55 protein-coding genes are annotated in these 54128 nt (G+C 67.8%); 28 read left to right on the top strand and 27 right to left on the bottom strand.

The features are described from left to right. The first annotated feature begins 80 nt into the window (after nucleotides 1–80). Complete coding sequence (locus QPR87_RS13430) at nucleotides 81–1025, top strand: DMT family transporter (protein ID WP_104491417.1); 945 nt, start codon at nucleotides 81–83, stop codon at nucleotides 1023–1025. Nucleotides 1026–1064: 39 nt separating this feature from the next. Here the strand turns inward: QPR87_RS13430 and QPR87_RS13425 are convergent, their stop codons facing one another. Both QPR87_RS13425 and QPR87_RS13420 read right to left on the bottom strand, forming a co-directional pair. Then, entirely contained in the window at nucleotides 1065–1397 is a 333-nt protein-coding gene (locus QPR87_RS13425) for a DUF2794 domain-containing protein (RefSeq protein WP_104491821.1), read from the bottom strand. 60 nt (nucleotides 1398–1457) lie between these two features. Further along, a complete protein-coding gene (locus QPR87_RS13420; RefSeq protein WP_285049851.1) occupies nucleotides 1458–2057 on the bottom strand; it encodes a cytochrome b in 600 nt (199 codons plus the stop codon). 170 nt (nucleotides 2058–2227) lie between these two features. Here QPR87_RS13420 and QPR87_RS13415 point away from each other — a divergent pair, with 170 nt between their 5' ends. Continuing rightward, nucleotides 2228–6085: a non-ribosomal peptide synthetase gene (locus QPR87_RS13415; protein ID WP_285049850.1), complete on the top strand. Its 3858-nt coding sequence runs from the start codon at nucleotides 2228–2230 to the stop codon at nucleotides 6083–6085. Between the two features lie 8 nt (nucleotides 6086–6093). Here the strand turns inward: QPR87_RS13415 and QPR87_RS13410 are convergent, their stop codons facing one another. Together QPR87_RS13410 and QPR87_RS13405 are read right to left on the bottom strand one after the other, a co-directional pair. After that, on the bottom strand, nucleotides 6094–6252 hold the full coding sequence (locus QPR87_RS13410; protein WP_285049849.1) for a hypothetical protein: 159 nt from the start codon (nucleotides 6250–6252) through the stop codon (nucleotides 6094–6096). 52 nt (nucleotides 6253–6304) lie between these two features. Continuing rightward, nucleotides 6305–7138 carry an alpha/beta hydrolase gene (locus QPR87_RS13405; protein WP_285049848.1) on the bottom strand — a complete coding sequence of 278 codons (834 nt, stop codon included), beginning with the start codon at nucleotides 7136–7138 and terminating at the stop codon, nucleotides 6305–6307. A gap of 151 nt (nucleotides 7139–7289) precedes the next feature. Between QPR87_RS13405 and QPR87_RS13400 the strand changes: the two genes are divergently transcribed. Genes QPR87_RS13400 through QPR87_RS13385 form a run of 4 tightly spaced genes read left to right on the top strand, consistent with a single transcriptional unit; the run spans nucleotide 7290 to nucleotide 11660 of the window. Then, nucleotides 7290–8696, top strand: coding sequence for a YncE family protein (locus tag QPR87_RS13400; protein WP_104491414.1), 1407 nt, complete (start codon nucleotides 7290–7292; stop codon nucleotides 8694–8696). Nucleotides 8697–8755: 59 nt separating this feature from the next. Further along, the gene (locus QPR87_RS13395; RefSeq protein WP_285049847.1) at nucleotides 8756–9853 is read left to right on the top strand and encodes an ABC transporter substrate-binding protein; all 1098 of its coding nucleotides are present in this window, start codon (nucleotides 8756–8758) and stop codon (nucleotides 9851–9853) included. Further along, entirely contained in the window at nucleotides 9832–10884 is a 1053-nt protein-coding gene (locus QPR87_RS13390) for a FecCD family ABC transporter permease (RefSeq protein WP_285049846.1), read from the top strand. Before QPR87_RS13395 ends, QPR87_RS13390 begins: the two co-directional genes overlap by 22 nt. Further along, nucleotides 10884–11660 (top strand): ABC transporter ATP-binding protein, encoded by a 777-nt coding sequence (locus QPR87_RS13385; RefSeq protein WP_285049845.1) that lies wholly within the window; start codon nucleotides 10884–10886, stop codon nucleotides 11658–11660. Before QPR87_RS13390 ends, QPR87_RS13385 begins: the two co-directional genes overlap by 1 nt. Nucleotides 11661–11690: 30 nt before the next feature. On the opposite strand, the gene QPR87_RS13380 is transcribed toward QPR87_RS13385, so the two are convergent. The 3 genes from QPR87_RS13380 to rpe are packed head-to-tail and all read right to left on the bottom strand — an operon-like array spanning nucleotide 11691 to nucleotide 14039. Next, complete coding sequence (locus tag QPR87_RS13380) at nucleotides 11691–12110, bottom strand: DUF1178 family protein (protein ID WP_285049844.1); 420 nt, start codon at nucleotides 12108–12110, stop codon at nucleotides 11691–11693. A 40-nt stretch (nucleotides 12111–12150) separates the two neighbouring features. Then, a complete protein-coding gene (locus tag QPR87_RS13375; protein WP_285049843.1) occupies nucleotides 12151–13350 on the bottom strand; it encodes a 3-deoxy-D-manno-octulosonic acid transferase in 1200 nt (399 codons plus the stop codon). Next, entirely contained in the window at nucleotides 13347–14039 is a 693-nt protein-coding gene (rpe, locus tag QPR87_RS13370; RefSeq protein WP_104491411.1) for a ribulose-phosphate 3-epimerase, read from the bottom strand. Before rpe ends, QPR87_RS13375 begins: the two co-directional genes overlap by 4 nt. A 222-nt stretch (nucleotides 14040–14261) precedes the next feature. Between rpe and hslO the strand changes: the two genes are divergently transcribed. From hslO to QPR87_RS13340, 6 genes are all read left to right on the top strand, one after another. After that, nucleotides 14262–15287, top strand: a complete 1026-nt coding sequence (gene hslO / locus QPR87_RS13365; RefSeq protein ID WP_285049842.1) for an Hsp33 family molecular chaperone HslO — start codon at nucleotides 14262–14264, stop codon at nucleotides 15285–15287. Between the two features lie 2 nt (nucleotides 15288–15289). Continuing rightward, on the top strand, nucleotides 15290–15871 hold the full coding sequence (locus QPR87_RS13360) for an NUDIX hydrolase (protein ID WP_041529979.1): 582 nt from the start codon (nucleotides 15290–15292) through the stop codon (nucleotides 15869–15871). Next, entirely contained in the window at nucleotides 15868–17034 is a 1167-nt protein-coding gene (locus QPR87_RS13355) for a CCA tRNA nucleotidyltransferase (protein ID WP_285049841.1), read from the top strand. The genes QPR87_RS13360 and QPR87_RS13355 overlap by 4 nt, the downstream gene beginning before the upstream one ends. Further along, nucleotides 17034–18896 carry an ABC transporter ATP-binding protein gene (locus QPR87_RS13350; protein WP_285049840.1) on the top strand — a complete coding sequence of 621 codons (1863 nt, stop codon included), beginning with the start codon at nucleotides 17034–17036 and terminating at the stop codon, nucleotides 18894–18896. Before QPR87_RS13355 ends, QPR87_RS13350 begins: the two co-directional genes overlap by 1 nt. After that, entirely contained in the window at nucleotides 18893–20113 is a 1221-nt protein-coding gene (locus QPR87_RS13345; RefSeq protein ID WP_285049839.1) for a class I SAM-dependent RNA methyltransferase, read from the top strand. The genes QPR87_RS13350 and QPR87_RS13345 overlap by 4 nt, the downstream gene beginning before the upstream one ends. Nucleotides 20114–20178: 65 nt before the next feature. After that, nucleotides 20179–20694 carry a L,D-transpeptidase family protein gene (locus QPR87_RS13340; protein ID WP_011748858.1) on the top strand — a complete coding sequence of 172 codons (516 nt, stop codon included), beginning with the start codon at nucleotides 20179–20181 and terminating at the stop codon, nucleotides 20692–20694. A gap of 100 nt (nucleotides 20695–20794) precedes the next feature. On the opposite strand, the gene QPR87_RS13335 is transcribed toward QPR87_RS13340, so the two are convergent. Both QPR87_RS13335 and dalA read right to left on the bottom strand, forming a co-directional pair. Further along, the gene (locus tag QPR87_RS13335; protein WP_285049838.1) at nucleotides 20795–21550 is read right to left on the bottom strand and encodes a glutathione S-transferase family protein; all 756 of its coding nucleotides are present in this window, start codon (nucleotides 21548–21550) and stop codon (nucleotides 20795–20797) included. A 41-nt stretch (nucleotides 21551–21591) separates the two neighbouring features. Beyond that, nucleotides 21592–22155 carry a divisome-associated lipoprotein DalA gene (gene dalA, locus QPR87_RS13330; RefSeq protein WP_041529980.1) on the bottom strand — a complete coding sequence of 188 codons (564 nt, stop codon included), beginning with the start codon at nucleotides 22153–22155 and terminating at the stop codon, nucleotides 21592–21594. Nucleotides 22156–22386: 231 nt separating this feature from the next. Between dalA and QPR87_RS13325 the strand changes: the two genes are divergently transcribed. Continuing rightward, nucleotides 22387–23040, top strand: a complete 654-nt coding sequence (locus QPR87_RS13325; RefSeq protein ID WP_230999517.1) for a L,D-transpeptidase — start codon at nucleotides 22387–22389, stop codon at nucleotides 23038–23040. 106 nt (nucleotides 23041–23146) lie between these two features. Here QPR87_RS13325 and QPR87_RS13320 read toward each other — a convergent pair whose 3' ends face one another. The 3 genes from QPR87_RS13320 to QPR87_RS13310 all read right to left on the bottom strand — a co-directional run bounded on the left by QPR87_RS13320 (nucleotide 23147) and on the right by QPR87_RS13310 (nucleotide 25596). Continuing rightward, a complete protein-coding gene (locus QPR87_RS13320; RefSeq protein ID WP_230999518.1) occupies nucleotides 23147–23620 on the bottom strand; it encodes a DUF1203 domain-containing protein in 474 nt (157 codons plus the stop codon). A 108-nt stretch (nucleotides 23621–23728) separates the two neighbouring features. After that, nucleotides 23729–24760 carry a ferrochelatase gene (gene hemH / locus QPR87_RS13315; RefSeq protein WP_011748863.1) on the bottom strand — a complete coding sequence of 344 codons (1032 nt, stop codon included), beginning with the start codon at nucleotides 24758–24760 and terminating at the stop codon, nucleotides 23729–23731. After that, nucleotides 24757–25596: a methyltransferase domain-containing protein gene (locus QPR87_RS13310; RefSeq protein WP_285049837.1), complete on the bottom strand. Its 840-nt coding sequence runs from the start codon at nucleotides 25594–25596 to the stop codon at nucleotides 24757–24759. Before QPR87_RS13310 ends, hemH begins: the two co-directional genes overlap by 4 nt. A 31-nt stretch (nucleotides 25597–25627) precedes the next feature. Here QPR87_RS13310 and QPR87_RS13305 point away from each other — a divergent pair, with 31 nt between their 5' ends. Genes QPR87_RS13305 through QPR87_RS13290 form a run of 4 tightly spaced genes read left to right on the top strand, consistent with a single transcriptional unit; the run spans nucleotide 25628 to nucleotide 28018 of the window. Further along, the gene (locus tag QPR87_RS13305) at nucleotides 25628–26365 is read left to right on the top strand and encodes a double zinc ribbon domain-containing protein (protein ID WP_285049836.1); all 738 of its coding nucleotides are present in this window, start codon (nucleotides 25628–25630) and stop codon (nucleotides 26363–26365) included. 35 nt (nucleotides 26366–26400) lie between these two features. After that, nucleotides 26401–26664, top strand: coding sequence for a glutaredoxin 3 (gene grxC, locus QPR87_RS13300; RefSeq protein ID WP_230999679.1), 264 nt, complete (start codon nucleotides 26401–26403; stop codon nucleotides 26662–26664). Next, complete coding sequence (locus QPR87_RS13295) at nucleotides 26661–27512, top strand: carbon-nitrogen hydrolase family protein (protein WP_285049835.1); 852 nt, start codon at nucleotides 26661–26663, stop codon at nucleotides 27510–27512. The genes grxC and QPR87_RS13295 overlap by 4 nt, the downstream gene beginning before the upstream one ends. After that, nucleotides 27509–28018: a MarR family winged helix-turn-helix transcriptional regulator gene (locus QPR87_RS13290; RefSeq protein WP_011748868.1), complete on the top strand. Its 510-nt coding sequence runs from the start codon at nucleotides 27509–27511 to the stop codon at nucleotides 28016–28018. The genes QPR87_RS13295 and QPR87_RS13290 overlap by 4 nt, the downstream gene beginning before the upstream one ends. Before the next feature lie 84 nt (nucleotides 28019–28102). Here the strand turns inward: QPR87_RS13290 and ubiG are convergent, their stop codons facing one another. After that, a complete protein-coding gene (gene ubiG, locus QPR87_RS13285; RefSeq protein ID WP_285049834.1) occupies nucleotides 28103–28870 on the bottom strand; it encodes a bifunctional 2-polyprenyl-6-hydroxyphenol methylase/3-demethylubiquinol 3-O-methyltransferase UbiG in 768 nt (255 codons plus the stop codon). Nucleotides 28871–28921: 51 nt separating this feature from the next. Between ubiG and pip the strand changes: the two genes are divergently transcribed. From pip to infB, 6 genes are all read left to right on the top strand, one after another. Next, nucleotides 28922–29905, top strand: coding sequence for a prolyl aminopeptidase (gene pip / locus QPR87_RS13280; protein ID WP_285049833.1), 984 nt, complete (start codon nucleotides 28922–28924; stop codon nucleotides 29903–29905). A 54-nt stretch (nucleotides 29906–29959) separates the two neighbouring features. Further along, nucleotides 29960–30634 carry a hypothetical protein gene (locus tag QPR87_RS13275; protein ID WP_285049832.1) on the top strand — a complete coding sequence of 225 codons (675 nt, stop codon included), beginning with the start codon at nucleotides 29960–29962 and terminating at the stop codon, nucleotides 30632–30634. Between the two features lie 137 nt (nucleotides 30635–30771). Continuing rightward, nucleotides 30772–31392, top strand: a complete 621-nt coding sequence (rimP, locus tag QPR87_RS13270; RefSeq protein WP_011748871.1) for a ribosome maturation factor RimP — start codon at nucleotides 30772–30774, stop codon at nucleotides 31390–31392. 3 nt (nucleotides 31393–31395) lie between these two features. Next, the gene (gene nusA, locus QPR87_RS13265) at nucleotides 31396–33075 is read left to right on the top strand and encodes a transcription termination factor NusA (RefSeq protein WP_285049831.1); all 1680 of its coding nucleotides are present in this window, start codon (nucleotides 31396–31398) and stop codon (nucleotides 33073–33075) included. Between the two features lie 15 nt (nucleotides 33076–33090). After that, nucleotides 33091–33711: an RNA-binding protein gene (locus QPR87_RS13260; protein WP_285049830.1), complete on the top strand. Its 621-nt coding sequence runs from the start codon at nucleotides 33091–33093 to the stop codon at nucleotides 33709–33711. Nucleotides 33712–33718: 7 nt separating this feature from the next. Continuing rightward, on the top strand, nucleotides 33719–36268 hold the full coding sequence (gene infB / locus QPR87_RS13255; protein ID WP_285049829.1) for a translation initiation factor IF-2: 2550 nt from the start codon (nucleotides 33719–33721) through the stop codon (nucleotides 36266–36268). 140 nt (nucleotides 36269–36408) lie between these two features. On the opposite strand, the gene QPR87_RS13250 is transcribed toward infB, so the two are convergent. The 4 genes from QPR87_RS13250 to QPR87_RS13235 all read right to left on the bottom strand — a co-directional run bounded on the left by QPR87_RS13250 (nucleotide 36409) and on the right by QPR87_RS13235 (nucleotide 39292). After that, complete coding sequence (locus tag QPR87_RS13250; protein ID WP_011748875.1) at nucleotides 36409–36537, bottom strand: hypothetical protein; 129 nt, start codon at nucleotides 36535–36537, stop codon at nucleotides 36409–36411. Nucleotides 36538–36656: 119 nt separating this feature from the next. Then, nucleotides 36657–37055: an 8-oxo-dGTP diphosphatase MutT gene (mutT, locus tag QPR87_RS13245; RefSeq protein ID WP_011748876.1), complete on the bottom strand. Its 399-nt coding sequence runs from the start codon at nucleotides 37053–37055 to the stop codon at nucleotides 36657–36659. Continuing rightward, the gene (gene argJ / locus QPR87_RS13240) at nucleotides 37052–38449 is read right to left on the bottom strand and encodes a bifunctional glutamate N-acetyltransferase/amino-acid acetyltransferase ArgJ (protein ID WP_285049828.1); all 1398 of its coding nucleotides are present in this window, start codon (nucleotides 38447–38449) and stop codon (nucleotides 37052–37054) included. Before argJ ends, mutT begins: the two co-directional genes overlap by 4 nt. A 3-nt stretch (nucleotides 38450–38452) precedes the next feature. Further along, the gene (locus tag QPR87_RS13235; protein WP_011748878.1) at nucleotides 38453–39292 is read right to left on the bottom strand and encodes a peptidylprolyl isomerase; all 840 of its coding nucleotides are present in this window, start codon (nucleotides 39290–39292) and stop codon (nucleotides 38453–38455) included. Between the two features lie 208 nt (nucleotides 39293–39500). Here QPR87_RS13235 and secA point away from each other — a divergent pair, with 208 nt between their 5' ends. Further along, on the top strand, nucleotides 39501–42206 hold the full coding sequence (gene secA, locus QPR87_RS13230; RefSeq protein ID WP_285049827.1) for a preprotein translocase subunit SecA: 2706 nt from the start codon (nucleotides 39501–39503) through the stop codon (nucleotides 42204–42206). Nucleotides 42207–42351: 145 nt separating this feature from the next. Here secA and QPR87_RS13225 read toward each other — a convergent pair whose 3' ends face one another. Together QPR87_RS13225 and QPR87_RS13220 are read right to left on the bottom strand one after the other, a co-directional pair. Continuing rightward, nucleotides 42352–43071 (bottom strand): response regulator, encoded by a 720-nt coding sequence (locus tag QPR87_RS13225; protein ID WP_285049826.1) that lies wholly within the window; start codon nucleotides 43069–43071, stop codon nucleotides 42352–42354. Beyond that, on the bottom strand, nucleotides 43068–43586 hold the full coding sequence (locus QPR87_RS13220; RefSeq protein WP_011748881.1) for a MarR family winged helix-turn-helix transcriptional regulator: 519 nt from the start codon (nucleotides 43584–43586) through the stop codon (nucleotides 43068–43070). The genes QPR87_RS13225 and QPR87_RS13220 overlap by 4 nt, the downstream gene beginning before the upstream one ends. 152 nt (nucleotides 43587–43738) lie before the next feature. Between QPR87_RS13220 and QPR87_RS13215 the strand changes: the two genes are divergently transcribed. Then, nucleotides 43739–44608, top strand: a complete 870-nt coding sequence (locus tag QPR87_RS13215) for a branched-chain amino acid aminotransferase (protein ID WP_011748882.1) — start codon at nucleotides 43739–43741, stop codon at nucleotides 44606–44608. An 84-nt stretch (nucleotides 44609–44692) separates the two neighbouring features. Here the strand turns inward: QPR87_RS13215 and QPR87_RS13210 are convergent, their stop codons facing one another. The 8 genes from QPR87_RS13210 to QPR87_RS13175 form a co-directional block, all read right to left on the bottom strand. Continuing rightward, the gene (locus QPR87_RS13210) at nucleotides 44693–44884 is read right to left on the bottom strand and encodes a hypothetical protein (RefSeq protein WP_041529981.1); all 192 of its coding nucleotides are present in this window, start codon (nucleotides 44882–44884) and stop codon (nucleotides 44693–44695) included. Nucleotides 44885–44959: 75 nt separating this feature from the next. Then, the gene (locus QPR87_RS13205; protein WP_011748883.1) at nucleotides 44960–45424 is read right to left on the bottom strand and encodes a PTS sugar transporter subunit IIA; all 465 of its coding nucleotides are present in this window, start codon (nucleotides 45422–45424) and stop codon (nucleotides 44960–44962) included. Between the two features lie 82 nt (nucleotides 45425–45506). Beyond that, the gene (gene hpf, locus QPR87_RS13200; RefSeq protein ID WP_011748884.1) at nucleotides 45507–46085 is read right to left on the bottom strand and encodes a ribosome hibernation-promoting factor, HPF/YfiA family; all 579 of its coding nucleotides are present in this window, start codon (nucleotides 46083–46085) and stop codon (nucleotides 45507–45509) included. Nucleotides 46086–46249: 164 nt separating this feature from the next. Next, entirely contained in the window at nucleotides 46250–46984 is a 735-nt protein-coding gene (gene lptB / locus QPR87_RS13195) for an LPS export ABC transporter ATP-binding protein (RefSeq protein WP_011748885.1), read from the bottom strand. 4 nt (nucleotides 46985–46988) lie between these two features. Next, nucleotides 46989–47474, bottom strand: a complete 486-nt coding sequence (gene lptA, locus QPR87_RS13190; protein WP_285049825.1) for a lipopolysaccharide transport periplasmic protein LptA — start codon at nucleotides 47472–47474, stop codon at nucleotides 46989–46991. Nucleotides 47475–47526: 52 nt separating this feature from the next. Continuing rightward, nucleotides 47527–48108 (bottom strand): LptA/OstA family protein, encoded by a 582-nt coding sequence (locus QPR87_RS13185; protein WP_011748887.1) that lies wholly within the window; start codon nucleotides 48106–48108, stop codon nucleotides 47527–47529. Between the two features lie 2 nt (nucleotides 48109–48110). Further along, complete coding sequence (locus QPR87_RS13180; protein WP_230999524.1) at nucleotides 48111–49058, bottom strand: KpsF/GutQ family sugar-phosphate isomerase; 948 nt, start codon at nucleotides 49056–49058, stop codon at nucleotides 48111–48113. 10 nt (nucleotides 49059–49068) lie between these two features. Further along, on the bottom strand, nucleotides 49069–49683 hold the full coding sequence (locus QPR87_RS13175; protein ID WP_011748889.1) for a ribonuclease D: 615 nt from the start codon (nucleotides 49681–49683) through the stop codon (nucleotides 49069–49071). Nucleotides 49684–49927: 244 nt separating this feature from the next. On the opposite strand from QPR87_RS13175, the gene QPR87_RS13170 reads away from it, so the two are divergent. From QPR87_RS13170 to QPR87_RS13160, 3 genes are all read left to right on the top strand, one after another. Next, entirely contained in the window at nucleotides 49928–51937 is a 2010-nt protein-coding gene (locus QPR87_RS13170) for a TonB-dependent receptor domain-containing protein (RefSeq protein ID WP_285049824.1), read from the top strand. Between the two features lie 138 nt (nucleotides 51938–52075). Then, entirely contained in the window at nucleotides 52076–52333 is a 258-nt protein-coding gene (locus QPR87_RS13165; RefSeq protein WP_028713927.1) for a helix-turn-helix domain-containing protein, read from the top strand. A 66-nt stretch (nucleotides 52334–52399) separates the two neighbouring features. Next, nucleotides 52400–54067, top strand: coding sequence for a SulP family inorganic anion transporter (locus tag QPR87_RS13160; protein ID WP_285049823.1), 1668 nt, complete (start codon nucleotides 52400–52402; stop codon nucleotides 54065–54067). Nucleotides 54068–54128: the final 61 nt, after the last annotated feature.

Raw genomic sequence — 54128 nt, 5'->3', positions numbered from 1 at the left:
CAAGAAACGGATCGCGGCCGCGTGCCAAGGCGGCAACATGCCCTGCGAAACCGGCCGCACGGGTCGAAGGAGGGAAGATCATGCCGGCACCGGCCGCCACCAACCGCCCCATGACGCCGCTGGAATGGGCGATGCTGCTGGCCCTGTCGGCGGTCTGGGGTGGGTCGTTCTTTTTCAACGCCGTGGCGGTGCGGGAATTGCCGGTGTTCACCGTGGTCGTGTCGCGCGTGGCGCTGGCCGCGCTGATCCTGCTGGCCATCCTGCGCCTGCGGGGCGAGCGGATGCCGCGGGGCCGCCCGGTCTGGGCGGCGTTCTTCGGCATGGGCCTGCTGAACAATGCCATCCCGTTTTCGCTGATCGTCTGGGGACAGCAGCACATCGCCTCGGGCGCGGCCTCGATCCTGAATGCCTCGACGCCGCTCTTCACCGTGATCCTCGCCCATCTCCTGACCAGCGACGAGCGCATGACCGGCGGCAAGCTGGCCGGGGTTCTCATCGGCTTTGCGGGCGTGGCCGTGATGATCGGGGCGGATGCGCTGCACGACCTGGGCGCGCATGTCGTGGCGCAGCTTGCCTGCCTTGCCGGGGCGATATCCTATGGCTTCGCGGGCATCTACGGACGCCGGTTCCGCGCGATGGGGGTCAGCCCGATGAGCACGGCGACCGGACAGGTGATCGCGTCCAGCCTGATCCTGCTGCCGCTTGTCGCGGTCGTCGACCGGCCATGGACGCTTGCGGCGCCAAGCCCGGCGGCCATCCTTGCGTTGATCGGCCTGGCCGCGATTTCGACCGCGCTGGCCTATGTGCTGTATTTCCGCATCCTCGCCACGGCGGGCGCAACCAATCTCGTGCTGGTGACATTCCTGATCCCGGCCAGCGCGATCCTGCTGGGCATCCTGTTCCTGGACGAAACCCTGCAGCCCCGCCAGCTTGCCGGCATGGCGCTGATCGGGTTGGGGCTGGCCGCGATCGACGGGCGGCCGTGGCGGGCGGTCCGGCGGCGAAAAGGCGATTCGGCCGCATGAGCCTGATGACCCATGCCGCAGGCCACGGCAGCGCCGGGCTCAGTCCACCGGACGGATCAGCTTCTTCTCAAGCACGCGCAGCACGGTGCGCAGGTCGTGCCCGCGCTTGAGCACGCGCCCATCCATGCCGATCACCGCATATTGCCCCTGCGCATTGCGCATCCTGGGACGCTTTTCGATGCGATAAAGCGGATGCTCGGCCGCGCGGCGAAAGACCGAAAAGACCGCCATGTCGCGCAGGAAGGACATGGCATAGTCCCGCCATTCCCCCGCCGCCACCATGCGGCCATAGATCGACAGGATGACGCCCAGTTCGGCCCGGTCGAAGGCCACGCGATCATGCTCGGACGGGAAACCGAAGGGCACATTCATCATGAAGGAATGGTGACACCGCCCCGGCGCGCAATCAACGAAAAAGGGCGGCCTCGTGCCTTACCTTGCCGATCTGCCCGAAATCGTGGCCTGAAGTCCCGCCCGCCGCCGCCCGGCCATGCGCGCCAGCGTGCCGTCGCGCCACATGCCCTCGTGCACGCCGACCATGACGACATGGCCCAGGATCAGCGCCAGGAGCAGCCAGCCCATCTCGCCATGCAGCGCATCGCCCAGCCCGACCATCCAGCCGATGGGAGGCTGCTGGGCCGGAAAGATCTCGAAGCCGAAGGGGGCAAAGACCCGCTCGCCGCCATAGGCGCGCAGCAGGGCCGCGACCGGCACCAGCACCATGACCAGATACAGCACCAGATGGCCCAGCCGCGCCGCCAGTCCCCAGAACCCGGGGCCGTGATCCGGCCGGCGGCTGCGGTTCGCCAGGGCCCAGCCCACCCGCAGCACGATCAGCAGGAACAGCACCGTCCCCACAGGCTGATGCCAGCCGACGAAAAAGGACACCAGCGGCGTGCGGCCCAGAAGCAGCCGCAGCCCCATGCCGAAGAACTGCCACAGCATCAGCGCCGCGATGCTCCAATGCAGCAGGCGTGTCACCTTGCCATAGGCCTGCTCGGTATCGCGCAAGGGCAGGGCTCTGGGGGTCATGGCCGCTCCTGCGCGGCCGGCCGCGCGAGTAAAGTTGACTAAATTCCTTAGCGACAGTATGGCCATGGCCCCAGACGGGCAAGACCCGCGATCCGGTGCCCGGGGTAACATGGTTGTCAGCTTATTCTTTTTCCCGCGATTTCACTCGTTCCGGCCCGGACGGGCCTGACATGGACACGCATCGCGACATTCCCGCCGATACCGGCTGCCCGCTGACCGAGGCGCAGGAGGGGCTGTGGTATGTCCAGGCGCTGGACCCGGGCAACCCGATCCTGAACACCGGGCAATATCTCGAGCTTGTCGGCCCGCTGGACCGCGACGCGCTGGCCCAGGCCGCGCTGCGCACCATCGCCGAGACGCCCGCCCTGTCGCTGCGCTTTGGCACCGGGCCGCAGGGACCGCGGCAATGGGTGGGGCGCCCGCCGATGCTGGGCTTTGCCGACCTGTCCGCCCAGCCCGATGCCGAGGCGCAGGCACTGGCGCAGATGCGCGCCGACAGCCAGCGCCCGCTGGACCTCGGCAACGAGCCGGCCGGGGCGCTGACCCTTTTCGTGCTGGGGCCCGAGCGGCACCTGCTTTACGAGCGCATCCATCACCTGGCCATCGACGGCTATGGCATGGTGCTGGTGACGAACCGCATCGCCGCCCATTACGCCGCGCTGGTGGCCGGTGCGCCGGCGCCCGAACCCTTTGGCCCGCTGTCGCTGGCGGCCGAGGAGGACGCGGCCTGGCGCGCCTCGCCGCGCCGGCAGGCCGAACGTGACTGGTGGCATGCGGAACTGGCCGGCCTGCCCGAAGTGGCCGGGCTGGTGCCGGGCCGCGCGGTCAGCGGACCCGATTTCCTGCGCGACACGCGCTTGCTGCCGCAGGCCTTGCTGGACCGGCTGGCGGGCTATGCCGCCCAGAACCGGCTGGGCTGGCCCGACGTCATGAACGCGCTGACCGGCGCCTATCTGGCGCGTTGGACCGGCGGCGAGGCGGTGATCGGCCTGCCCTTCATGGCGCGGATGGGACGCAAGATCGCGCAGGTGCCCTGCATGGCGATGAACGTGCTGCCGCACCGGCTGCGGCTGGACGAGGATGCTCCTCTGCCCGAATGGCTGGCCGCACAGTCCAGGCGAATGGCGCAGGGTCGCCGCCGCGGCCTTTACCGCAGCGAGCTTCTGCGCCGCGAACTGGGGCTGGTCGGCGGCACGCGGCGGCTTTACGGGCCGCTGGTGAACGTGCAGCCCTTCGACAGGCCGCCGGAATTCCCGGGGCTGGACTGCCGGCTGCATATCCTCGGCGCCGGCGCGGTCGATGACCTGACGCTGACCTTCCGCGGCGATCCGACCTCGGGCATGATCTTCGAGGTGGACGCAAACCCGGCGCTTTATGCGCCCGAAGAGGTGCGCGGCCATGGCGACCGGCTGGTCGCCTTCCTGACCACCGCGCTTTCGGCCGAGACGCTGGCCGGCGTGCCCACCGCCAGCCCCGCCGAAATCGCCGAGGCAAGGGCGAGGGGCGAGGCGACGCGCCATCCCCTGCCCGACACCACCCTGACCGCGCTGATCGAGGCGCAGCTTGCCGCCACGCCCGGGGCGCCGGCGATCAGCTTCGACGCGGACAGCCTCAGCTTTGCCGAACTCGACCGCCGCAGCGCCGCCCTTGCCGCGCGGCTGGAGGAACTGGGCGCCGGCCCCGACCGTATCGTCGCGGTGGCGCTGGAGCGTTCGCTGGAACTGCCCGTCGCGCTGCTGGCGATATTGCGTGCCGGCGCGGCCTACCTGCCGCTGGACCCCGCGCATCCGCCCGAACGCATCGCCCGCATCCTGGCGCAGGCCCAGCCGGTCGCGGTGCTGAGCACGGCCGATCTGGCGGGGCTGTTTCCCGCCGGCACCGATCCGCTGCTGCCCGGCGACTGGCCAGCCGAGGGGCGCCCCAGGGCCAGGCCGCAGCCCGGCGATCTGGCCTATGTGATCTTCACCTCGGGCTCGACGGGCGAACCCAAGGGCGTCGCCGTCGAGCATCGCGCCATCGTCAACCGCCTCATGTGGATGCAGGCGCATTACGGCATCGCCCCCGACGACCGCATCCTGCAAAAGACCCCCGCGACCTTCGACGTATCGGTCTGGGAATTTTTCCTGCCGATGATCGCCGGGGCCGAGCTGGTCATGGCGCCGCCCGGCGCGCATCGCGACCCCGCTGCCATCGCCAAGGCGATCCGCGACCGCGCCGTGACAACCTGCCATTTCGTGCCCTCGATGCTCTCGGCCTTCCTGGCCTCGCCCGCCTCGCAGGGGCTGGCGATGCGCCGGGTGTTCTGCTCGGGCGAGGAGTTGACGGCCGATCAGCGCGACCGCTTCCACGCCCGGATCAAGGCCGAGTTGCATAACCTCTACGGCCCGACCGAGGCGGCGGTGGATGTCAGCTATTGGCCCGCCGGGCCCGAGGATCGCACGAACCCGATCCCCATCGGCTGGCCGGTCTGGAACACGGCGCTGGAGGTGCTGGACGATCGCATGCGCCCGGTGCCGCCGGGCCTGGCCGGGCATCTTTATCTAGGCGGGGTGCAGCTTGCGCGCGGCTATCTGGGCCGGCCCGACCTGACGGCCGAGCGGTTCGTGGACGGCCCCTCGGGGCGGCTTTACGCCACGGGCGACCTGGCGCGGCTGCGGCCGGACGGGGCGGTGGTCTATCTGGGCCGTTCGGACCACCAGGTGAAGATCCGCGGGCTGCGGGTCGAGTTGGGCGAGATCGAGGCGGCGATCATGGCCACCGGCATGGCGCGCGAATGCGTGGTGATCGCGCGCGAGGACCATGCCGGCGAAAAGCGCCTCGTCGCCTACCTGGTGCCGAGCGAGGATTGGCGGCCGGGACTGCTGGCCGAGCGGCTGGCGGCCGGCCTGCCCGCCTATATGGTCCCCTCGGCCGAGGTGGCGCTGGAGGCACTGCCCGTCACCTCGAACGGCAAGCTGGACCGCAAGGCACTGCCTGCGCCGGAATTCGCCACCTCGGGCCGCGCGGCGGAAACCGCGACCGAACATCTGCTGGCCCGGCTTTTCGCCGAGATCCTGCACCTGCCCGAACCCGCCCCGGCCGAGGCGGATTTCTTTGCCCTTGGCGGCGATTCGCTTTCCGCGGTGCGGCTGGCACAGGCGCTGGAGGCCGAGACCGGCCGAGACCCCGGCCTGGGCACGATCTTCGAGCACCCGGTGCTGGCCGTGCTGGCCGCCGCACTGGATGCGCAGACGCCGCATGACGACGGGCTTGGTCCGCTGATCCTGCTGGCCGAGGGCGATGCGCAGGCTGCACCGCTGTTCCTGATCCATCCGGCGGGGGGCCTTGCCTGGGGCTATCGCGGGCTGGCACGGCGCATCGCGCCGGCGCGGCGGGTCTGGGGGCTGCAACATCCGGGCCTCGATCCGACGGTGGCGATGCCCGAAAGCCTTGCCGCGCTGGCGCAGGACTATGCCCGGCGCATCACCGCGCTGGCACCGCAGGGAAAGATCCATCTGGCGGGCTGGTCGGTCGGCGGCATCCTGGCACAAGAGATCGCCGTGATCCTGTCCGCGATGGGCCGCGAGGCCGGGGTGGTCGCCATGCTGGACAGCTATCCCTGCGACGCTTGGCGCGACGAGCCCGAGCCGGACCCGGTCGCCGCCCTGCGCGCGCTGCTGGCCATCGCCGGCTACGACCCCGAGGCGCATCGCGACCTGGACACGCGCGAGGCGGTGGTCGCCTTTCTGCGCCGGGGCGACAGCGCGCTGGGGGCGCTGCCCGCGCAGGTGCTGGACGGGGTGGTCCGCACCGTGACCGGCACCAACCGGCTGATCCGGGGCCATCACCATCGCAGCTTTGCCGGCACGGTCACGCATTTCCGCGCCGCCCGCGACCACAAGGATCGCGCGCTGACGCCCGAAATGTGGGCGCCCTATGCCGCCGGGCTGAAGATCATCGACCTGCCCTTCCTGCATGCCGAGATGACCTCGGCCGAAGCCACCGCCCTGATCGCGCCCGAGCTTGCCCGCAGACTGGCCGAGAGCTGATCCTGTCGTCAGGGCGGCCCGGTGGCGCGCGGAGCAAGACCGGCGAACTCCTTGTCGGTCCGCCGCCCGGCCAGCGGAATACGGCCGGAAACCGCTTGCCGCACCCGGCAGCCGCCCCGGCAGAACAGCGCAGCAAGCAAGATCAGAAAATATCCGGCGAACAGCATCCGAATCCCCATTCGATTGCCGCCAGCCAAGCACCAAAGGCTGAAGATCCGGTTAATCCGCGCTGGCAAAGGGCAGGACCAGCGGGAAAGAGCCCGCCAGCGTCTGGATATGGATATGGCCGGGCAGCACATGGACCTGCGCGCGATGGCCGGGATGGCGGGCGAGGTCCGCAACGAACTGCATGGTGGCCGGTGCCGGCCCGTCGGGGGGCGGGCCGTCGCTGCCCGAGCGTTTCTCGCGATCCCCCAGCGCCACCAGCAGCGGCAACGATGAGGGCGCAGCGGCTTGGGCCACGCGGCGGATCAGCGCCTCGTCCCACCAGATCGAGGGGCTGATCGCGGCATGGCGGGCAAAGCCCTGCGGCCGCGCCAGCAGCGCATATAGCGTGAACAACCCGCCGAAACTGTGGCCCCAGAGCGTGCGGCGGGCAGGATCTACGGGCAGGCCGGCCTCGGCCGCGTCGCGCAGCGGGCCGGTCAGCCGGTCGTGAAAGATCGCCGCGCCGCCGGCCATGCGGCCCTCATGGACGTGATCGGGACGCAAGCCGTCGCCCGGCCCGTCGGGCGCGGTAAAGTCCAGCGTCCGCAGCTCACGCGCGAATTGCCGGTCGGTATCGTAGCCGATGCCGACGACCACAAGCCCCGGGACCAGCGCCAGATGCTCGGGCGTCAGGAAATCGAAGGCGGCATTGCCGTCCAGCATGTAGAGCACCGGCCAGCCGCCCGCCGGCGCGGGTGCCTTGGGCACGGCCAGGAACAGCCGATAGCCGGGACCGACCGCCACCACCTTCTGCGACAGCCGATGCGTGGGCGCCCCGGTCTGGAAGATGCGCAGTTCGGCCTGTTTTCTGGCATGCTCCGGCCCGACCCGTCCCAGCTGCGACATATTGCGTCGATTCCTCCGCTTATAAAGCTCCGACCTCCCGCCAGCGTTAGTTGACAAGGACAGTCAGGAATATAGGTTGCGCGCTGACCGAAGCCAGCCCTGATCCGGGGTCAGCCAAAGCGAGTCCTGATCCGTTTTCAAGGAGTTTCTCATGGCACATCCATCGCGCCCCTCATTTCGCGCCCTGCTTGGCGTGTCGGCGCTGGCGCTTGCGGTGATTTCGGCCCCGGCGCTGGCCGAGACCGTCTTCACCAAGCCGCTGGTCGATTTCCCGGGCCGCGTCAGCGCCGGCGGCGTCGAGCGCGCCCCGGTCCACAAGGGCGGCAAGGCGGTGATCGAGGGCCAGGACCTGATCCCCGGCCAGACCGTCACCCTGATGCGCGGCACCACCACGCTGAACGCCGAGCCGATCACCGTCGATGCCGAGGGCAAGTTCAGCTTTGCGCTGGACGTCGATGCCGAGGCCGAGACCGGCTTGCAGCCCATCGCCGTCATCACCGAGAACCCGGCCTCGGCCGAGGTGGTCCAGCTGAAGATCTCGCCCGAGGTGGCCATCTCGGGGGCCGATAAATTCGCCATCGCCAGCGAGCCGGTGGTGCGCGGGCTTTATCAGGTGAAGTTCAGCGAGGCCGCGAATGCCGCCTTCGTGACCAGCGCCGTCGGCCGCCCGCCGGTCAAGGAAGCGAAACTGGTCAAGATCAACCCCGAGACGCTGAAGATCGAGGCCGAGGCTGTCCCGGGCGCCGCGCCCGCCCGTCCCGACGGCAGCGACGGCGGGCTGTTCGCCGTCTATGGCGTCGATGTCGACGAGGCGAACGGCAATGTCTGGGTGACCAACACCCGCCAGGACACGGCCGCGGTCTACAAACAATCGGACCTGTCGCTGGTCAAGCAGTTCGAGCCGGGCGCCGTGCCCCATGCCCGCGACGTCGTGGTCGACGAGGCCAATAGCCGCGCCTATGCCAGCGCCACCGGCACGCCCGAGATCAAGGTCTTCGACACCGGGACGCTGGAGCCGCTGGAGCCGATCACCATCCAGTCGCAGATCCGGGGCGAAGAGTTCTCGACCATGGCGCTGGATATCGACGAGGCGGGCGGCAAGCTGGTCACCGTTAGCATTTCCACACCAGAAGCCGCGGTGGTCGATCTGGCCTCGGGCGAGGTCAAGGTGATCGCGCTGCCGGGCGCCAAGGTCGCCTCGGGCGTGGCCTACGACCCGCAGGAGGGGCTGATCTTCGTCGCCTCGCAGGCCACCGACAACCTGCTGATCGTCAAGGCCGAGACCGGCGAGGTCCTGCATGACGTGGCCGTTGGCGCCGGCCCGCTGAACGTCGCCTTCGAGCCGGTGGGCCGCCTGGCCTATGTCGCCAATCGCGGCGCCGGCACCATCGCCGTGGTCAGCCCCGAGGGCGAGGTCGTCGCCAACCTCGACGCCGGCAGCTTCCCCAACCAGTTGCGCGCCGACGGCAAGGGCAACGTCTGGGCGGTCAACAAGTCGCGGGGCGAGGACGACGAGGCGGGCGACCGCATCTGGCGCATCACCCCCGCCACGGAGTAAGAGGGTCCTCGACCCTGCCGGGGCGTTCGCGCCCCGGCGCACGAGCCAACGGACCCGCCATGACCCTGACCCGCCCGCTGCTTGCCGCCCTTGCCCTGATCGCCTCGCTTGGCTCTGCCGCGGCGGATGTGGTGGCCACCGACATCCTGGGGCGCGAGGTGCACCTGCCCCAGCCCGCGCGCCACATCGTGCTGGGCGAGGGGCGGCACCTGTCGGTGCTGGGCCTGATCCATGACGATCCGGTCGCGCTGGTCTCCGGCTGGCGGCTGGACAAGGCGCTGGACGAGCCGACCATGCAGGCCTATCGCGAGAAGTTCCCGACCATCGACCAGATCCGTCCGGTCGGCTCGGGCAATCGCGACATCTCGGCCGAGGCGATCATCGCGCTGCATCCCGACCTGGTGGTGCTGACGCTGATCGACCGGAACGACCCGGGCATGGAGGTCGCCCGCCAGCAGATCGAGGCGGCCGGCATCCCGGTCGCCTATGTCGATTTCTTCTCGCATCCGCAGGAGAACTCGATCCCCAGCCTGCGCATCCTGGGCAAGCTGACCGGCGCCGAGGACCGCGCCGAGGAATTCGCCGGTTTCTACCAAAGCCGGCTCGACCGCATCCGCGACCGGCTGGCCGTGCCGGGCATCGTCCGGCCACGCGTCTTCTTCCACGTCCATGCCGCCCCGCAGAATTGCTGCTCGACTGTCGGCACGGGTGTGTTCCACGATTTCATCACCACGGCGGGCGGGCAGAATATCGGCAACGACACCGTCAAGGGCGTGCTGGGCAATGTCAGCCTGGAATACCTGATCGGCGCCGACCCGGATGTCTATGTCGCCACCGGCGGCACGCATATGGCGGCGCGGGGCGGGCTGGTGCTGGGCTCGGGCGTCGATGCCGAAACCGCGCAGGCCGGCTTCGAAAGGCTGATCTCGGCGCCCGGCTTTTCGTCGCTGCGCGCGATCGAAGAGGGGCGCGCGGCCGGGGTCTGGCACCTGTTCAACGATTCACCCGTGCATATCGCCTTGATCGAATACCTGGTCAAGACCTTTCACCCCGAACTGTTCGAGGATGTCGATCCCGCCGCCACGCTGGCCGAGATCAACGCCCGCTTCTCGCCCGTCATCGTGCCGGGAACGTGGTGGGTGACGCCGAAGCCATGAGCGACGCGACGCTTCAGCTCTATCACCGGCAGGGCCGGCGCAACGCCCTGCTGGTGGGGGTGCTGGGGCTGGCGGCGCTGGCGGCGCTGCTGCTGGATCTGGTGACCGGCCCCGCCGGCCTGCCGCTGGCCGAGACGCTGCGGGCGCTGACCGGCGGCGAGGTGGCGCGCGGCACTCGGGTCATCGTCTGGGACGTGCGCCTGCCCGTCGCCTGCATGGCGCTGCTGGTCGGCGCAGCGTTGGCGCTGGCCGGGGCCGAAATGCAGACCGTGCTGGAAAACCCGCTGGCCGAGCCCTTTACGCTGGGCGTCTCGTCCTCGGCCGCGCTTGGCGCCGCCGTGGCCATCGTGCTGGGCCTGACCCTGCCCGGCCTGCCGGCGGTCTGGAGCGTGTCGGGCAACGCCTTCCTGTTCGCGCTTGGCGCACTGGGGCTGTTGCAACTGCTGGGCCGCATCCGCGGCGGCGGACCCGAGGTGCTGATCCTGTTCGGCGTGGCGCTGAACTTCACCGCCGCCGCGTTGCTGTCGCTCTTGCAGTTCGTCGCCTCGGCCGATGCGCTGCAACAACTGGTGTTCTGGACCATGGGCAGCCTCGCCTCGGCGCAATGGCCGGGCGTGGTGATGATCGGCGTGGTGCTGGCCCTTGCGGTGCCGTTTTCCTTTCGCGCGGCGTGGAAGCTGACCGCGCTGCGGCTGGGCGAGGACCAGGCGAAAAGCTTCGGCGTCGATGTGGCCGGCCTCAGGCGCTGGACGCTGCTGCGGGTCAGCCTGCTTGCCGCCTCGGCGGTCTCGATGGTGGGCGTGATCGGCTTCGTCGGGCTGGCCGGGCCGCATATCGCCCGGATGCTGGTGGGCGAGAACCACCGCGTCTTCCTGCCCGCCAGCATCCTGACCGGGGCGCTGGTCATGTCGCTGGCCTCGACGCTTTCCAAGACGCTGGTGCCGGGGGTGCTGCTGCCGGTCGGCCTGGTCACCTCGCTGATCGGGTTGCCGATCTTCTTCGCGCTGATCCTGCGCGGAAGGCGGCGCTGATGCAGGGGTTGCTGGCCCGCGGCATCTCGGTCCGCTACGGCACCCGCTCCGTGCTGGAGGGGCTGGACCTGCCGCTGCTGCGCCCGGGCGAGGTCACGGTGCTGGCCGGGCCGAACGCGGCCGGGAAATCGACGCTCCTGCGCGCAATCGCCCAGTTGCAGCCCCATGGCGGGCAGGTCTTTCTGGACGGCCAGGAGCTGTCCCATACCCCGATGCGCGACCGCGCCCGGCTGATCGGCTTCATGCCGCAAAGCCTGCCGTCGAGCTCATCGCTGGTGGCGCTGGAAAGCGTGATCGCGGCACTGCGCGCGGGCGATACGCTGGGCGCGCGGCAGGCCGATGCCACCGCCATGGCTGTGCTGGACAAGCTGGGCATCGGCGCGCTGGCGCTGGAGCCCCTTTCGGCGCTGTCGGGTGGACAGCGCCAGATGGTCAGCCTGGCGCAGGCCATCGTGCGCGATCCGCGCCTGCTGCTTCTGGACGAGCCGACCAGCGCGCTGGACCTGGCGCGACAGGTGCGGCTCTTGTCGGAACTGCGCCGGTTGGCGGGCGAGGGGCGCATCGTCGTCGCCGTGCTGCACGACCTGGCGCTGGCGGCGCAATGGGCCGACCGCATCGTGCTGATCCACGGCGGCCATACCCATGCCGAGGGCGCCCCGGAGCAGGTGCTGACCCCGCAGCTTCTGGCCGAAGTCTATGGCGTCGAGGCGCGGGTCGAGCGCTGCTCGCACGGGCGGATCATGGTGCTGATCGACGGCGAACACGCCCCGACCTGATCCCGTGAAGGGCGTTTCCGCGCCGCGCGGTCAATGCGCCCGCTGGCGCGAACGAAAGGGCAAGGGCGCGACGGGAATGCCTTCCTCCAGCAACCTCTTGGCATCTTCCAGCTTGGCCTCGCCATGGATCGCGCGCTCGGGCGCCAGGCCCTCGTGCATGGCGCGGGCCTCGGAGGCAAAGGACATGCCGACGTAATCCGAATTCTCCTCGACATGGCGGCGCAGCTTTTCCAGAACGGCCTCATGCTCGTTGCGCGGGCTGTGCAGGTCGGCGGCCTCGTCGCGACCCTGCGCCACGCGCGGCGCCATCAGCGCCTTGTCCACCGTGCTCGAGCCGCAATGCGTGCAAGTGACCTGGCCCGCGGCACGCAGGCTTTCGAACCCGTCCGAGGACCGGAACCAGCCATCGAAGTCATGGCCTTTGTCACAGCGCAGGGCATAGCGGATCATCGCGACTCCTTTCCCTTGGAATATCGGGCCGCACAAGGGCTTATACAAGACTGCGCCGCGCCAGATGCCCGATCCGCTCGATCAGCGTTGCGGGATTGCCAGCCCGCGCCAAAAGCAGCGCCCGCGCCGCCTCGCCCATGCGGCGCTGGCCCGCCGCATCCTGCGCCAATGCGGCCAACAACTGCGGCAGCGCCGCCGCCTCGCAGCCTCTTGCCGCCCCCGCGGCCTCCAGATCGGCGTAGTCGCCGGCATGGTTGGCGACATGCGGTCCATGCAGGATGGCGCAGCGCCAGGCGGCGGGCTCCCATGGCGTATGCCCGCCGTGATCGGCAAAGGAACCGCCGGTGATGCAGATGCCCGCGGCGCGATACCACGATGCCATCTCGCCCAGCGTATCGGCCAGCAGCACCGCCGCCCCCAGCCCGCCGCCCCGGCTGCGGCGGACGACCTCCAGCCCCCGCGCCGCGATCAGCGCCGCCACGGCATCGCCGCGCTGGGGATGGCGCGGCGCCAGGATCAGCCGCAGGCCCGGCGCCGCCTCGCGGGCAGCCGCCCAGGCGTCCAACATCGCCGCATCCTCGCCCTCGTGGGTCGAGGCCGCCAGCACGGTGCGGAAACGGTCCGGCGCATCCTCGCCCGGATCGACGCGGGCCGGACCCAGCAGCTTCAGGTTCAGCCGCGGCGTCAGCGCATCAGCCCGCAGCCCCAGCGCCAGAAGCCGCGCCTCGCTGTCCGCATCCTGCGCCGACAGCGCGTCGATGCGGGCCAGCATCGGCCCGATCAGCCCCGGCAGCCGGCCCCAGCGCGCCGCCGAGCGGGCCGAGATGCGCGCGCCCACCACGACCTGCGCCACGCCCCGCGCCGCCGCCATGGCCGAGCGGTTGGGCCAAAGCTCGTTCTCGACCGTGACCAGCACCGCGGGCCGGACCCGGTCCAGAAAGCGCCCCACCGCCTGCGGCACGTCCAGCGGCGCCAGCGCGCAGGCATGGCCCAGCCGCCGGGCAAGATCGCGCCCGGTCAGGCTGTTCACCGTCACCACCAGGGGAAAGTCCCGCGCCAGTTCCTCGGCCAGCACCTGGACCGAGTTGAGTTCGCCCACGCTGGCCGCATGCAGCCAGATGCCGCCCGGCGCGACCTCGGGGCCGGAAAGCGCCAGCCGCTCGCGCCAATCCGCACCGGCCAGCGGCGCGGCAAGACCCAGCGCCCCGCCAGCCAGCGCCGTGGCGCCGCGCCAGATCAACGCGTCGCGGCCTCGGCTGCCTCGCGGATGGCGCGGATGTTCTCGCCATAAGGCGCGCTGTTCGAAACCGAGCCGCCCCGGAACACCGCCGAGCCGGCGACCAGCACATCCGCCCCCGCCGCCGCGACCAGCGGCGCGGTGGTGGGATCGACCCCGCCGTCGATCTCGATATGGACCGGCCGGTCGCCGATCATGGCGCGCAGCTCGCGCACCTTCTCGATCTGGCTGCGGATGAACTTCTGCCCGCCGAAGCCGGGGTTCACCGTCATCACGCAGATCAGGTCGACGTCGTCCAGCAGGGGTCGCGCCGCATCGGCGGGCGTGCCCGGGTTCAGCGCCAGCCCGGCCCTGGCACCTGCGCCGCGAATGGCCTGAAGCGTGCGGTGGACATGCGGCCCCGCCTCGACATGGGCGGTGATGATGTCGCTGCCCGCCTCGGCGAAGGCCTCGATATAGGGATCGACCGGGGCGATCATCAGATGCACGTCCATCACGCCGCGGATATGCGGCCGGATCGCCTTGCACATGGCGGGGCCGAAGGTCAGGTTCGGCACGAAATGCCCGTCCATCACATCGACATGGACCCAGTCGGCGCCCTGGTCCTCGACGGCACGGCATTCCTGGCCGAAATTGGCGAAATCCGCGGAAAGGATCGAAGGCGCGATCTTGATGCGGCGGTCGAATGTCATGGCTGGCTCCCTGCATTGCCCCTGGTCCCGGTTATCGTCCAAGGCCGCCGGCCGTCAACATGCATGAAAGTCGCATTTCTCCGTTTTCCAAATACTCCGCGGGGGTCCGGGGGCGCGAAGCCCCCGGCTTCCCCCTTGGGCTTTCCGCCGCAGGGCCTATATTGGAGCCAAGGCGCCAGGCCGCTGCCGGCCCTCGCGCATCCCTATTCCGAAGGACTTCCGATGACCGAAACGAAGGAAATTTCCTGGGACGACCGCATGCTGCCCTTCCAGCTGGAACGCTCGGACATGCGCGGCCGCGTCGCGCGCCTCGGGCCCCTGCTCGAACATATCCTGTCGCGCCACGACTACCCGGTCGCGGTCAGCGCCATGGTGGCGGAACTCACCACCCTGGCTGCGCTGATCGGCCAGACCATCAAGCTGCGCTGGAAGCTTTCGCTCCAGGTGCGCGGCAACGGCGCCATCCGCACCATCGCCACCGATTACTATGCGCCCGAGACCGAGGGCGGCCCCGCCCGCATGCGCGCCTGGGCCAGCTTCGACGCCGAACGGTTGCAAGAGGGCGTGCCCGGCTTCGACCAGCTCGGCCAGGGCTATTTCGCGGTGCTGATCGACCAGGGCGAGGGCACGACGCCCTATCAGGGCCTGACGCCCCTGGCCGGCGGCTCGCTCGCGACCTGCGCACAGACCTATTTCGAACAGTCCGAGCAGCTTCCGACCCGGTTCGACCTGACGGTGGGCCGTTCGCGCCTGCCCGGCCAGCACCAGGACCATTGGCGGGCCGGCGGCATCATGCTGCAAACCCTGCCCGCCGCCAGCCATGCCGCGCCCGAGGGCGGCACGCTGCAATCCGCCGACATCCTGCAAGGCGCGCAATCCGAGGACTGGAACCGCGCCACCATGCTGATGGCGACGGTCGAGGCGATGGAGCTGGTCGACCCCGCCCTGCCCTTGCCGAACCTGGTCTTCCGGCTGTTCCACGAGGAAGAACCGACCTCCTTCGCCGCCCAGCCCCTGGTCTTCGGCTGCTCCTGCAACGCCGAACGGGTGCGCGGCACGCTGTCGATCTATTCGGCCAAGGACATCGCCCATATGACGAACGAGGACGGCATCGTCACCGCCGATTGCCAGTTCTGCGGCGCGCATTACGAATTCGACCCGAAAAGCCTCGGCTTCGAGGCGGAGATCGACGCCGAGGGCAACCCGCTGCCCAAGGGCGAGGCCGGGGAAAACCGGGCCGCGCTTTGACGATGGCGATCCGCGAGACATTGATGCGGGCCCTGTCGGGAACGACGGGGCCTTCGTCCGATTTCGACTTCGGGGGCACGCCGCCGGGCGAGGCGGTCCTGCGCCCTGCCGGCGTTCTTGCCGCCTTCGACGCGGTGGACGGCCGGCTGATCCTGACCAAGCGCGCCTCCAGCCTGCGCCACCATCCTGGCCAGATCGCCCTGCCCGGGGGCAAGGTCGATCCCGGCGATGCCGACGAAACCGCCGCCGCCCTGCGCGAGGCGCATGAGGAGGTCGGCCTCGACCCCGCCCGCGTCGAGGTGCTGGGCACCATGCCGCCGCATCGCACCATCACCGGCTTTGCCATGACCCCGGTGCTGGCGCTGGTCCACGGCCCCTTCACCCCCATCCCCGAGATGGGCGAGGTCGAGGAGGTCTTTACCGTCCCCTTCGCCCATGTCGCCGATCCGGCGAACTATCATATCGAGGGCCGGATCTGGCGCGGGGCGCGGCGGGACTATTACGTCGCCCCCTGGGGACCCTATTATATCTGGGGCGCCACCGCCCGCGTGCTGCATTCCCTTGCGACAAGGCTTTCCGCATGACCCGTCTGACCGCGCCCTTCCTTGACGATCCGGCATTGAAGCAGGTTCTGGCCGCGCTTGCGGCCGGGGGCGCGCAGGCGCTGATCGTCGGCGGCGCGGTCCGAAACGCGCTTCTGGGCGAGCCGGTGGCGGATGTGGACATCTCGACCTCGGCCCGGCCCGAGGACACCGTGCGGCTGGCCGAGGCCGCCGGGCTGCGCTCCGTGCCCACCGGCATCGAGCACGGCACCGTCACCGTCATCGTCGACGGCCGCGGCTTCGAGGTCACCAGCTTTCGCCGCGATGTCGAGACCTTCGGCCGCCGTGCCGTCGTCGCCTATTCCGACCGGATCGAGGACGACGCCCATCGCCGCGACTTCACCATGAACGCGCTTTACGCCACCGCCTCGGGCGAGGTTCTGGACCCGGTCGGCGGCCTGCCGGACCTGGCCGCGCGGCGGCTGCGCTTCGTCGGCAATCCGCACGCCCGCATCGCCGAGGACTACCTGCGCATCCTGCGCTTCTTCCGTCTGCTCGCCTGGTATGGGCGCGAGGCCGAGTTGCAGGCGCTTGCCGCCTGCCGCGAGCTGCGCGAGGGGTTGACCGGCATCTCCAGGGAACGCATCGGGCACGAGATCCGCAAGCTGCTGGACGCCCCGGACCCGTCCCGCGCCGTGGCGCTGATGGCCGAGGCGGGCGTGCTGCCGCTGGTCCTGCCCGGTGCGGACGCCGGCGACCTGCCCGATCTGGTCGAGGTCGAGCGGGAATACGGCACCGGCGCCCTGCCCTGCTGGCCGCGCCGGCTGGCCCTGCTGGCACCGCAGGATGCCGAGGGCGCCCTGCGCCTGTCGCGGGACGAGGCCCGCGCGCAGGACCACATTGCCGCCGCGCTGGCCCTGCCCGCGCCCGCCGCCGCCTATCGCTTCGGCCGCGCCAGCGCCGCGCAATCGGTGCTGATCCGTGCCGCCCGCGGCGAAAGGCCGGCCTTCGGCTGGTGCTATGACCTCGCCCGCGGCGCCGCGGCGCAGTTCCCGCTGACCGCCCGCGACCTGATGCCCGAACTGTCCGGCCCCGCCCTGGGCGAGGCGCTGCGCCGGGCCGAGGCCGCCTTTGTCGAAAGCGATTTCACCCTGCCGCGCGACGCGCTGCTGCGGATCGCCCTGCAACACGAGGCCCGCGCCTGATGCATGATTTCTTCGCCCGCATGATCGACGCCTTTCGCCCGGCCGAGGGCCCACCGCCGCGCCGGCTGCTGGCCTTTTTCCGCTGGTGCCTGTCGGGCGCCTGGCCGGGGCTTACGCTGGCGGCGGTGGCCTCGGCGCTGGGGGGCATCGCCGACGTCGGCTCGGCGGTGCTGCTGGGCTGGGTGGTCGATGCGGTGGTCTCGACCCCCGTGGACCGGATCTGGGCGGAACAGGGCGGGCTGATCCTGGGCTTCGTCGCCTTCTTCCTGCTGATCCGCCCGGCGATCTTCGGGCTTTCGACCGCCAGTTCCAGCGTCATCATCGGGCCGAACATCCTGCCCTTGGTGCTGTCGCGGCTGCATCGCTGGACCATGGGCCATGCCGTCACCTTCTTCGACAACGACTTCGCCGGCCGCATCGCGCAAAAGCAGATGCAGACCGCCCGCGCCGTGACCGATGTGGCGACCGAGTTCGTGAACGTGGTGGCCTTTGCGCTGGCCTCGGTGATCGGCTCGGCCGCCTTCCTCGTCTCGGTCGACGGCTGGGGCGCGCTGGCGCTGATGGTGTGGCTGGGCTCGTATGTCCTGCTGATCCGCTTTTTCCTGCCGCGCATCCGCACGCGCTCGGCCAGCCGGGCCTCGGCGCGGGCGATGGTGACGGGGCAGGTCGTGGACACGATCACCAATATCAAGACCGTCAAGCTTTTCGCCCATGCCGAGCACGAGGACCGCGCCGCACTTGGCGCCATGGCCGGCTTTCGCGAACGCGCGCTGGATTTCGGCCGCGTCTCGACCTGGTTCCGCCTGTCGCTGATGACCATCGCCGGCGCGCTGCCGGTGATCCTGGTCGGCGGCGCCATCCTGCTGTGGCGCCAGGGGCAGGCCACGGCGGGCGACATCGCCGCCGCCGGCGCCATCGCCATGCGGCTGGCGCAGATGACCGGCTGGGTCAGCATGGCGCTGATGGGGGTGTGGGGATCGATCGGCGAGGTCGAGGACGGCATGAAGACCCTTGCCCCGCCCCATGCCCTGACCGATGCGCCCGATGCCGTCGCCCTGGGCCGGGTCGCGGGGCGGATCGACTTCGACCATGTGAATTTCGCCTATGGCCGGGCCGAAGGGGGCATCACCGACCTGGACCTGCATATCGCGCCCGGCGAAAAGCTGGGCATCGTCGGCGCCTCGGGGGCGGGGAAATCCACCATGGTCTCGCTGCTTCTGCGGCTTTACGACGTGGAAAGCGGCGCGGTCCGCGTGGACGGCCACGACGTGCGCGCCGTGACACAGGAAAGCCTGCGTCGCAACATCGCCATGGTCACGCAGGAAACCGCGATGTTCAACCGCTCGGCGCGCGAGAACATTCTCTACGGCCGTCCCGACGCGACCGAGGCCGAGATCGTCGCCGCAGCCCGGGCGGCCGAGGCGCATGAGTTCATCCTGACCCTGCGCGACCACATGGGCCGCACCGGCTATGACGCGCATCTGGGCGAGCGCGGCGTCAAGCTGTCCGGCGGGCAGCGCCAGCGAATCGCGCTGGCCCGCGCGCTGCTCAAGGACGCGCCGATCCTTGTGCTGGACGAGGCGACATCGGCGCTGGACAGCGAGGTCGAGGCGCAGGTCCAGGACGCGCTGCACCGCGCCATGCGGGGCAAGACGGTGCTGGCCATCGCGCACCGGCTTTCGACCATCGCCGAGCTCGATCGCATCGTCGTGCTGGAGGCCGGGCGCATCGTCGAACAGGGCAGCCATGCCGAGCTGCTGGCGCTCAATGGCACCTATGCGCGTTACTGGAACCGGCAGTCGGGCGGCTTTCTCGGGACCGAGGACGATACGGCAGAGGATGCGACGGAGGCCGCCGAGTGACGCTCTGGACCGTCGAGCGGCTGGGCCGCAAGGGCGATGGCGTGGCGCTCAGCGGCGATCGGCGCGCTTTGGCCGCGCTGACCCTGCCCGGCGAACAGATCGAGGGCGAAGAGGAAGCCGGCCGCATCGCCAGCCCGCGCATCGCGACACCTTCGGCCGACCGGGTCCGCCCCCCATGCCAGCACTACCGCGCCTGCGGCGGTTGCTCGCTGATGCATGGCTCGGAGGCTTTCGTTAAGGCATGGAAGGTCGGCGTGGTGACCGAGGCGCTGCGCGCGCAGGGGCTATCGGTGCCGGTCGCCGGGGTGCATGTCTCGCCGCCGCGCTCGCGCCGGCGGGCGGTGTTGTCCGGGCGGCGGACGAAGAAAGGCGCGCTGCTGGGCTTTCACGCCCGCGCCTCCGAGGTGATCGTCGACATCGCCGATTGCCATGTGCTGCGGCCCGATATCCAGTCCGCGCTGCCACTGTTGCGGCGGCTGGTCGTCGCCGGCGCCTCGCGCGCGGGCGAGCTGTCGCTGACCGTGACCGAAACGCCGGCGGGGCTGGACGTGGCCGTCACCGGCGGCAAGCCGATGGAGCCGGCGCTGTTCCAGACCCTCGCGGCACTGGCCGATCAGGGCGATCTGGCACGGCTCAGTTGGGACGGGCAGGCCATCACCCGCCGACCGCCAGCCCTTGCCATGGGCCGCGCGCGGGTGGTGCCGCCGCCGGGCAGCTTTCTGCAAGCGACAGCCGAGGGCGAGGCCGCACTGCTTGCCGCCGCGCGCAGCATCGTGCGGGGCGCCGGGCGGGTGCTGGACCTGTTCGCGGGCTGCGGCACCTTTTCGCTGCCGCTGGCCGAGGCGGCCGAGGTCCATGCGGTCGAAGGGCTGGCCGCGCCGCTGCAGGCGCTGGATGCCGCCGCCCGGCAGGCGCAGGGCCTGCGCCGAATCACGACCGAGATCCGCGACCTGGCCCGCCGCCCGCTCATGCCCGACGAGCTGGCTTATAACGCAATCGTGATCGATCCGCCGCGCGCCGGGGCCGAAGCGCAGGCGCGCGAGATCGCCCAGGCGCAGGTTCCGACGCTGGCCTGGGTCAGCTGTGACCCGGTCACTTTCGCAAGGGATGCGCGGATTCTTGCCGAGAACGGCTACAGGTTGTGCCAGCTGTTCGTGGTCGATCAGTTCCGCTGGTCGCCGCATGTCGAGACCGTAGCAGAGTATCGCCGACGCTAGCCGAATCTTAACCTCTGTGGTATTTCATAACAAAACGAAGCGCATAGCGCATACAGAGGGCAGTGATGATTCGGGCAATTCGCGCATTTCTCGCGGTTGTCGCAGTTGCCGTCGTGGCAAGCTGCGGCGGTGGCGACAGCCTCCAACCCAGCAAGACCTATCAGGGGCCACCCATCACGCAGATCGTGGTGAAGAAGGCCGACCGCAAGATGTATCTGGTCAGCGGCAAGGAAGTCGTCAAAAGCTACAAGGTCAACCTCGGCAACCAGCCGTTCGGGCCAAAGCAGTTCGAAGGCGACGGCCGCACGCCCGAGGGCATGTATTTCATCGACCGCTTCAACCCGCGCAGCCGCTATCACCTGTCGGTCGGCATCTCCTACCCCTCGGCGCAGGACGTGGCCAAGGCGGCAGCCATGGGACTGCGGCCGGGCGGCGATATCTTCATCCACGGCCTCGGTCCCGAGGGGCGGGCACTGAACCGCGCGGACTGGACCGCCGGCTGCATCGCCGTGACCGATGAGGAGATCGAAGAGATCTTCACCATGCTACGGCCGGGCGTGCCGATCTTCATCTACCCCTAAAAAGCGACGAAGGCCCCGCGCCTGTGCTCGCGGGGCCTCGCGCCGGATGGGGCCCAGTCGGCGAATTGCCGGGGATCGTCAGGCAGGACGGCCCCGCCGTTCAGTTCCGGGCCTGGGCCTTTGCCGCATCGGCCGCTTCGAAATGCGCCAGTTGATCCCGGCGGGCCTTCCGGAAGGCCGGGCGACTGCAAGAACGCGCCACATAGGCCCCGAGAGCGGGGCAATTCCCCAGCTTTCCCAGATCGTTCGGAATGCGAAGCACGTCGGACATCATGATGTCGGCGACCGTGAAGCACGAGGCCGCCAGCCATTCCCGCGTCTCCAGAACCGCCTCCAGCCGCTCGAAACGCTGCTGCATCCAGCCGGCAAGGGGGTTTTCCGCTTGCCCGGACATGTCGATGAACCACCAGGGCACGGTGACCATCTCGACCGAATTCAGCGCAGCGACGAACCATTGCAGCGTATCGGCTTTTTCCTGGGGTTCGCGAGGCATCAGCGCCTCGCCCTTTTCCGCCAGATGCAGGAGACAGGCGCCGCTTTCGAAAATGCGGATATCGCCGTCGTCGAGAAAGGGCACCTGCGCGAAAGGCTGCCGGGCAAGGTGATCCGGCCCCCGGTCATCGAACGGGACGGTCGCAACGACATAGCCGATGCCCGCCTCCTCCAAGGCCCAGCGAAGCCTCAGATCGCGCACATAGCCGCGTGGCGCCTTGGGCACCCAATCGTAGGTCCAGATCGTCACTTGCCCGGGCATCGCGATATCTCCTCGGCAGTGCGACGCGAGAATAACACGCCGCAGCCCCGGGATCGACACCGCGAGGAATGGGGCCGGGCCGCCCGGCGGACCGGCGCGCAACTCGGGCGAACGGCGCGGCCCGGACGGACCGCGCCGCCGGATCAGATGCCGGCACCCGGGGCGAAGCCGCCCGCCATGGCCGTCGGCGCGCCGCCCGCGCCGCCGGTGATCAGCACCCACCAGATCTTGCCCGAGGGCTCCTGATACCAGCCGATGCCGAACTCCGTGGCGCGCGGGTCCATGATCACGTCGCGCGTGTCGCGGGTCTGCATCCAAGCGTTCAGCGTGGTGATCTCGTTCTCATAGGTCTCCGAGATGTTCTCGCCCACCAGATGGCCCGAATAGCCCTGGCGCCGCACCCGGTCCAGCGGCGAGGAACCGTCCGAGCCGAAATGCCATGCCCGGTTCTGCGCCGCCATGTCGCGGGCATGGACCTTGGCGGCCGCATCCAGCATCGGGCTCTGCATCATGGCAGGCGCCGCGACGTTGGCGCGCAGGGCGTTGATCTGGCCCAGAACGCGGCCGGGAATCTCCGCCTCTTCGCGCGGGGTGATCTTGTAGGCGACCGGCAGCGGTTGGCCGTCGGGGCCGAGTTGCGGCTGTGGCTGCTGGCAGGCCGCAAGGGCCAGCACCGACACGAGCGCCAGGGTAGAAAGTCTCAGCATGATATCCTGTCCCAGAGGAGATTTTGCCCCAGCCATACAAAAGCGCACCAGTCGCTTCAAACGCAAGATTGCGTGAGGGCCACAGGCTGCGACTCTGTTGCGACAATGACGCTTGTTTGAATTGCAAGGCGCATGGACCGGGCGTAAATCCCCGTTTCAGCAAGACCTCATTTCGCGGAATCGGGCAGAGAAGGCCGCAGGAAGCGGTCCGTTACATATCAGGAGCGACACATGATCACGCCGAAAAATCCGGTTTCGCGCCGGAAATTTCTGACCGCCTCGGTGGCGATGGGCGCGGCGGGCCTGGCGGCCCCGGCCATCGCACAATCCTTCGACCCCTATACCGGCCAGCCGCTGCAAGGCACGGCGGGCGGCGCCACCCCGGACGCGGGCATGGTGCAATACGATTCCGGGCAGGATTCGCGGCGCAACATCTCCAGCTTCCGCATGCAGGACTGGCAGCCCTATTTCAGCACGCTGGCCAATGGCGCCATCCTGGTCGACCTGACCTCGCGCGCGCTGCATTTCTGGTCCGAGGACCAGTCGGTCTATCGGCTGTTCCCGACCTCGGTCCCGGTCAGCGCCGACCTGACCCGCACCGGCCGCACCGAGATCATCAAGAAGGTCGTCGGCCCCAGCTGGGCGCCCACCCCCGAGATGAAGAAGCGCAACCCCGAATGGCCGGATTTCGTGCCGCCGGGGCCGGACAACCCGCTGGGCACCCATGCGCTGTGGCTGAGCTGGCAGTATTACCGCATCCACGGCACGCATGACACGCGCAAGATCGGCCGCAAGTCCTCGAACGGCTGCATCGGCCTTTACAACGAGCACATCCAGCAGCTTTACGAGCTGACCAAGATCGGCACCCAGGTGCTGCTGATCTGACCCGGTCGCAATGAAAGCGACAACGAAAGGGGCCGCAAGGCCCCTGTTTCGTTTCAACCGCCCGGATCGGAGCGGGGCTTGGGGGGCCTTGGCGGATCGTCGCGCCTTAGGCTGAGCGCACGATCCGAACCTGAAAGCAGTTGTTCCGCGCAGATCGCACATCAACGAAACTGATGTCGTCGCGATCCAGAAGTTCGGCGGCATAGGCTGCAACGTCTTCCTTCGCCACAACCCTGCCCGTGCCGTAACGGATACGTTGCTCTGCTGTGTAGCCCTTGAGCAGATAATCCGGGCTGGACGTGAGTATCGGTGGCACCCCCGCGCCTGCCCATGCCGCACATTCGTCAGCGCACAGGAATATGGGTCCGGTTTCGGCATAGGGCTGGACATGATCAAATGGCCGGTAGGCCAGGATCAGCATTTCGGCATCCCTGGGAACGAAATCCAGGCAATGCCGGCACGGATTCCCGCTGCCGGAGGATCGCACGCGCTCCGGGGCGCAATCATAGGCATCGCGCCCCCCGTTCCGCAATTCGTCAACCTTGTCGCTCGGAAGCGGAAGAAACTTGATCTTTGCCATTCGGAACCCCTGAAGTCAGGCGGTCATATTCCGATCTGTGGAAGCGCTCGCACCCCGTTTCTTGCGCTCGAATGGCCGTTTCGTCCGATGACGGGCAAAGGCCACCCGTCAGACCCACCCCCCCAGATTCTCGCCGATCACCGCCGTCAGCACGTCGATATGGTCGGGCTCGGCGTTCAGGCAGGGGATATAGGTGAATTCCTTGCCGCCGGCATGGATGAAGGCCTCGCGGATCTCGCCCTGGATCTCCTCCAGCGTCTCGATGCAATCGGCCGAGAAGGCGGGCGAGATCACCGCAATCTCGGTGATGCCCCGCTGCGCCAGTTCGGCCACATGCTCGACCGTATAGGGGCGCAGCCATTCCTCGGTCCCGAAGACCGACTGGAAGGTGGTGTCGATCACGTCCTCGTCCCAGCCCAGCCGTTCCCGCAGCAGGCGCGAGGTCTCGGTGCATTGCAGGAAATAGGGGTCGCCCTCCTCGAAATAGCGCCGGGGCATGCCGTGATAGCTGGCGACCAGCTTCCTGGGCTGGCGGCCGCCCAGCGCGCGCTCGACCGAAGCCGCGAGCGCCGCGATATAGTCGGGCCGGTCGAAATAGGGCGGCACGGTGCGCGCGGCGGGCTGCGCCTTCTGCCCCATCAGCGCGCGGAAGAACTGGTCGTTCGCGGTCGCCGTGGTGGCACCGGCATATTGCGGATAAAGCGGGAAGAACAGGATGCGGTCGCAGCCCGCCTTGACCATGCGCTCGACCACGTCCGGCGTCGAGGGGTTGCCGTAGCGCATGCAGAAATCGACCATGACCCGGTCGCCCCACAGCGCCGCCGTCCGCTCGCGCAGCGCCGCCACCTGCTGCTTGGTGATGGTCATCAGCGGGCTTTCATTCGCCTCGTTGTTCCAGATCAGCCGATAGTTCGCCCCCGAGGTGAAGGGCCGCTTGGTCAGGATGACGGTCTGCAGCAGCGGCTGCCATTTCCAGGCGGGATAGTCGATCACCCGCTTGTCGGACAGGAACTCGCTCAGATAGCGCCGCATCGGCCAGTAATCGGGCGAATCGGGAGTGCCCAGGTTGGCGATCAGCACGCCGATCTTGCGGGCCGGGCTCTGCGGTTGGCTTGCGGGGGCGTGCTCGGGAAGGGTCATTCGGGCTTTCTCGTGCTGGCAAGTGCTTCGGCAAGCGGCATCCGGGCCGAGCCTGGGCGAAGTGGTTTCTGCTGACTGGCATCGGGCGCCCATCCGGTCAGGAAAACCAGATCGAAGGTCGCCCGGATGCGCGTTCCGTCCTGTGGGTCGGCATGGTTTTCGGCATAAAGCGCAGCGGCGCGCAACAGGACATCTCGTCGCGTCGGGTGCCGCAGCCGCTGGGCCAGCGCATTGCCCTCGCCCATGGCGCGCAGGTCGCGTGCTAGGTGGAACAGGCTGCGATAGCTGACGGTCTGGGTGATCTGGTCGGCGACCGGCAGCGCCAGCCCGGCGCGCGGCAGCAGCCCGCCGAGGTCGCGGATCTCGCCCATGGGCAGGACGCGCGGCGACAGGCCGCCGGTCACCTCGGCCTCGGCACGGGTCAGCGAATCGCGCAATTCGTGCAGCGTGCCGCCGCCCGGACAGGCAGCGATGAACAGCCCGTCGGGACGCAGTGCGCGCGCCGCCTGCGCGATCTGGCCGACCGGGTCCTCGGCCCAATGCAGCGCCATGGCGTGGATCACCAGGTCATGCGCGCCGGGTTCAAGCTCCAGCACGGGTGCGTCGCCGACGATCTTGGCGCCGGGCATCGCCTCGCGCCAGAAATCCGGCCAGCCGGTCACGACGGCGATGTCGCTAAACCGTCTGTTAACCTCTGCCAGCCTATCCTCGACCTCGTCGGCGACGATTCGGTGCAGGAAATCGACCGGCCCAAGGCGCAGAGACCGGGCGCGGTTACGGTCGAGCGCATGGCGGTCGGTCAGGCCGGGAACGGAGGAGGGAAGATCGGGCATCATGGGGGCTGAACATAGGGGGCTTCGCAGCCTGATGAAAGGCGCATTGCGGCTGGTCTATCCGCCGCAATGCCTGTGCTGCGGCGCGCCGGTCGTCGAGGAAAGCGGGCTGTGCCCGGCCTGCTGGCGCGAGGCCGAGTTCATCACCGGCACCTGCTGCGCGCGCTGCGGTGCGCCCCTGCCGGGCGACGGATACGACGATGGCGGGGACGAGGCGGCAGGGCTGCTGGTCTGCGACGATTGCATCGCGATGCCGCGGCCCTGGCAGCAGGCGCGCGCGGCGCTGGTCTATCGCGGCGCCGGCCGCAGGCTGGCCCTGATGCTGAAACACGGCGACCGGCTGGACCTCGCCCCCGCTCTGGGTGGCTGGGTAGCACGGGCGGCGCTGCCGCTGCTGCGGCCGGATGCGGTGGTGGTGCCGGTGCCCGTGCATCTGCGCCGGCTGCTGAGACGCAAATACAACCAGGCCGAGATGCTGTCGCGGCGTGTCGCCCGCACGCATGGGCTGGCGCATCTGCCGGGCGCCCTGCGGCGGCTGCGGCATACGCCGATGCAGGATCACGGCGGCGTCCGCGACCGTTTCGCGAATGTCGAGGGCGCCATCGCCGTTCCTGCACGCATGGCCCCGCGCCTGCAGGGGCGCCCGGTGCTGCTGGTCGATGACGTGATGGCGTCGGGGGCGACGCTGGCCGCCTCGGCCCAGGCATTGGCGGCAGCGGGGGCAGGGCCGATCTCGGTCGTGGTTCTGGCGCGGGCGGTCAAGGATGCATAGATAGGGACCGAACCACGAATATCGGAACGCGCATGATGGCCAAGATCGAGATCTACACCACCCCCACCTGTCCCTATTGCATCGCCGCGAAATCGCTGCTGCAAAAGAAGGGCATTACCTATGAGGAAACCGATGTCAGCCGCGATCCGCAACTGCGCATCGCGATGACCCAGCGCGCCGGCGGGCGCCGCACCGTGCCGCAGATCTTCATCGACGGCCAGCATGTCGGCGGCAGCGACGACCTGCACGCACTGGAGCATCGGGGCAAGCTGGACGGATTGCTGGGCCTGACGGCATGAGCAAGGCGCTGACGGCGGGACTGGTGCAACTGAGCGTTTCGGACGACCCCGAACGCAACCTGCCGGTCACGCGGGCCCTGATCCGCGAAGCGGCGCAGGGCGGGGCAAGCTGGGTGCTGACGCCCGAGGCCACCAACCTGCTGGGCGCCAGCCGCGAGCGGCAGGAGCGCGTCCTGCACACCGAGGCCGACGACCCCACCCTGGCCGCGCTGCGCGAGGATGCGCGGGACCTTGGCGTCTGGCTGCTGATCGGCTCGCTGTCGCTGAAGACCGGCGATCCAGCCGAGGCGCGCTTTGCCAATCGCAGTTTCCTGATCGCGCCGGACGGCGGCATCCGGGCGCGATACGACAAGCTGCACATGTTCGACGTGACGGTGTCCGAGAACGAATCCTATCGCGAATCGGCGGCCTTCCGACCTGGAGAGCGGGCGGTACTGGCCAAGGAGCCGCTGCCCATCGGCATGACCGTCTGCTATGATCTGCGCTTTCCCCAGCTTTACCGCGCTCTGGCCAAGGCCGGGGCCGAGGTGTTGACGGTGCCCGCCGCCTTCAACGACACCACCGGCGCCGCGCATTGGGAGGTGCTGTTGCGCGCCCGCGCCATCGAGACCGGCTGCTTCGTGCTGGCCCCGGCGCAATGCGGCACGCATGCGAACCACGCCGAGCCGGACCGCCGGCCGCGCCGCAGCCATGGCCATTCGCTGGCCGTGGGTCCATGGGGAGAGGTGCTGGCCGATGGCGGCACCGAGCCGGGGGTCAGCCTCGTGACGCTTGACCCGGCGGCGGTTCTCGGGGCACGGTCCCGCATCCCATCCCTGACGCATGACCGGAACTTCGCGGGCCCATGATCCACAAGACGCACGACAACCCGCAAGGGCATGCCGAAGCCTCGGCCGATGCCTTGGCCGCAAGCCTGTTTTCCGAGGTGTTCATCGCCGACCAGCTGGCGCGCGACCTGATCGGCAAGGCGCTGCCCAAGGGCATGCAGATCTCGCATTTCTCGGTCCTGAACCTGCTGGCGCACCTGAATGTCGAGCGCACGCCGGCCGAGCTGGCCGAGGCGTTTCACGTCACACGCGGCGCCATGACCAACACGCTGTCGCGGCTGGAATGGGCCGGGCATATCCATATCCGCCCGGATTGGGACGACGCGCGGCGCAAGTTCATCGCCATCAGCCCGGCCGGGCGGGCGGCGCGCGACGCGGCGCTCGCCGCCTTCATGCCGCGAATCGCCGACGTGGTGCGGGATGTCGGCGCCGACCGGGTGCGCGCGGCGCTGCCGGTTTTGCGCATGCTGCGCAAGCAACTGGAAGAGACGTTGCGTCACGAAAACCGCGGCTCGGGCGGGCGCTGAACCGGCGCCGCCCCGCCCGGCAGCAACGCCTGCATGAGTATTTGAAGAACGAAGAAGCCCGGGAAGCGAGCTGCCGAAGCCGGCTCAGGCGTCGTGCAGTGCGGTCAGGACATAGTTCACCGACAGGTCGCGATGCGACAGCGACCAGCTCCAGCCCAGCGGGTTGAAGACCATGCCGCAGCGGTCCACGACCCGCAGCCCCGCGGCCTCGGTCATCTGCGCCAGTTCGTCGGGGGTGATGAAGCGGCGCCAGTCATGCGTGCCCTTGGGCAGCCAGCGCATGATCCATTCCGCACCGACGATGGCGGCGGCGAAGCTGCGCGCGGTGCGGTTCAGCGTCGAGACGATCAGCATGCCGCCCGGTGCCACCAGCTCGCGGCAGGTGGCGATGAACTGCGCGGGGTCGGCGACATGCTCGACGATCTCCAGCGCCATCACCACGTCGAAGCGGTGTCCGTCAGCCGCCAACGCCTCGGCCGTGGTGGCGCGGTAGTCGATGGCGAGGCCCTGCTCTTCGGCATGCAGGCGGGCGATGGCGATATTGCCCTCGGCCGCGTCGGCGCCGGTGACGGTTGCGCCCAGCCGGGCCATCGGCTCGGCCATCAGCCCGCCGCCGCAGCCGATGTCGAGCAGCGTCAGCCCCTGGAAAGGTCCGGCGGCCGCAAGGTCGCGGCCGAACTGCGCCGCGATCTGCGTGGTGACATAGTCCAGCCGCGTCGGGTTCAGCATGTGCAGCGGCTTGAACTTGCCTTGCGGGTCCCACCACTCGCGGGCCATGGCCTGGAACTTGGCGACCTCGGCCGGGTCGATGCTGCTGGGGGCCGGGTTGCTGGGGGCTGGTCTTTCGGTCATCTGGCCGTCCTTCATGTGGCGGGCGCGCGCGAGGCGCTATATAGTGGTGCCATGGACAGATTGGCAGGGCAAATCGGCGGCACGCCGTCGCATGGCAGGCTGCACCCGATGGTCGAGCCCTTCGACCGCCGGGTGATCGACGTCGGCGACGGCCACCAGTTGCATGTCGAGCAAAGCGGCAATCCCGACGGCGTGCCGGTGATCGTGCTGCATGGCGGACCGGGCGGCGGATGCAGCCCCTATATGCGGCGATTCTTCGATCCGGCGTATTACCGGGCGGTGCTGTTCGACCAGCGCGGCTGCGGCCGCTCGCAGCCCCATGCCGCCGTCATCGCCAACACCATCCAGCACCTGATCGCCGATATCGAGGTGATCCGCCGCACCTTGGGCATCGAGCGGGCGATCCTGTTCGGCGGCAGCTGGGGCGCGACCCTGGCCCTGGCCTATGCCCAGGCCCATCCCGAGCCGGTCGAAGCGCTGGTGCTGCGCGGGGTCTTCTTGGGCCGGCGGGCCGAGCTGGACTGGTTCTATGGCGGGGGCGTCGCGCGCTTCTTTCCCGATCGCTGGGCCGAGTTCCAGGCCCCGATTCCCGAGGCCGAGCGCGGCGACATGATCGCTGCCTATCACCGGCGGCTGTTCAGCGGCGACCGCGGGCAGGAGACGCGCTTCGCCCTGCCCTGGCTGGTCTGGGAAAACGCGCTGGCGGGGCTGGAGATCAACGGGCCGGGCCATGCACCCCCCGACTATGCCCGCACCTTCGCCCGGCTGGAGAATCACTATTTCGCCCATGGCTGCTTCCTGGCCGAGGGCCAGCTTTTGCGCGACCGCCACCGCATCCAGCATATCCCGGCCGTGATCGTGCAGGGCCGCTATGACATGGTCTGCCCGCCCGCCACCGCCTGGGAGCTGGCCGAGGGCTGGGACCGGGCCGAATTGCGGCTGGTCCCAGCCTCGGGCCATGCCCTGAGCGAGCCGCGAATCGCCGCTGAGCTGGTGCGCGTCATGGATAGTCTTGTTTTGTCCAATTTGTCTTGAAAACTTTCCCGAAGCGCCCTCCATGTCCATTGGAAAGATGTCGCGGGTGATCCAATGTATGAAGAGTATCTGAACACCTTCTCCGTTCCGTGGAAGAAGGTCGTTCGAAAATGGGCGAAGATGAACATCGCGTATGCGGAGGCGGTCGAAGATCTGCCCGCATGGTATGTGGAGAACTCGAACAGCGCACTGTTTTCCAGCGCGCTTTGGGCATGCGACTATCCTTCGATATGCGAAACAGACATCGGCAAGCAGGTCATCAGCGGCCTGCCGGGACGGCGGAGGGCATATGACGGCAGGACAGACATAGAAGCCCTGGTCGAAGACGAGCTTTTCCTGTTCGAGGCCAAGAAAAGGCATTTGAACCTGTCGGGGGATTCCAGGCGAGCCCTGCGCCACAACGTCATCGCCCGCGCCCTTGACGAGGCGTTGAGCGATACCGCCAAGATTCGTTCGGCCGCGGGCAACCTGACCGCGAAAGCCGGCTCGATCGTGTTCTTCTCTGCTGTCCTGAGCGCGGACTATTTCGGTCAGGGGAAATGGATCAGCAAAAGGCGCGAGCGGATCGTCGATGAGCTTGAAGCTTTCAAGAGGAACATGTCCGACCTGCGCTTCAAGGATGTCGACCTGATGTATGCCGCCTATTTCTCGGATACGTCCCGGCTTTCCATCTCGACCGACGATTATCGCCCGGTCGCCTTCGGAGTTTGCATGACCTTGCCGAAATAGGCGGAGGACACGGAACGCTTGCAATCCGCGACGGATGGCCCTATATGCGGCTCAACAGCGGCGCAGGCGTCCACAACCTGCCCACCGGTAAGACGCACGGGCCGCCTAGGCCCGTTTTTCGTATTTGGGGTATCAGCATGACCGACCTCATCGCCAAGACCGCCATCGACCGGCGTCTGGCCGAGATCATTTCCCCGGTCATCGAGGATCTGGGTTTCGAACTGGTGCGCATCCGCCTGCAAGGCGGCAAGACCGCGACCTTGCAGATCATGGCCGACCGGCCCGAAGGCGGCATCAACGTCGATGACTGCGCCGACATCTCGACCGCCGTCAGCGCGATCCTGGATGTCGAGGACCCGCTGGAGGATGCCTATCACCTTGAGGTCTCGAGCCCCGGTATCGACCGGCCGCTGACCCGGCTGAAGGATTTCGAAACCTTCGAGGGTTACGAGGCGCGGCTGGAAACGAACCAGCCCATCGACGGTCGCAAGCGCTTCAAGGGCGTGCTGGCGGGCGTCGAGAAGGGTGAGGGCGGCGACGAGGTTCTGCTGAACATCGAGGAAGGCGGCGAGACCCAGACCATCGGGCTGAACTTCGACTGGCTTTCCGATGCGAAACTGGTCCTGACCGACGAACTGATCGCCGAGATGCTGCGACAGAAAAAGGACGCGGGCGTGCAGATCGAGAATCTGGACGAAGCCGCCTTTGACGAGATCGAAACGGAAGCCGGCGAAGACAACGCCGCCGCGAAGGAGTGAGGAATGGCCATCACCTCTGCCAACCAGCTTGAACTGCTGCAAACCGCCGAGGCCGTTGCACGGGAAAAGATGATCGACCCCGATCTGGTGATCGAGGCGATGGAGGACAGCCTGGCCCGCGCGGCGAAGTCGCGCTATGGCAGCGAGATGGACATCCGGGTCCATATCGACCGCAAGACCGGCAACGCCACCTTCACCCGCGCCCGCACCGTGGTCGAGGAAGAGGCGGTCGAGAACTATCAGGCGCAATTCACCGCCGACCAGGCTGCGCCCTATTTCGAGCCCTCGAAGGACGGCCGCGCCCATTGGCTGCGCGACGGCGCGCAGCTGGCCGATTTCTCGGGCAGGCCGCAGCCCGGCGACGTGTTCGAGGAGCAGGTGCCCCCGGTCGATCTGGGCCGCATCGCCGCGCAATCGGCCAAGCAGGTGATCCTGCAAAGGGTCCGCGAGGCCGAGCGCGACCGCCAATACGAGGAATTCAAGGACCGCGTCGGCAGCATCATCAACGGCGTCGTCAAGCGCGAGGAATACGGCAACATCATCGTTGACGTGGGCCGCGGCGAGGCGATCCTGCGCCGCAACGAAAAGATCGGCCGCGAAAGCTATCGCCCGAACGACCGCATCCGCGCCTATGTCAAGGACGTGCGCCGCGAGGCGCGCGGCCCGCAGATCTTCCTGTCGCGCACCGATCCGCAGTTCATGGCCGAGCTGTTCAAGATGGAAGTGCCGGAAATCTATGACGGCGTGATCGAGATCAAGGCCGTGGCCCGCGATCCCGGCTCGCGCGCCAAGATCGCCGTGATCTCCTACGACAACTCGATCGACCCGGTCGGCGCCTGCGTCGGCATGCGCGGCTCGCGCGTGCAGGCCGTGGTCGGCGAGCTGCAGGGCGAAAAGATCGACATCATCCCGTGGTCCGACGATCAGGCGACCTTCCTGGTGAACGCGCTGCAACCGGCCGAGGTGGCGAAGGTCGTCTTCGACGAGGACGCGACCCGCATCGAGGTGGTGGTGCCGGACGAGCAACTGTCGCTGGCCATCGGCCGTCGCGGCCAGAACGTGCGGCTGGCAAGCCAGCTGACGGGCCTCGACATCGATATCCTCACCGAAGAAGAGGAATCGAAGCGCCGGCAGGCCGAGTTCAACGCCCGCACCAAGCTGTTCATGGACGCGCTGGACCTGGACGAGTTCTTTGCCCAGCTTCTGGTCGCCGAGGGCTTCACCAACCTCGAAGAGGTGGCCTATGTCGACCTGGACGAGTTGCTCTCGATCGAGGGCGTGGACGAAGGCACCGCCGAGGAACTGCAGACCCGCGCCCGCGAGCACCTGGAGGCCGCGAACAAGGCCGCGCTGGAAAACGCCCGCGCCCTTGGCGTCGAGGACAGCCTGATCGAGTTCGAGGGGCTGACCCCGCAGATGGTCGAGGCGTTGGCCAAGGACGGCGTCAAGACGCTGGAAGACTTCGCCACCTGCGCCGATTGGGAACTGGCCGGCGGCTGGACCACGCAGAACGGCCAGCGCGTCAAGGACGACGGCATCCTGGAGCCCTTCGACGTCTCTCTGGAAGAGGCGCAGACCATGGTGATGACCGCCCGCGTGATGCTGGGCTGGGTCGACCCGACCGAACTCGAATCGGCCGACGAAGCCGAGGCCGAGGGCGACGAACAGGAGGCCGGGGTGTAACGCCCCGGGAGCCGGATGACGCGCGGGGGCCGTATCAAGGACCGCGACACGCCGGAACGGCGCTGCATCGTCACGGGCGAGGTCCAGCCCAAGGCTGGGCTGATCCGCTTTGTCGCGGACCCCGATGGCGAGGTGGTGCCGGATCTGGCCGAGAAGCTGCCCGGACGCGGCTTCTGGGTGGTGGCCGACCGGCAGGCGCTGGACAAGGCTGCCGCCAAGGGCTTGTTTTCACGGGGCGCCAAGGCGCGGGTGACCGCCCCGCCCGAGCTGCTGGCGATGATCGAAACCGGGCTGGCGCGGCGGGTGACGGACACGCTGTCGCTTGCGCGCAAGGCCGGGCTGGCGGTCGCCGGCTTCGAAAAGGTCAAGGACTGGCTGGCCGCCGGCAAAGCCAAGGTACTCTTGCAGGCCAGCGACGGATCGGAACGCGGCAAGGGCAAGCTCTGGACCCCACCCGGGGGCCGGTGGTTCGGCTGCATGACCGCCTCAGAATTAGGTTTGTCCTTTGGGCGCGATCATGTCATACACAGCGCGCTTGCGCCTGGGGGCCTGACCGAAAAATTGATCAGGGACGCGAGCAGACTGACAGGTCTGCGCGAGCATGACGGTGGCAATGCGGCTGCCGGGAAGGAATGAAGATCGGATGAGCGATACTGACGGAAAGAAACCCCTGGGTCTTGGTGGCGGCCGTTCGGGCCATGTGAAGCAAAGCTTCAGCCACGGACGGACCCATAACGTGGTCGTAGAGACCAAGCGCAAGCGCGTGGTCGTGCCCGGCAAGACGGGCGCGGCGGCTGGCGGCGGGCGCTCGGGCTCGCCCTCGGCCGTGTCGGGCGACCCGTCTAAGCGACCCGCCGGCATCTCGGATGCCGAGATGGAGCGGCGCATGGCCGCCTTGCGCGCCGCCAAGGCCCGCGAGGTCGAAGAGGCCGCGCAGCGCATTGCCGACGAAAAGGCCCGCGAGGAAGAACGCGAGCGCCGCCGGCTCGAGCTGGAGGCCAAGGAGCGCGAGGAGCGCGAGCGCGAGGAAGCCCTGCGGCTGAAGGCCGAGGAAGACGAGCGCCGCGCCCGCGAGGCCGAGTTGCGCGAAAAGAAGAAGGCCGAGATCGCCAAGCCCAAGACGGAAGCCCGCCCGGCGACACCCGCCGACCGTGCCGCCGCCGAGGCCGCCGCCGTGCGCGCCGAGACCAAGGGCGTCAGCGCCGCCGGCCCGCGCAAGACCGACCGCGACCGCGATACCCGCGGCGGCGGCGGCGGCGACGACCGCGACAACCGCAACAAGGGCCGCGACGACAGCCGCCGCACCGGCAAGCTGTCGCTTTCGCAGGCGCTGGACGGCGAAGGCGGGCGCCAGCGCAGCCTGGCCGCGATGAAGCGCAAGCAGGAAAAGGCCCGGCAAAAGGCCATGGGCGGCAACCAGCGCGCCGAAAAGCAGGTGCGCGACGTGCAGCTGCCCGAAACCATCGTGGTTTCGGAGCTGGCCAACCGCATGGCCGAGCGCACGCCGGATGTCATCAAGTCGCTGATGCGCATGGGCATGATGGTCACCGCCAACCAGTCGATCGACGCCGACACCGCCGAGCTGGTGATCGACGAGTTCGGCCATCACGCCGTCCGCGTCTCGGATGCCGATGTCGAGCAGGTCATCGACCAGGTCGAGGACAAGCCCGAGGATATGCAGCCGCGCGCGCCGATCATCACCATCATGGGCCATGTCGACCACGGCAAGACCTCGCTGCTGGACGCGATCCGTCACGCCAATGTCGTGGCGGGCGAAGCCGGCGGCATCACCCAGCATATCGGCGCCTATCAGGTGAAAGCCTCGAACGGGGCGGTGCTGACCTTCCTCGACACGCCCGGCCACGCGGCCTTCACCTCGATGCGGGCCCGTGGCGCGCAGGTGACGGATATCGTCGTGCTGGTGGTCGCCGCCGATGACGCCGTGATGCCGCAGACGGTCGAGGCGATCAACCACGCCAAGGCCGCCAAGGTGCCGATGATCGTGGCGATCAACAAGATCGACAAGCCCGCCGCCAACCCGCAGAAGGTCCGCACCGATCTGCTGCTGCACGAGGTCGTCGTCGAGGCGATGTCGGGCGAGGTGCAGGATGTCGAGGTCTCGGCCAAGACCGGCCAGGGCCTGGACACACTCCTGGAAGCCATTGCGCTGCAGGCCGAGATCCTCGAACTGAAGGCCAATCCCGACCGCCCGGCCCAGGGCGCGGTGATCGAAGCGCAGCTGGACGTCGGCCGGGGCCCGGTCGCCACGGTCCTGGTCCAGAACGGCACGCTGAAGCGCGGCGACATCTTCGTCGTCGGCGAACAGTGGGGCAAGGTTCGCGCCCTGATCAACGACAAGGGCGAGCGCGTGGACGAGGCCGGCCCCTCGGTCCCGGTCGAGGTGCTGGGCCTGAACGGCACGCCCGAGGCGGGCGACGTGCTGAACGTCGTCTCGACCGAGGCGCAGGCCCGCGAGATCGCGGATTACCGCATCCAGGCCGCCAAGGACAAACGCGCCGCCGCCGGTGCCGCGATCACGCTGGACCAGATGCTGGCCAAGGCCAAGGCCGACGAGAACGTCGCCGAACTGCCGGTGGTCATCAAGGCCGACGTGCAGGGCTCGGCCGAGGCCATCGTCCAGGCGCTGGAAAAGATCGGCAACGACGAGGTGCGCGTCCGCGTGCTGCATTACGGCGTCGGCGCGATCACCGAATCGGATATCGGCCTGGCCGAGGCCAGCCAGGCACCGGTGATCGGCTTCAACGTCCGGGCAAATGCCCCGGCGCGGAACGCCGCCAACCAGAAAGGGGTCGAGATCCGCTATTACTCGATCATCTACGACCTGGTTGACGACATCAAGGCGGCGGCCTCGGGCCTGCTTTCCGCCGAAGTGCGCGAGAACTTCATCGGCTATGCCGAGATCAAGGAAGTCTTCCGCGTTTCGGGCGTGGGCAATGTCGCCGGCTGCCTCGTCACCGAGGGCGTGGCGCGTCGCTCGGCCGGCGTGCGCCTGCTGCGCGACAACGTGGTGATCCACGAGGGCACGCTGAAGACGCTCAAGCGCTTCAAGGACGAGGTCAAGGAAGTGCAGTCCGGCCAGGAATGCGGCATGGCCTTCGAAAACTACGACGACATCCGCAAGGGCGATGTCATCGAGATCTTCGAGCGCGAGGAAGTGCAGCGCCAGCTGTGATCCGGCAATCGAACGGCATGGATTGGGGGCGGGCCTGCGGGTCCGCCCTTTCCATGTCGGAGCCCTGTGCCGAGCCGTAAAAAAGAACGGGGCCCGCCATGGGCCCCGTTCCGCTATCATGTGGGCACGTTTCTGTTGCGTCAGGACAGGACGGGCTTGCCCTCATAGGTTTTGCTGCCTACGCGGACAACGACATTCCCGTTCGCCTGCTGCCGTTCGAAGATACCTTGAACAGAAATGCAGCTGCCGATCGTGATCGTGCGAATCATGTCCGATCTCCTCCTCTACAGGATTTCAGAATTGTCCCGGAAACGTTGAAAGTTAACTAACAATGCTCGATGATCGGGCGAATTGGCGACAAGCGCCCGGCTGGCGTGACCAATATGCCTCACAGCCAGTCGCGCAGGATGGGAAGCAGGGGCAAGTCCGCAGGCGGCATCGGGTATTTGTTCAGGTCCTGGGATCGCGCCCAGGCCAGGTTCTGCCCTTCCTGCGGCATCGGCACGCCCTGCCAGCGCCGGCAGGCGAACAGCGGCATCAGCAGGTGGAAGTCGTCATAGGCATGGCTGGCAAAGGTCAGCGGCGCAAGGCACGAGTGCCAGGTTTCGATACCCAGCTCCTCGTGCAGTTCGCGGATCAGCGCGGCCTCGGGGGTCTCGCCCGGCTCGACCTTGCCGCCCGGAAACTCCCACAGGCCCGCGAGGGACTTGCCCTCGGGGCGCTGCGCCAGAAGCACGCGGCCGTCCGCATCGATCAGCGCGACGGCCGCGACAAGCACCATCTTCATGAGCGGTAATCGGCGTTGATGTCGATGTAGCCATGCGTCAGGTCGCAGGTCCAGACCGTGCGCCTGCCCTTGCCCAGCCCCAGGTCGACGCCGACGACCAGATGGTCGCGCTTCATATAGGCGCTGGCGGCGGCCTCGTCATAGCCGGGTGCACGCCAGCCGTTCTCGGCCAGCACCATGTCGCCGAAGCGGATGGTCAGCCGGTCGCGGTCGGCCTCGGCGCCGGACTTGCCCACGGCCATGACCACGCGGCCCCAGTTCGCATCCTCGCCGGCGATGGCGGTCTTGACCAGCGGCGAATTGGCGATGGCCATGGCGACGCGATGCGCATCGGCATCGCTGGCCGCACCCGTCACCTGCACCTCGACGAATTTCGTCGCCCCCTCGCCGTCCCGCACAACCTGCTGCGCCAGGTCCAGCATGACCTGCGACAGCGCCTTGCCGAAGGCCCGCGCCGGGGCCGAGCGCAGGTCGGTGATCGGTGCCGCCTTCGACTTGCCGGTCGCCGCCAGGATCAGCGCATCCGAGGTCGAGGTGTCGCTGTCCACGGTGATGGCGTTGAAGGTCTCGTCCATGCGCGACGACAGCATGCGCTGCAGCAGCGCGGGCGCGATCTGCGCATCGGTGAAGACATAGACCAGCATGGTCGCCATGTCGGGCGCGATCATGCCCGAACCCTTGGCGATGCCGACGATGTTGATGGTGCCGCCGTCGCCCTCGAAACTGGCCGCCGCGCCCTTGGGGAAGGTGTCGGTGGTCATGATGGCCCGCGCCGCGCCGGCCGCGCCGCCCGCATCCAGATTGGCGGCAAGGTCGCCGATCACGGCGGTGATGCGCTCGGCCGGCAGCGGCTCGCCGATCACCCCGGTCGAGGACGAAAACACCCGCTCGCGCGGCACCCCCAGCGCCTTGGCGACGCCGCCGGTGACGGCATCCACCGCCTCTTGCCCGTTCTTGCCGGTGAAGGCGTTGGCGTTGCCCGAGTTCACCAGGATCGCCGCACCCTTGGCCGTGTCCTGCTTCAGCGCCAGCTTGGCCTGGCAGTCCAGAACGCTGGCCGCGCGGGTCGAGGACTTGGTGAAGGCGCCGGCGATGGCGGTGCCCGGCGCCAGCCGGACCAGCATGACATCGGTGCGGCCCTGGTATTTCACCCCAGCCGCGCCCGAGGCGAACTCGGCCCCCTCGATCACCGGCAGATCGGGAAAGCGCGCGGGCGCCAACGGTGAAACGGGGTTCTTGGGCTTCACCGCAGCCGCCACCGCGGCCTCGGCCCGGGCCTCAAGGCCCGCCGCGGCCTCCTTGAGCGCGGATTTCAGCTTTTTCAGCTTCTTCTTCAGCACTTTCAGCTTTTCGGCATCGGAAAGCCGGGATTTCTTGTCATCCGTCTTGGCCATCGATCACTCTCCCAGAATGTCGGTCTTGTTCAGCAGGTCGACGGCAAGCCCCTCGGTCTTCTCGACCTTGGCTTCGGTCACGCGCTTCTCGATCTCGGCCTGCACCTTGTCGCGGCGGACCTGCACGGCCAGTTGCTCCTTGATCTCTTCAAAGGCGGGGGGCGTGACCTCGCGCGTGTCGTTCAGCTTGATGACATGCCAGCCGAACTGGGTCTCGACGGGCTCGGAAACCTGGCCCTTTTCCAGCGCCTTCACGGCTTCGGCAAAGGGCTCGACCATCTGCTCGGGCTGGAACCAGCCCAGGTCGCCCTTGTTCGGGCCGGAATTGTCGGTCGACTTCTCCTCGGCCAGCGCACCGAAATCGGCACCTTCTGCCAGTTGCTTGGCGATGGCCTCGGCCTCTTCCCTGGTCTTCACCAGGATATGGGCGGCATTGTATTCCACTGCAGGCTCGGCCTGGCCGCCGAACGCCTGGTCATAGGCGGCTTTCAGCTCGGCCTCGTCCGGCTCCGCGGCGGCGATCTTTTCCAGCACCGAACCGGCCAGATAGGCGCGCTTCTCGATCTCCAGCGCCACGGCGTCGCGCTTGCTCAGCGGCTCGGCGGCCTGCGCCACGGCGGTCTGGCGGATCATCTGGTCCAGCATCAGGTCCCACAGCGCCGAATCCGGCAGGCCCTGGGTCGCCTGCGCGTCCAGCCCCTGCCGCATGGCGACCATCTGGCCCAGCGTGATCGCCTCGCCGTTGACGGTAGCGACGACCGTATCGGCATCCTGCGCCAGGACGGGCAAGGCCGGGACAGCCGCAGAAAGCAGCACGGAGACGGCAAGAAGCGGTTTCAGCATAGGTTTCCCCTTCATGGGACGGCGCGTCCACGCACAGGTGAACGGGCGCAAGCGTTGACAGTGGGCCGGCCGGGGCATACATCCGGCGCAACCGAAAATGCGCGCCCGTCGCCGTTTTTCCGGCCCAAGTGATAGGGCAAGGCGAATGGTGCCGGCAAGTGGGCGGAACGTCCCGCGCACCCCCAGATACGCGATTTTGAAGGTTCATATGCTCGGCATCGGAAACTTGGCGAAACTGGTCTTTGGCACGCCCAACGACCGCAAGGTGAAATCGGCCCGTCCGCTGGTGGCACAGGTCAACGCGCTGGAGGAACAGTTCCGCGCCCTGTCCGACGCCGACCTGATCGGCAAGACCCGCGAATTGCAGGGCCGCGCGCAATCGGGCGAGGATCTGGACAAGCTTCTGCCCGAGGCCTTTGCCAACTGCCGCGAGGCCGCGCGGCGCGCGCTTGGCCTGCGCGCCTTCGACACGCAGTTGATGGGCGGCATCTTCCTGCACCAAGGCAATATCGCCGAGATGAAGACCGGCGAGGGCAAGACCCTGGTCGCGACCTTCCCGGCCTATCTGAATGCGCTGGCCGGCAAGGGCGTGCATGTCGTCACCGTGAACGACTATCTGGCGAAACGCGACGCGCATTGGATGGGCAAGGTCTTTGCCCAGCTGGGCATGACCACCGGCGTGGTCTACCCGTTCCAGGACGATGCCGAAAAGCGCGAAGCCTACCGGGCCGACGTGACCTATGCCACGAACAACGAGCTGGGCTTCGACTACCTGCGCGACAACATGAAGGGCTCGATCGAGCAGATGACCCAGCGCGGGCATTTCTTCGCCATCGTGGACGAGGTCGACTCGATCCTGATCGACGAGGCGCGCACGCCGCTGATCATCTCGGGCCCCTCGCAGGACCGCAGCGAGCTTTACAAGACGCTCGACGCGTTCATGCCGGAACTGGCGCCCGAGCATTACAAGCTGGACGAAAAGACCCGCAACGCCACCTTTACCGAGGAAGGCAACGAGTTCCTGGAAAAACGGCTTCAGGCGGCGGGCATCCTGCCCGAGGGGCAGACGCTCTACGACCCGGAATCGACCACCATCGTCCATCACGCCAACCAGGCGATGCGGGCGCACAAGCTGTTCATGCGCGACCAGCACTATATCGTGCGCGACGACGAGGTGGTGCTGATCGACGAATTCACCGGCCGGATGATGAAGGGCCGCCGGCTGTCGGACGGGCTGCACCAGGCCATCGAGGCCAAGGAAGGCGTCTCGATCCAGCCCGAGAACGTGACGCTGGCCTCGGTCACCTTCCAGAACTATTTCCGGCTCTACGACAAGCTGTCGGGCATGACCGGCACCGCCGCGACCGAAGCCGAGGAATTCGCCGAGATCTACAAGCTCGGCGTGGTCGAGGTGCCGACGAACCGCCCGGTGCAGCGCATCGACGAACACGACCGCGTCTATCGCACCGCCACGGAAAAATACGCCGCCGTGATCGAGGCGATCAAGGAGGCCCATGCCAAGGACCAGCCGATCCTGGTCGGCACGACGAGCATCGAGAAATCCGAGATGCTGTCGCAGATGCTGACCAAGGAGGGCATCCAGCACAACGTGCTGAACGCCCGCCAGCACGAGCAAGAGGCCAAGATCGTCGCCGATGCCGGCAAGCTGGGCGCGGTGACCATCGCCACCAACATGGCCGGCCGCGGCACCGACATCCAGCTGGGCGGCAATGTCGAGATGAAGGTGATGGAGGCGCTGGCCGCCGATCCCGAGGCCAACCCCGACGAAGTGCGCGCCCGGATCGAGGCCGAGCACGCCGCCGAGAAGCAGGCGGTGCTGGACGCCGGCGGCCTTTTCGTGCTGGCGACCGAGCGCCACGAAAGCCGCCGCATCGACAACCAGCTGCGCGGCCGCTCGGGCCGCCAGGGCGACCCCGGCCGCTCGCTGTTCTTCCTGTCGCTGGAAGACGACCTGATGCGCATCTTCGGGTCCGAGCGGCTGGACAAGGTGCTGTCCACGCTCGGCATGAAAGAGGGCGAGGCCATCGTCCACCCCTGGGTCAACAAGTCGCTGGAACGCGCCCAGGCCAAGGTCGAGGGCCGCAACTTCGACATCCGCAAGCAACTGCTGAAATTCGACGACGTGATGAACGACCAGCGCAAGGCGATCTTCAGCCAGCGCCTGGAGATCATGCATACCGAGGAAGTCGGGGATATCGCCGCCGACATGCGCGCTCAGGTGATCGACGACCTGATCGACCGGCACCTGCCCCCCCGCGCCTATGCCGAGCAATGGGACGTCAAGGGGCTGCACGACGCGGTGATCGACAGGCTGAACATGGACCTGCCGATCACTGATTGGGCCGGCGAGGACGGCGTGGACCAGGACACGATCCGGGAACGCATCCAGCAGGCCACCGACGCCTATATGGCGCAGAAGGCCGAACAGTTCGGCCCCGAGAACATGCGCCAGATCGAAAAGCAGGTGCTTCTGCAGCAGATCGACAGCAAATGGCGCGAGCATCTGGTGACGCTGGAACATCTGCGCTCGGTCGTGGGCTTCCGCGGCTATGCGCAGCGCGATCCGCTGTCGGAATACAAGACCGAGGGTTTCCAGCTGTTCGAAACCATGCTGGACGGGCTGCGCTTCGACGTGACCCAGCAACTGGCCCGCATCCGCCCGCTGACTGACGCCGAACGCGAGCAGATGCTGCGCGAATACCAGCAGCAGCAGGCAGAGACCGAGGCGCAGATGCACCCCGAGCACGAAGAGGCCGAAGGCGGCGAGGTCTCGGGCCGGGTGGCCGGCTTCGACGAGACCGACCCTACCACCTGGGGCAACCCGTCGCGCAACGACCCCTGCCCCTGCGGCTCGGGCAAGAAGTTCAAGCATTGCCACGGCGTGCTGGCGTGAATTGGGGGCCTTCGGGCCCCTTTCTCATGCGCCCCGCCTCTTGCACGCTTGGCATGGGTATTTGGGAAACGGAAAGAACCGGGTGCAGTGCCCTTTTCCGTTTTTCAAATACCCGCATCCGGCAGTGCCGCCGGCGCGACGCCTGTCAGTCGGGCACCAGCATATAGCCTGTGCCGCGCACGGTCTGCAGGTAGCGCGGCTCCTTGGGATCGGGTTCGATCTTGCGGCGCAGGCGGGTGATCTGCACGTCGATGGCGCGTTCGGAGTTCTCGCCCGCCTCCTCCGAATGACTGCGGCCCAAGTCCTCGATCAGTGTGCTGCGGCTGACCGGCTGGCGCGGCGTGTCGGCCAGGCGCCTGAGCAATGCCTGCTCGGTGCCGGTCAGGCGCAGCGGCGCATCGCCCTGCCACAGCTCGCCCTTGTCCGCATCGTAGCGCAGCGGGCCGAGCGACAGGAATTTCGGGCCCTTGGCCTCGGCCGTGGGCATGCGGCGCAGGATGGCGGCGATGCGCAGCAGCAGTTCGCGCGGCTCGAAGGGCTTGGGCAGGTAGTCGTCGGCACCGCTTTCGAAGCCCTCGATACGGTCGCCCGTCTCGCCCTTGGCGGTCAGCAGCAGGATCGGCGTGGTCCTGCGCTTGCGCAGATCGCGGGTCAGCGTAAAGCCGTCCTCGCCCGGCATCATCACGTCGAGCACGATCAGGTCGAAATCCAGCCCGTCCAGCAGCCGCCGGGCATGGGCGGCGTCGCGCGCCGTCGTCACCAAGAAATCGTTGCGCATCAGGAAGCGGCGCAGCAGGCTGCGGATGCGCTCATCGTCATCGACGACCAGGATATGGGCAGCGGGCTGCGGATCGGGACTGTTCATGGTGTGTCGGGCAGTTCTTTCAGCGCACGATACTGGCGCAGCGTGTCGCGGTCCATCATCGCCTCCAGCACCTGCCGGAAACCCGCCACCGCCTGCGGTCCGGCGGCACGATAGGCGGCGCGCATGCGGGCGCGCTGCGCTTCGGACAGCCGGCGTTCCAGCGCCGCGCCCTTGTCGGTCAGGTAAAGCTGCCGTTCGCGGCGGTCGCGGCGGCCGATGCGGCTTTCGACCAGCCCGTCCTCGATCAGCGTGCGCAGCACCCGGTTCAGCGATTGCTTGGTCACGCCCAGCACGTCCAGAAGCGCCGTCACCGTCAGGCCCGGCTCGCGATGGATGAAGTGAATCGCCCGGTGATGGGCGCGGCCGTAATCCAGTTCGGCCAGAATCAGGTCGGGATCGGCGGTAAAGGCACGATAGGCGAAGAACATCGCCTCGATCCCGCGGCGAAGCTGATCGTCCGTCAGAAACAGCAGGCTTTCCCCGCCCGCCGGCGCGACGCTTACCTTGTTCTGCATGGCCTTCCCTTCACTGCATGGCCCTTATTACGTCAGACTTGTTGACTTTCCAACCATGAATGGATAGCCCAGACCCCAAGTTGCGCAACTTTCTTTGCCAGGCATGCTCTGACAGCGCAACATTCTGCAAACAGAACCGGCCGGAGGGAAAAATGGCGGGCGCATATGACGATCGTGACGGCAAGATCTGGATGGATGGCAAGCTGGTGGAGTGGCGTGAGGCGAATATCCACATCCTGACCCATGCGCTGCATTATGCCAGCTCGGTATTCGAGGGCGAGCGTTGCTACAGCGGCAAGATCTTCAAGGGACACGAGCATTCGCTGCGGCTGATCGAATCGGCCCGGCTCCTGGACATGCAGTCGCCCTATACCGCCGATGAGATCGACCGCGCCAAGGAAGAGGTGCTGGAGGCCAACGGCTTCAAGGACGCCTATGTCCGCGCGGTGATGTGGCGCGGCTCGGGCGAGGACATGGGGGTTTCCGCCCGCCGCAACCCGGTGCGCATGGCCGTCGCCGCCTGGGAATGGGGCAGCTATTACGGCGAGGCGAAATGGCAGGGCGCCAAGCTCGACATCGCCAAGTGGAAGCGGCCCAGCCCCGAGACCATCCCCACCGCCGCCAAGGCCGCCGGGCTTTACATGATCTGCACCATGTCCAAGCACGCGGCCGAGGAAAAGGGCTGCTCGGACGCACTGTTCATGGATTGGGAAGGCTATGTCGCCGAGGCCACCGGCGCCAACATCTTCTTCGTCAAGGATGGCGAGGTCCATACGCCCCTGGCAGACCGCTTCCTGAACGGCATCACCCGGCAGACCGTCATCCAGATGCTGAAGGACAACGGCACCGCCGTGCATGAGCGCCGCATCAAGCCCGAAGAGCTGGAAAGCTTCCAGGAATGCTTCCTGACCGGCACCGCGGCCGAGGTGACTCCGGTCGGACAGATCGGCGACTGGCATTTCCAGGTCGGCGACACCACTCGCAAGATCGCCGGGGATTACGAAAAGCTGGTCCGCAGCTGATCACGGCGCTGAAATGAAAACCGGCCGGGCGGCAGCACCCGGCCGGTTTCGCATTTCTGGGCCAGAGATCAGATGGGCCTGGGATCAGACCCGATGGCCGCGCTCGATCCTGGCGAATTCGGCGGCACGGCGATTCGCCGCCTCGCTGCGGGCGCGGGGCCGCATGCGCAGGGCGGCGACGGCCGGATGAAGGCCGGATTCGCGTTCCTGCCGCGTATAGTATTGCGTGCGGCCGGAACTGTCTTCGTGACTGCGATCTGCGATATGTCTGGTCATTTCGGTCTTCCTCCCGTGCGGGAGTATAGCGCGGATAAGGGGGCATTTCACCCCCTGCCGGCGGGACTGCGACCTTCAGGCTGCCTTGATGCCGGGGGCGGCCGCCAGCATGGCATGCAGCGCCACCGGGTCTTCGTTGGCGCGCAGCTTGGCGCGCAGGTCCTGGTCGCGCAACGTGCGCGAGACCAGCGCCAGCGCCTTGAGGTGGTCGACGCCGGAGTTCTTGGGCGCCAGCAGCGCAAAGATCAGGTCCACCGGCTGGCGGTCCACCGCGTCGAAATCCAGCGGCTTCTCCAGCCGCAGGAACAGGCCGACCACATGGTCGAGCCCGTGCAGCCGGGCATGGGGCAGCGCCACGCCATGGCCGACCCCCGTGGGGCCCAGGCTTTCGCGTTCCTGCAGCGCATCCAGCGTCTGGGCCGCGTCCACGCCATAGACCGCCCGGGCCTGTTCGGCGATTTCCTGGAACAACCGTTTCTTGCTGGTGGTCTGGCTCATCGTCCGCACGGCGGCGGGGGAGAGAATGTCGCTGATCTGCATGTCGCCCGAAAATTGTCAGGTCCCGGCTGCGGGCCGCGCAGCCGGGACGTTTGGTTCAACAAGACTGCCCTTCTGCGTCAGTCTAGCCCAGATTGCGGGGGTCGATCCAGCCCACGTTGCCGTCATCGCGGCGGTGAACCACGTTCACGCCCCCATGTTTCTCGTTGCGGAAGACCAGCAGCGGGCTGCCGGCCAGTTCCATCTGCATCACCGCCTCGCCAACCGACAGGGTGGGCACGCGGGTCTCCATCTCGGCGATGATCATGGGTTGCAGGCCGTCATCCTGCGTTTCCCATTCATCATCCTCGCCGGCGGCCAGCACATACATCCCCGCCTGCTCGAATTCAACCGGCTGGGTCCGGTCCTTGTAGTGATCCTTGAGCCGGCGCTTGTAGCGGCGCAATTGCTTGTCCATCCGCTCGCGGCACTGTTCGAAGGCCGCATAGATGTCGGTGGCCGCACCCTTGGCCTGGGCGGTCAGCCCGGTCGAGAGGTGCACCACGGCATCGCAGATGAATTCATGCGCGTTGCGGGAAAAGATGACCGTCGCATCCGTGGGGCGTTGGGAATATTTCTCAACGGTTTCCCCCAGTTCGGTCTTGACATGAGTCGAAAGCGCATCGCCCACGTCGATCTGTTTTCCGCTGATCTGGTAGCGCATGGTGGTCCGTCCTTTCGGTTGCCCGGTCTTGTCGTCAACGCCCTCGCGCAGGCGCTGCGTTCGGGTATCTCAGGCCGGGCGTCCTGCCCGGCCATACCCTCATTTGGTGACAGCCATGCCGCCGTGTCAACGGCTGCGCGCAGAGGATCGGCACGTCCTCGCATTCAGTTCATGCGGAAGGTTTCGCCCAGGTAGACGCGACGGACCTGCGGATCGGCGACGATCTCGGCGGTGGTGCCGGATTTCAGCACATGGCCGTCGTGCAGGATATAGGCGCGATCCACGATTTCCAGCGTTTCGCGGACGTTGTGATCGGTGATCAGCACGCCGATGCCGCGGCTTTTCAGGTCGTGGACAAGGGCGCGGATCTCGCCTACGGCGATGGGATCGACGCCGGCGAATGGTTCGTCCAGAAGCAGATAGGCCGGATCGGCCGCAAGGCAGCGGGCGATCTCGACCCGGCGCCGCTCGCCCCCCGACAGCGCCATGGCCGAGGCGCCCCGCAGATGACCGATCGAGAAATCGCCCAGCAGTTCTTCCAGCCGCTCGCGCCGCTGGTGGACATGCGGCTCGACCAGTTCCAGCACCGCCATGATGTTCTGCTCGACCGTCAACCCGCGAAAGATCGACATCTCCTGCGGCAGATAGCCGATGCCCATTTGCGCGCGGCGATACATCGGCAGGCGCGTCGCGTCCCGCCCGTCGATCAGCACCTGGCCCGAATCAGGTGCGACCAGCCCGGCCACGCAATAGAAGCAGGTGGTCTTGCCCGAGCCGTTCGGACCCAGCAGCGCCACCACCTCGCCGCGCTCCAGATCCATTGCCACGTCGCGGATCACCGGGCGGTTGCGGTAGGATTTGCGCAAGCCGCGAACCCGCAGCCCCTGTTTCTCGGACATGGCGTCAGTTCTCCGGCTGCAGGACGCTGCGCACCCGGCCCGAGGCGTTGGCGGTGCCGCTTTCCAGGTTCACCGTCACCTTGTCGCCCGCCAGCAGATTGCCGCCCTGGGTCAGAAGCACGTCGCCGGTCAGCACGATGGTTCCGGTCTCGACATCGTAGTCGGCCGCCTGCGCCTCGGCCGCGTCCTCGCCGCTGGCCAGGGTGACGTTGCCCTCGGCATGCAATGCGCTGATGCGGCGCTGGTCGCCCTGGGCATAGGTCACGGTCACGCTGTCCGCCGAGAGCCGCATCGCCCCCTGCCCGATCAGCACATTGCCGGAAAAGGTCGCCCGGCCCGTCTTCTGGTCCACCGTCAGCGCATCGGCGGTGACCTCGACCGGCTGCTTGATGTCCTGCGCGTTGCCGAAGCCGGCGGCCTGCCCCAGAGCCGCGCCCGCCGCCAGCACGAGCGACAGGATCACGGGCAAAAGCGGTCGGGGCCGGATCATCGGATTTCCTTTCTGGCTCCTGAGGGGCCCTTGCGCGGCATGAGGCGCCGGGTCATGGTCGGTATATCAAGCGGACTCCGCCACTCAAATCAAGAACGTGATCGCCGCTGCCCTGCTCCGAGGGCCGCAGTTCCATCCGGCCCGCGGTCATGGTGCCGAAAGGGGCGAGGACATTGACCTCGTCCTCGGACACCAGCCTGCCCTCGGTGGTCGAGGCCAGCAGGTCCGGCGCGGTCAGCACCCAGCCGTCGGCGGTGGTCATGCGCACGCCCTCGCCCAGCCGCACCTGCTCGCCCTGAAGCGAGGCCGCCCCGGCACTGACATCGGCCGCCCGCCCGTCCCGTGCGCGCAGGGTCATATGCACCGCCTGCGCGATGCCCTCGCCCTTATCGCCGCCCGGCCGGGCCTCGGCGGCCGAGATGCTCAGTTGCGCGCCGTCCCGGGTCACGCCGGCATAGGTCGGGCCGGTCACCGCCTGCCGCTCGGCCAGTTCGCGCGGGTCCACATCGGCATAGGGAATGCTGGCCTCGGGGTCGGGCTTGCGGCCCAGAAGGAACAGCACCGACAGGATCGCCAGCGCGGTCAGCGGCAAAAGCACCCGCAACCAGGCCACGATGCGCGAACGGGTGGTCACCGTCAGACAAGCCCCGTGCGCAGGAAATCGTGGATATGGATCAGCCCCGCCGGCGTGCCTTCGGGCGTGACGGCGAACAGGCAGGTGATGCGACGCGCCTGCATCTCGGCCAGCGCCGCCTCGGCAAGCTGGTCGGGACCGATGGTGCGCGGGTTGCGGGTCATCACCTCGGCAGCGCTATGGTCCAGAAGGCCCTGCATGTGCCGCCGCAGGTCGCCGTCGGTGATGATGCCGGTCAGCCGCCCCCGGGCGTCGGTCACGCCGGTCACGCCAAAGCTTTTCTGGCTGATGGTCAGCAGCGCCTCGGCCATGGGCGCGGTCTCGGGGACCAGCGGCATGTCCTGGTGCATCAGGTCGGCCACCCGCGACAGCTTCGCGCCCAGCTTGCCGCCGGGATGGAAGGTGCGGAAATGCTCGGGCGTGAACTGGCGGTGCTCCATCAGCGCCACGGCCAGCGCATCGCCCAGCGCCATGGTCATGGTGGTCGAGGTGGTGGGCACGATGCCGGTGCCGCAGGCCTCGGGCGCCGCCGGCAGGACCAGCGCCACGTCGGCCTGGCGCAGCAGCGTCGATTGCGGCCGCCCGGCGACGCCGATCAGCGGGATCTGGAAGCGCCGGGTATGGGCGACGATATCGGCGATCTCGGGCGTCTCGCCGGAATTGGACAGCACCAGCGCCACGTCGCCCTGCGTCACCATGCCCAGATCGCCATGGCTCGCCTCGGCCGGGTGGACGAATTGCGCCGGCGTCCCGGTCGAGGCCAGCGTTGCCGCGATCTTGCGCCCGACATGGCCGGACTTGCCCATGCCCGAGACGACGACCCGGCCGCGCGCGGCCAGGATGGTCTCGACCGCGCGGTCGAAGCTGTCGCCAAGGCCGTCGGCCAGCAGGGCCAGCCCCTCGGCCTCGGTGCGGATCACCCTGCGGGCGGTATCGAGATATGCGCTCATGGCCCGCTACCTAGTGATGAAAGATGTCGTTTTCATCCCCCCAGCCCAGCAGATCCAGATGGGCGCGGGCGGGAAGGAAATCGAAACAGGCCTGGGCCAGACCCAGCCGCCCCTCGCGCGCCAGCCGCTTTTCCAGCTCGGCCTTCAGCGCATGCAGGTAAAGCACATCCGACGCGGCATATTCCAGCTGCGCCTCGGACAGCTCGGCCGCGCCCCAGTCGCTGGTCTGCTGCTGCTTGGAGATGTCGACGCCGACCAGTTCCGAAAGCAGGTATTTCAGCCCGTGCCGGTCGGTATAGGTGCGCACCATCTTCGAGGCGATCTTGGTGCACCAGACCGGCTTCGTCACCACGCCGAAGGCCGCCTCCAGCGCGGCGATGTCGAAGCGGCCGAAATGGAACAGCTTGAGCACCTTGGGATCGGCCAGCATCCGTGCAAGGTTCGGCGCCTCGCGCTGGCCCTTGGCGATCTGCACCAGGTGCGCGTTGCCGTCGCCCGAGGACAGCTGCACCAGGCACAGCCGGTCGCGGCGCGGGTCGAGCCCCATCGTCTCGGTGTCGATGGCCACGACCGGCCCCAGGTCCAGATCGTCCGGCAGGTCGTTTCGATAAAGGGTGATGGTCATCTGTGGCTTCTCGGGCTGCGGGTTCGGCCTGCTGTAACCCCTTTGCCCCCGCCTGCGCCAGCCCCGGCATCGGGTGTCGGCAGGCTGCGGCCCATCGTCGCATCCTTGCCGGCCAGTGGCGCAGAAGCGCAACAATCCCGACCGTTTCACTCGAAATCGGGCGGGATATCCGAGTAAAATACTTGTGCACCCCGGGAGCGGCCATATAACTCGCGCCAGTTTCGAACGAATCAAGGCAGTGACCATGAAATTGCGCCGTATCATCCCGCTGGCGGGCGTCTCCTCGCTTGCCCTCGCGACAGCCCTTTACGCCCAGGACGGCCAGAACGCCGAGACCGTCATCCTGAATCCGATCACCCTGGTCGCCAATGGCCAGGAGAATGTCGAGGCGACCGGCGGCGTATCCGTCACCGCCGAGGACATCGAGGCAATGCAGCCCGCCGACGTCTCGGAACTGTTCTCTCGTGAATCCTCCATCACCGTCTCGGGCGGCGCGGGTCCATCCAAGCGCATCCACGTCTTCGGCATGGAACAGTCGAACCTGGCCGTCACCGTGGACGGCGTGCCGCAGGGGCCGACCAGCTGGCATCATACCGGCTCGAACGTGATCGATCCGGCCTTCCTGAAATCGGTCGAGGTCGAGGCCGGCGCCGCCGCTGCCGATGCGGGATTCGGCGCCGCCGCCGGTGCGGTGCGCTATGAGACCGTCGGCGCCAAGGATCTGCTGACCGACGGCCGCAACCAGGGCGGCCGCGTCGGCCTGTCCTATGGTTCGAACGGCCGCGGCTTTGCAGGCTCGCTGGCGGGCTACGGGGTCTATGAAGGCTTCGACTGGTTCGCAATGATCCATGCCACGGATGGCAAGGATTACAAGAACGGCGATGGCTACGAAATCGTCGGGACCGAGCCTGGCGCACGCGGCGCCCTGGTGAAGTTGGGTTACGAGGCCGAAGGCCACCGCCTTGAACTGGCCATCGACCACACCAAGGACGACGGCGATCGCACCATCAAGATGAACATGGACCTGAATGCGGACAAGCTGGTCTATCCGCTGGAGGTCACGCGCAATTCGGTCAGCCTGAAATACAGCTCGACCGCGCCGACGGACGCCTGGGATCCCGAGGCGATGCTTTACGTCACCGAGAACAAGTATGAGCGCCCGGACTATGCCCCAGGCGTCACCAACGGCGACATGAACCTGAAGAACCGCACCATCGGCGGCCACATCAAGAACACCTATACGCTGGGTCCGGGCAACATCACCTCGGGTGTCGATTGGGCCTATAACGACTACGATGTCGACAATTACGGCGATACGGACCGCCGCTACTGGACCATGGAAACGATGCAGATCGGCGCCTTCGTCCAGGGCCGGTTCGAGTTCGACAACGGCATCGACCTGTCCACCGGCGCGCGCGTCGACCATCACCGCTTCACCGACTGGAACGGCGAGCGGGTCAGCGACACCGGCGCCAGCGTCAACGGCACCGTTTCCTATGAGTTCGCCGAGGGCTACGAGGTCTTCGGTGGCGCCTCGCATACCTGGCTGGGCTACAAGTTCGGCGAATATGCCCTGCTGCACGCGCGCAGTTCGGACCTTTATGTCGCCGACGACTTCGAGCCCTCCGAGGCGCGCAACATCAAGCTTGGCCTGAACGCCAACCAAGGCAACTGGACCGGCAACCTGACCTTCTTCGACACCCGCCTGAAGAACATGGGCGAGTTCGTCTTCCCCAGCTCGGGCTCGCCCTATCTGGGCAACGTGGAGGAATACCGCAGCAAGGGCTTCACCCTGCAAGGGAACTATAGCTGGGGCTCGGGCCGCATCGGCGGCAGCTTCACCAAAGCCGACGTATCCCAGGGCGGTATCGACGTGCTGCCGGCAGGCGGCACCGCGGTTCCGGTCGGCAAGATGGCTACGTTGTATGTCGATCAGGAAATCCCGCAATACAACCTGAAGGTCGGCGCTTCGGTCGAGTGGGCCGACAAGCTCGCCAGCGACGCCATGACCGAGGCCGGCTTCTACGACCAGAGCTCGTATACGGTGCTGAACCTCTACGGCGAATGGCGCCCGCAGAACTATGAAAACATCGTGGTTCACCTGGGAATCGACAACGTGTTCGACCGCACCTATTACGAGCGTTCAAGCTATGTCGAACGTGACGTCTATCGCGGCGACGTTCTGGCGCGTGACATCGATCCTCTCTATGCCCCCGGCCGCACCGTCACGCTGGGCGTGAAGATGGACTTCTGATCCACCCGGACATACGAACAGCAAAGGCCCCCTTCGCGGGGGCCTTTTTTGCATCCATGCGCTGCCACCCAATCATGATGTTTGAAATATCATGATCGCTATGCTAGACATCCATCATCAAGGATTGGAAATCACTGCATGATGACCTCGGCCCAGATGCGTGCGGCGCGTGCCCTGCTTGGCATCGACCAGAAGCGGCTCGCCGAACTCTCTGGCCTGTCGGTCCCGACCATCCAGCGCATGGAGGCCAGCGACGGCAATGTGCGCGGCGTGGTCGAAAGCCTGACCCGCGTGGTCGAGGCGCTGGAGGCCGCCGGGATCGAGCTGATCGGCGAAGGCGCCGCCAGCCCGTCGGGCGGGCGCGGCGTGCGGCTGAAATCCGGTCCGCAGACGTAATCGCGACGGCGACCGCCGACGAAAGCCGACGATCCCGCCGCCTCTTTCACCAAGGTGCGGCCCCAGATGAACCAGCAGGCAATCGCAGCGCCCGGATTTGCGCCGCTGTTCACCCCGAAACTGATCACCGTCCTGCGCGAAGGCTATGGCGCCGCGCAGTTGCGCGCCGACGCGCTGGCCGGGTTGACCGTCGCCATCGTGGCGCTGCCGCTCAGCATGGCCATCGCCATCGCATCCGGGGCGAGCCCGGCGCAGGGGCTCTATACCGCCATCATCGGCGGCTTCCTGGTTTCGGCGCTTGGCGGCTCGCGCTACCAGATCGGCGGACCGGCGGGGGCCTTCATCGTGCTGGTGGCGGGGATCGTAGCGCAGCACGGCATGTCCGGGCTGATCCTTGCGACCTTCATGTCGGGGCTGATGCTGGTCGCCATCGGGTTCTTGCGGCTGGGCACCTTCATCAAGTTCATCCCCTTTCCGGTGACGGTCGGCTTTACCGCCGGCATCGCCGTCATCATCTTCACCAGCCAGCTGAAGGAGATCTTCGGCCTGACGCTGGCGCATGAGCCGGGCGAGCTGGTCGAAAAGATCCCCGCCCTCTGGCAGGCCCGCGCCAGCCTCAGCCCCGCGGCACTGGGGATCGCGCTGGGGACCGTTGCGGTGATCCTGGGGTTGAAGCGCGCCCGGCCGCACTGGCCCGGCATGCTGATCGCCGTGGCGCTGGCGGCAGGCTTCACCGCAGCGACGGGGGCGGATGTCGCAACCATCGGCAGCCGCTTCGGCGGCATCCCCTCGACCCTGCCGGCCCCCTCGTTGCCGGAATTCTCGCTGGACAGGGCCATGACGCTCCTGCCCGCCGCAGTGTCGCTGACATTGCTGGGCGCCATCGAATCGCTGCTTTCTGCAGTGGTCGCGGATGGCATGACCGGCCGTCGCCACCGTTCGAATTGCGAGCTGGTGGCGCAGGGCGTGGCCAACATGGGCTCGGCGCTGTTCGGGGGCATCTGCGTCACCGGCACCATCGCCCGCACCGCGACCAATGTGCGTGCGGGCGCGCATGGGCCGGTGGCGGGGATGCTGCATGCGCTGTTCCTGCTGGGCTTCATGCTGCTGGCGGCGCCGTTGGCGTCGTATATCCCGCTGGCGGCGCTGGCCGGCGTGCTGGCGGTCGTCGCCTGGAACATGATCGAGAAACCCGCCATCGCCATCCTGATGCGCTCGGGCTGGGGCGAGGCGGCGGTGCTACTGGTCACCTTCGGGCTGACGATCTTCCGCGACCTGACCGAGGCCATCGTCACGGGCCTGGCGCTTGGTTCGGTGCTGTTCATCCAGCGCATGAGCCAGGCCGTGGGGGTCGAGGCACTGGTCGGCACCGACATGGCCGACAGCGCCCAGCCGCGCCCGGACCAGCCGCAGCCGCGCGACGTGGTGGTCTATCGCATCTCGGGGGCGCTGTTCTTTGGCGCCACGGCCTCGATCGGCTCGGTTCTGGACCGTATCCAGGACGGGTTCCGGGTGCTGGTGGTGGATTTCAGCGCCGTGCCCTTCCTGGATTCGACCGGCGCCAACATGATCGAGGGACTGGCGCACAAGGCGCAGCGCCGCGGCATCGCGCTGTGGGCGACCGGGACCAGCCGAGACATCCGCCGGGTGCTGCTGACCCACGGGCTGCGCCGTCCGCTTGTGCATTACGCGCCGACGGTTGAGGATGCGTTGCGGCGGCGTCACGGTTCGTAGCCGGTTCTTCCCGCCCGGCGCCGGCTTCGGCGCCTTGCCTCCGGCGGGAGTATTTTTCGAA

This window comes from Paracoccus sp. SSJ, from assembly GCF_030234105.1.
GTDB classification, from domain to species: Bacteria; Pseudomonadota; Alphaproteobacteria; order Rhodobacterales; family Rhodobacteraceae; genus Paracoccus; species Paracoccus denitrificans.
The sequence above is the reverse complement of the archived record's forward strand: the minus strand, read 5'-3'. Positions and strand labels throughout refer to the sequence as shown.

What these genes read in the sequence shown, in the direction of transcription:
- QPR87_RS13395 (WP_285049847.1), top strand. Translation starts at nt 8,756, where the DNA reads ATGACCCTGACCCGCCCGCTGCTTGCCGCCCTTGCCCTGATCGCCTCG.
- QPR87_RS13170 (WP_285049824.1), top strand. Translation starts at nt 49,928, where the DNA reads ATGAAATTGCGCCGTATCATCCCGCTGGCGGGCGTCTCCTCGCTTGCC.
- QPR87_RS13215 (WP_011748882.1), top strand. Translation starts at nt 43,739, where the DNA reads ATGGCGGGCGCATATGACGATCGTGACGGCAAGATCTGGATGGATGGC.
- hpf (WP_011748884.1), bottom strand. Translation starts at nt 46,085, where the DNA reads ATGCGCTACCAGATCAGCGGAAAACAGATCGACGTGGGCGATGCGCTT.
- rimP (WP_011748871.1), top strand. Translation starts at nt 30,772, where the DNA reads ATGACCGACCTCATCGCCAAGACCGCCATCGACCGGCGTCTGGCCGAG.
- QPR87_RS13410 (WP_285049849.1), bottom strand. Translation starts at nt 6,252, where the DNA reads ATGCTGTTCGCCGGATATTTTCTGATCTTGCTTGCTGCGCTGTTCTGC.
- QPR87_RS13340 (WP_011748858.1), top strand. Translation starts at nt 20,179, where the DNA reads ATGATTCGGGCAATTCGCGCATTTCTCGCGGTTGTCGCAGTTGCCGTC.
- QPR87_RS13305 (WP_285049836.1), top strand. Translation starts at nt 25,628, where the DNA reads ATGAAAGGCGCATTGCGGCTGGTCTATCCGCCGCAATGCCTGTGCTGC.
- QPR87_RS13400 (WP_104491414.1), top strand. Translation starts at nt 7,290, where the DNA reads ATGGCACATCCATCGCGCCCCTCATTTCGCGCCCTGCTTGGCGTGTCG.
- QPR87_RS13430 (WP_104491417.1), top strand. Translation starts at nt 81, where the DNA reads ATGCCGGCACCGGCCGCCACCAACCGCCCCATGACGCCGCTGGAATGG.
- QPR87_RS13420 (WP_285049851.1), bottom strand. Translation starts at nt 2,057, where the DNA reads ATGACCCCCAGAGCCCTGCCCTTGCGCGATACCGAGCAGGCCTATGGC.
- QPR87_RS13260 (WP_285049830.1), top strand. Translation starts at nt 33,091, where the DNA reads ATGACGCGCGGGGGCCGTATCAAGGACCGCGACACGCCGGAACGGCGC.
- QPR87_RS13385 (WP_285049845.1), top strand. Translation starts at nt 10,884, where the DNA reads ATGCAGGGGTTGCTGGCCCGCGGCATCTCGGTCCGCTACGGCACCCGC.
- QPR87_RS13210 (WP_041529981.1), bottom strand. Translation starts at nt 44,884, where the DNA reads ATGACCAGACATATCGCAGATCGCAGTCACGAAGACAGTTCCGGCCGC.
- QPR87_RS13175 (WP_011748889.1), bottom strand. Translation starts at nt 49,683, where the DNA reads ATGACCATCACCCTTTATCGAAACGACCTGCCGGACGATCTGGACCTG.
- QPR87_RS13205 (WP_011748883.1), bottom strand. Translation starts at nt 45,424, where the DNA reads ATGCAGATCAGCGACATTCTCTCCCCCGCCGCCGTGCGGACGATGAGC.
- QPR87_RS13325 (WP_230999517.1), top strand. Translation starts at nt 22,387, where the DNA reads ATGATCACGCCGAAAAATCCGGTTTCGCGCCGGAAATTTCTGACCGCC.
- dalA (WP_041529980.1), bottom strand. Translation starts at nt 22,155, where the DNA reads ATGCTGAGACTTTCTACCCTGGCGCTCGTGTCGGTGCTGGCCCTTGCG.
- hemH (WP_011748863.1), bottom strand. Translation starts at nt 24,760, where the DNA reads ATGACCCTTCCCGAGCACGCCCCCGCAAGCCAACCGCAGAGCCCGGCC.
- QPR87_RS13290 (WP_011748868.1), top strand. Translation starts at nt 27,509, where the DNA reads ATGATCCACAAGACGCACGACAACCCGCAAGGGCATGCCGAAGCCTCG.
- rpe (WP_104491411.1), bottom strand. Translation starts at nt 14,039, where the DNA reads ATGACATTCGACCGCCGCATCAAGATCGCGCCTTCGATCCTTTCCGCG.
- QPR87_RS13350 (WP_285049840.1), top strand. Translation starts at nt 17,034, where the DNA reads ATGCATGATTTCTTCGCCCGCATGATCGACGCCTTTCGCCCGGCCGAG.
- QPR87_RS13165 (WP_028713927.1), top strand. Translation starts at nt 52,076, where the DNA reads ATGATGACCTCGGCCCAGATGCGTGCGGCGCGTGCCCTGCTTGGCATC.
- secA (WP_285049827.1), top strand. Translation starts at nt 39,501, where the DNA reads ATGCTCGGCATCGGAAACTTGGCGAAACTGGTCTTTGGCACGCCCAAC.
- lptB (WP_011748885.1), bottom strand. Translation starts at nt 46,984, where the DNA reads ATGTCCGAGAAACAGGGGCTGCGGGTTCGCGGCTTGCGCAAATCCTAC.
- QPR87_RS13295 (WP_285049835.1), top strand. Translation starts at nt 26,661, where the DNA reads ATGAGCAAGGCGCTGACGGCGGGACTGGTGCAACTGAGCGTTTCGGAC.
- QPR87_RS13425 (WP_104491821.1), bottom strand. Translation starts at nt 1,397, where the DNA reads ATGAATGTGCCCTTCGGTTTCCCGTCCGAGCATGATCGCGTGGCCTTC.
- QPR87_RS13320 (WP_230999518.1), bottom strand. Translation starts at nt 23,620, where the DNA reads ATGGCAAAGATCAAGTTTCTTCCGCTTCCGAGCGACAAGGTTGACGAA.
- lptA (WP_285049825.1), bottom strand. Translation starts at nt 47,474, where the DNA reads ATGATCCGGCCCCGACCGCTTTTGCCCGTGATCCTGTCGCTCGTGCTG.
- infB (WP_285049829.1), top strand. Translation starts at nt 33,719, where the DNA reads ATGAGCGATACTGACGGAAAGAAACCCCTGGGTCTTGGTGGCGGCCGT.
- QPR87_RS13360 (WP_041529979.1), top strand. Translation starts at nt 15,290, where the DNA reads ATGGCGATCCGCGAGACATTGATGCGGGCCCTGTCGGGAACGACGGGG.
- QPR87_RS13250 (WP_011748875.1), bottom strand. Translation starts at nt 36,537, where the DNA reads ATGATTCGCACGATCACGATCGGCAGCTGCATTTCTGTTCAAGGTATC.
- hslO (WP_285049842.1), top strand. Translation starts at nt 14,262, where the DNA reads ATGACCGAAACGAAGGAAATTTCCTGGGACGACCGCATGCTGCCCTTC.
- grxC (WP_230999679.1), top strand. Translation starts at nt 26,401, where the DNA reads ATGGCCAAGATCGAGATCTACACCACCCCCACCTGTCCCTATTGCATC.
- QPR87_RS13160 (WP_285049823.1), top strand. Translation starts at nt 52,400, where the DNA reads ATGAACCAGCAGGCAATCGCAGCGCCCGGATTTGCGCCGCTGTTCACC.
- nusA (WP_285049831.1), top strand. Translation starts at nt 31,396, where the DNA reads ATGGCCATCACCTCTGCCAACCAGCTTGAACTGCTGCAAACCGCCGAG.
- QPR87_RS13415 (WP_285049850.1), top strand. Translation starts at nt 2,228, where the DNA reads ATGGACACGCATCGCGACATTCCCGCCGATACCGGCTGCCCGCTGACC.
- pip (WP_285049833.1), top strand. Translation starts at nt 28,922, where the DNA reads ATGGACAGATTGGCAGGGCAAATCGGCGGCACGCCGTCGCATGGCAGG.
- mutT (WP_011748876.1), bottom strand. Translation starts at nt 37,055, where the DNA reads ATGAAGATGGTGCTTGTCGCGGCCGTCGCGCTGATCGATGCGGACGGC.
- ubiG (WP_285049834.1), bottom strand. Translation starts at nt 28,870, where the DNA reads ATGACCGAAAGACCAGCCCCCAGCAACCCGGCCCCCAGCAGCATCGAC.
- QPR87_RS13180 (WP_230999524.1), bottom strand. Translation starts at nt 49,058, where the DNA reads ATGAGCGCATATCTCGATACCGCCCGCAGGGTGATCCGCACCGAGGCC.
- QPR87_RS13405 (WP_285049848.1), bottom strand. Translation starts at nt 7,138, where the DNA reads ATGTCGCAGCTGGGACGGGTCGGGCCGGAGCATGCCAGAAAACAGGCC.
- QPR87_RS13355 (WP_285049841.1), top strand. Translation starts at nt 15,868, where the DNA reads ATGACCCGTCTGACCGCGCCCTTCCTTGACGATCCGGCATTGAAGCAG.
- argJ (WP_285049828.1), bottom strand. Translation starts at nt 38,449, where the DNA reads ATGGCCAAGACGGATGACAAGAAATCCCGGCTTTCCGATGCCGAAAAG.
- QPR87_RS13380 (WP_285049844.1), bottom strand. Translation starts at nt 12,110, where the DNA reads ATGATCCGCTATGCCCTGCGCTGTGACAAAGGCCATGACTTCGATGGC.
- QPR87_RS13220 (WP_011748881.1), bottom strand. Translation starts at nt 43,586, where the DNA reads ATGCAGAACAAGGTAAGCGTCGCGCCGGCGGGCGGGGAAAGCCTGCTG.
- QPR87_RS13275 (WP_285049832.1), top strand. Translation starts at nt 29,960, where the DNA reads ATGTATGAAGAGTATCTGAACACCTTCTCCGTTCCGTGGAAGAAGGTC.
- QPR87_RS13225 (WP_285049826.1), bottom strand. Translation starts at nt 43,071, where the DNA reads ATGAACAGTCCCGATCCGCAGCCCGCTGCCCATATCCTGGTCGTCGAT.
- QPR87_RS13235 (WP_011748878.1), bottom strand. Translation starts at nt 39,292, where the DNA reads ATGCTGAAACCGCTTCTTGCCGTCTCCGTGCTGCTTTCTGCGGCTGTC.
- QPR87_RS13310 (WP_285049837.1), bottom strand. Translation starts at nt 25,596, where the DNA reads ATGATGCCCGATCTTCCCTCCTCCGTTCCCGGCCTGACCGACCGCCAT.